The organism is Clostridium ragsdalei P11 (assembly GCF_001675165.1).
GTDB classification, from domain to species: domain Bacteria; phylum Bacillota; class Clostridia; order Clostridiales; family Clostridiaceae; genus Clostridium_B; species Clostridium_B ragsdalei.
On sequence record NZ_LROS01000027.1, the window covers coordinates 1 to 40,755 of the forward strand.

Annotated in this window: 31 protein-coding genes; 27 read left to right on the forward strand and 4 right to left on the reverse strand. The window is 30.3% G+C overall.

Annotated features, from left to right (window positions below; all coding sequences use genetic code 11):
* From CLRAG_RS12440 to CLRAG_RS12475, 8 genes are all read left to right on the forward strand, one after another.
* Positions 1-2,411 (forward strand): efflux RND transporter permease subunit (locus CLRAG_RS12440; RefSeq protein WP_065078729.1); only part of this gene is annotated, 2,411 nt, incomplete at its 5' end.
* A gap of 305 nt (positions 2,412-2,716) precedes the next feature.
* The gene (locus CLRAG_RS12445; protein ID WP_065078730.1) at positions 2,717-3,130 is read left to right on the forward strand and encodes an OsmC family protein; all 414 of its coding nucleotides are present in this window, start codon (positions 2,717-2,719) and stop codon (positions 3,128-3,130) included.
* Between the two features lie 306 nt (positions 3,131-3,436).
* Positions 3,437-4,303, forward strand: a complete 867-nt coding sequence (locus CLRAG_RS12450; RefSeq protein ID WP_065078731.1) for a YitT family protein — start codon at positions 3,437-3,439, stop codon at positions 4,301-4,303.
* Between the two features lie 419 nt (positions 4,304-4,722).
* Positions 4,723-6,432 carry a methyl-accepting chemotaxis protein gene (locus CLRAG_RS12455; RefSeq protein WP_065078732.1) on the forward strand — a complete coding sequence of 570 codons (1,710 nt, stop codon included), beginning with the start codon at positions 4,723-4,725 and terminating at the stop codon, positions 6,430-6,432.
* 264 nt (positions 6,433-6,696) lie between these two features.
* Positions 6,697-7,377: an ABC transporter ATP-binding protein gene (locus tag CLRAG_RS12460; RefSeq protein ID WP_065078733.1), complete on the forward strand. Its 681-nt coding sequence runs from the start codon at positions 6,697-6,699 to the stop codon at positions 7,375-7,377.
* A 19-nt stretch (positions 7,378-7,396) separates the two neighbouring features.
* Complete coding sequence (locus CLRAG_RS12465) at positions 7,397-9,943, forward strand: ABC transporter permease (RefSeq protein WP_065078734.1); 2,547 nt, start codon at positions 7,397-7,399, stop codon at positions 9,941-9,943.
* Positions 9,944-10,329: 386 nt separating this feature from the next.
* Positions 10,330-11,028, forward strand: coding sequence for a response regulator transcription factor (locus CLRAG_RS12470; protein WP_065078735.1), 699 nt, complete (start codon positions 10,330-10,332; stop codon positions 11,026-11,028).
* A gap of 3 nt (positions 11,029-11,031) precedes the next feature.
* Positions 11,032-12,279 (forward strand): sensor histidine kinase, encoded by a 1,248-nt coding sequence (locus tag CLRAG_RS12475; RefSeq protein WP_063601581.1) that lies wholly within the window; start codon positions 11,032-11,034, stop codon positions 12,277-12,279.
* Positions 12,280-12,309: 30 nt separating this feature from the next.
* Here CLRAG_RS12475 and CLRAG_RS12480 read toward each other — a convergent pair whose 3' ends face one another.
* A complete protein-coding gene (locus CLRAG_RS12480) occupies positions 12,310-13,002 on the reverse strand; it encodes a Crp/Fnr family transcriptional regulator (RefSeq protein ID WP_063556602.1) in 693 nt (230 codons plus the stop codon).
* A gap of 107 nt (positions 13,003-13,109) precedes the next feature.
* Here CLRAG_RS12480 and hcp point away from each other — a divergent pair, with 107 nt between their 5' ends.
* Positions 13,110-14,675 (forward strand): hydroxylamine reductase, encoded by a 1,566-nt coding sequence (gene hcp, locus CLRAG_RS12485; RefSeq protein ID WP_063601579.1) that lies wholly within the window; start codon positions 13,110-13,112, stop codon positions 14,673-14,675.
* 446 nt (positions 14,676-15,121) lie between these two features.
* Here the strand turns inward: hcp and CLRAG_RS21415 are convergent, their stop codons facing one another.
* The gene (locus CLRAG_RS21415) at positions 15,122-15,268 is read right to left on the reverse strand and encodes a transposase (RefSeq protein WP_083985706.1); all 147 of its coding nucleotides are present in this window, start codon (positions 15,266-15,268) and stop codon (positions 15,122-15,124) included.
* A 210-nt stretch (positions 15,269-15,478) separates the two neighbouring features.
* On the opposite strand from CLRAG_RS21415, the gene CLRAG_RS12490 reads away from it, so the two are divergent.
* The 6 genes from CLRAG_RS12490 (at position 15,479) to CLRAG_RS12515 (ending at position 21,417) form a co-directional block, all read left to right on the forward strand.
* Positions 15,479-16,186 carry a response regulator transcription factor gene (locus CLRAG_RS12490; RefSeq protein WP_065078736.1) on the forward strand — a complete coding sequence of 236 codons (708 nt, stop codon included), beginning with the start codon at positions 15,479-15,481 and terminating at the stop codon, positions 16,184-16,186.
* Between the two features lie 149 nt (positions 16,187-16,335).
* Positions 16,336-17,373, forward strand: coding sequence for a DUF1835 domain-containing protein (locus CLRAG_RS12495; RefSeq protein ID WP_065078737.1), 1,038 nt, complete (start codon positions 16,336-16,338; stop codon positions 17,371-17,373).
* On the forward strand, positions 17,363-17,662 hold the full coding sequence (locus CLRAG_RS12500; RefSeq protein ID WP_065078738.1) for a ribosomal protein L7/L12: 300 nt from the start codon (positions 17,363-17,365) through the stop codon (positions 17,660-17,662). Before CLRAG_RS12495 ends, CLRAG_RS12500 begins: the two co-directional genes overlap by 11 nt.
* Positions 17,655-18,671: a DUF1835 domain-containing protein gene (locus CLRAG_RS12505; RefSeq protein ID WP_065078739.1), complete on the forward strand. Its 1,017-nt coding sequence runs from the start codon at positions 17,655-17,657 to the stop codon at positions 18,669-18,671. Before CLRAG_RS12500 ends, CLRAG_RS12505 begins: the two co-directional genes overlap by 8 nt.
* 164 nt (positions 18,672-18,835) lie before the next feature.
* The gene (locus CLRAG_RS12510) at positions 18,836-20,284 is read left to right on the forward strand and encodes a HAMP domain-containing sensor histidine kinase (protein ID WP_065078740.1); all 1,449 of its coding nucleotides are present in this window, start codon (positions 18,836-18,838) and stop codon (positions 20,282-20,284) included.
* A gap of 26 nt (positions 20,285-20,310) precedes the next feature.
* Positions 20,311-21,417, forward strand: a complete 1,107-nt coding sequence (locus CLRAG_RS12515) for a LolA family protein (protein ID WP_065078741.1) — start codon at positions 20,311-20,313, stop codon at positions 21,415-21,417.
* A gap of 65 nt (positions 21,418-21,482) precedes the next feature.
* Here CLRAG_RS12515 and CLRAG_RS12520 read toward each other — a convergent pair whose 3' ends face one another.
* Positions 21,483-22,235 carry a sulfite exporter TauE/SafE family protein gene (locus CLRAG_RS12520; protein WP_242872144.1) on the reverse strand — a complete coding sequence of 251 codons (753 nt, stop codon included), beginning with the start codon at positions 22,233-22,235 and terminating at the stop codon, positions 21,483-21,485.
* A 475-nt stretch (positions 22,236-22,710) separates the two neighbouring features.
* On the opposite strand from CLRAG_RS12520, the gene CLRAG_RS12525 reads away from it, so the two are divergent.
* The 3 genes from CLRAG_RS12525 to holA all read left to right on the forward strand — a co-directional run bounded on the left by CLRAG_RS12525 (position 22,711) and on the right by holA (position 28,212).
* Positions 22,711-25,299 carry a cation-translocating P-type ATPase gene (locus CLRAG_RS12525; RefSeq protein ID WP_065078743.1) on the forward strand — a complete coding sequence of 863 codons (2,589 nt, stop codon included), beginning with the start codon at positions 22,711-22,713 and terminating at the stop codon, positions 25,297-25,299.
* A 91-nt stretch (positions 25,300-25,390) separates the two neighbouring features.
* A complete protein-coding gene (locus tag CLRAG_RS12530) occupies positions 25,391-27,169 on the forward strand; it encodes a ComEC/Rec2 family competence protein (RefSeq protein WP_065078744.1) in 1,779 nt (592 codons plus the stop codon).
* A gap of 17 nt (positions 27,170-27,186) precedes the next feature.
* Positions 27,187-28,212, forward strand: a complete 1,026-nt coding sequence (holA, locus tag CLRAG_RS12535; protein WP_065078745.1) for a DNA polymerase III subunit delta — start codon at positions 27,187-27,189, stop codon at positions 28,210-28,212.
* Positions 28,213-28,241: 29 nt separating this feature from the next.
* Here holA and rpsT read toward each other — a convergent pair whose 3' ends face one another.
* On the reverse strand, positions 28,242-28,508 hold the full coding sequence (gene rpsT, locus CLRAG_RS12540) for a 30S ribosomal protein S20 (RefSeq protein WP_013237456.1): 267 nt from the start codon (positions 28,506-28,508) through the stop codon (positions 28,242-28,244).
* Between the two features lie 507 nt (positions 28,509-29,015).
* On the opposite strand from rpsT, the gene gpr reads away from it, so the two are divergent.
* From gpr to dnaJ, 9 genes are all read left to right on the forward strand, one after another.
* A complete protein-coding gene (gene gpr / locus CLRAG_RS12545; RefSeq protein WP_065078746.1) occupies positions 29,016-29,990 on the forward strand; it encodes a GPR endopeptidase in 975 nt (324 codons plus the stop codon).
* A gap of 103 nt (positions 29,991-30,093) precedes the next feature.
* Positions 30,094-31,167 carry a stage II sporulation protein P gene (locus tag CLRAG_RS12550; RefSeq protein ID WP_420808097.1) on the forward strand — a complete coding sequence of 358 codons (1,074 nt, stop codon included), beginning with the start codon at positions 30,094-30,096 and terminating at the stop codon, positions 31,165-31,167.
* A gap of 408 nt (positions 31,168-31,575) precedes the next feature.
* A complete protein-coding gene (locus tag CLRAG_RS12555; RefSeq protein ID WP_207644815.1) occupies positions 31,576-31,899 on the forward strand; it encodes a hypothetical protein in 324 nt (107 codons plus the stop codon).
* Positions 31,900-32,020: 121 nt separating this feature from the next.
* On the forward strand, positions 32,021-33,829 hold the full coding sequence (gene lepA / locus CLRAG_RS12560; RefSeq protein ID WP_063601566.1) for a translation elongation factor 4: 1,809 nt from the start codon (positions 32,021-32,023) through the stop codon (positions 33,827-33,829).
* 48 nt (positions 33,830-33,877) lie between these two features.
* The gene (gene hemW, locus CLRAG_RS12565; RefSeq protein ID WP_065078747.1) at positions 33,878-35,026 is read left to right on the forward strand and encodes a radical SAM family heme chaperone HemW; all 1,149 of its coding nucleotides are present in this window, start codon (positions 33,878-33,880) and stop codon (positions 35,024-35,026) included.
* Between the two features lie 189 nt (positions 35,027-35,215).
* The gene (gene hrcA, locus CLRAG_RS12570; RefSeq protein WP_065078748.1) at positions 35,216-36,256 is read left to right on the forward strand and encodes a heat-inducible transcriptional repressor HrcA; all 1,041 of its coding nucleotides are present in this window, start codon (positions 35,216-35,218) and stop codon (positions 36,254-36,256) included.
* A 50-nt stretch (positions 36,257-36,306) separates the two neighbouring features.
* Positions 36,307-36,939: a nucleotide exchange factor GrpE gene (grpE, locus tag CLRAG_RS12575; RefSeq protein ID WP_065078749.1), complete on the forward strand. Its 633-nt coding sequence runs from the start codon at positions 36,307-36,309 to the stop codon at positions 36,937-36,939.
* Between the two features lie 84 nt (positions 36,940-37,023).
* A complete protein-coding gene (gene dnaK / locus CLRAG_RS12580) occupies positions 37,024-38,907 on the forward strand; it encodes a molecular chaperone DnaK (protein ID WP_065078750.1) in 1,884 nt (627 codons plus the stop codon).
* 281 nt (positions 38,908-39,188) lie between these two features.
* Positions 39,189-40,343, forward strand: coding sequence for a molecular chaperone DnaJ (gene dnaJ, locus CLRAG_RS12585; protein ID WP_065078751.1), 1,155 nt, complete (start codon positions 39,189-39,191; stop codon positions 40,341-40,343).
* The last annotated feature ends 412 nt before the right edge of the window (positions 40,344-40,755 follow it).

The following is a 40,755-nucleotide window of genomic DNA, read 5'->3' on the forward strand; positions in this document are numbered from 1 at the left end:
CTGTATTAAGTGCACAAAATGTAGACATACCGTCGGGATCTTTAAATTTAGCAACAGGTAAAATAAAAGTAAATACAACCGGTATGTTTAGTTCACTGCATGATATAGAAAATACTGTTGTAGGAGTTTCAAGCAGTACTGGTGAAACCGTAAGAATCAAGGATATAGCTAAAGTATATATGGATTATGATGATGATTCAAATTATAAATTTATTGACAATGGCCAAAATGCGGTATTACTTGCAGGGTATTTTCAAAAAAATAAAAATATAGTTCCAATAGGAAAAGATATAACAAAAAAATTAGATACGATAAAAAAGCAGATGCCAAAGGATTTAACTATAGATGAGATTACTTTTCAGCCTAAAGACGTAAGCGATTCTGTTTCTTTCTTTATGAAAAATCTTAGAGATGGAATAATACTTGTAATTGTAACTGTTCTTATAGGTATGGGCTTTAGAAATTCAATGGTAGTATCTGCAGTTATACCTATATCTATCTGCATGACATTTATCATTATGTATGCACTTGGAATTAAAGTTGAGCAGATGTCAACTACAGCACTTATTATAGCCCTTGGAATACTTGTTGATGATGCCATAGTAATAGGAGATGTCATACAGGTTGGAATAGATGAAGGCATGACAAGGGATGAAGCAGCATTTAATGGCATAAAGAAGCTGTTTGTTCCAGTATTTACATCTACTCTAATTATTGTAGGAGCTTTTTTACCTCTATTATCAATATCAGGAGAAGTAGGTGAGTTTTTAAAAAGCCTGCCGCAGGTTGTTATAATATGTGTAATTTGCTCTTATTTATCTGCATTGTTTGTAACTCCAGTTATGTCTGCATTGTTTTTTAGAAAAAGCAAGGAAAGTACCAGAAAAAATCCAATTCGTATGATGTTTGAGAACCTTTTAAAATATGGACTTAAACACAAGAAGAGTATCATTGGGGCAGCACTAGCTGTTTTTGTAGTAGCATTAATTTTAATTAAAACACTCGGAATGCAGCTTTTTCCATATGTAGATAAGAATGAAGTATATATAGATGTTGCAAATGAAAAATTTGACGATATAAAAAGTACTAGTAAGCTTGTAAAAAATATAGAAGGTGTATTAAAAGAGCAAAAAGAAGTTACAACTTATACTTCAGCTATAGGTGGTGGTATGCCTCCATTTTATGTAACATTGCCTACAGTTAATCCTTCTAATGATAAAGCTCAAATTATGGTAAAGGTAGACTTGGATAAGACTAAAAGGTTCAAGACAAGACAGGAATTGGTTGAGCATATTCAAGAACAATTGGATAGCAAAATTTCAGGAGGTACAGCTACAGTAAAACAACTTGAAGAAGCAGTACCTATAGGGGCACCAGTGCGCTTGAGAATTACTGGAGATGATTTAGATCAGATTGAGAATGCTTCTGAAAAAATACAGCAGCAATTGAAAAATATATCTGGAACTATGAATATAAGAGATGATGCAGCTAAAAAAAGTTATCAATATGAAATAAATATAGATGAAGATAGGGCATCACAACTTGGAGTATTGAAATCAGATATTCTGCAGCAGATAAATATTGCACTTAAAGGTTATACAGCTTCTGTTTATAGGAAAAATGGTAGTGAATATGACATCATGGTTAAAACAAATATTTCATCTGTAGGGGACCTTAAAAATTTATATATTGAATCAAGTGTTACTAAGAAGAAAGTGCCTTTATATGAGGTAGCATCTATTAAGCTTAACTCAGAGCTGGATGAGATAAAGCATTATAAAGAGGATAGGACTATAACTGTTTATAGTGATGTTAAAAGTGGATATAATTCAGTTGATATAGAAAATGCATTAAAGCAAAAAATAGATGGAATGAATTTAGAACCAGTAAAAGTTATATATGATGGGGAAAAGGCTCAAATAAGTAAGTACTTTACAAGCCTTGGCATAGCAGGTGTACTTATTTTAGCAATAGTATATATACTTTTATTTGTTCAATTTAAATCATTTGTACAACCTTTTGTAATAATGTGTGCACTGCCGCTGTCCCTTATAGGAGTGTCAATAGGACTTCACGCTTTTGGAATGGATTTGTCACTTACAGCTTTTATGGGTGTAATAAGTTTAATTGGAGTTGTTATAAGAAATGCCATACTTCTTATTGAATATATAAATAATGGTAGAGAAGATGGGCTTTCTGTAGATGACGCTTGTATGTATGCTGTAAGCCAAAGATTCAGGCCTATAATATTGAGTTCTGTAGCAACTATTACAGCACTTATACCACTAGCTTTCTCAGGAAGTGCACTATTTGGTCCTATGTCAGTTGCTATGATGTTTGGTCTTTTAACAGCTACTTTCTTAACATTTATTGTCGTTCCAGTAATTTATTCTTTAGTAAATAATCAATGAATCTTACTTAATGGAAGTTTGTTTCTACCACTAAGTTTAGATGAATTATCTAGGGGCGTAGCTACTGTTAGCTTCCACTTTGATAGAAAAGCAGATATTCCAAATCTTTGATTTGGTATAGTCGCTTTCGCTGTGTGCGTGGGAGTGTTACAGTAGGTAGCCATCAGATAAACTTGAAGGTAGAGTAAAAAAATTATAAAGATTTATTTACATTACAATAGAAAGTTACATATTATATACAAACACATTAAAATGCAAATAAAGATTAACTTAGAATGATAAATTATTGAGGGAGTGAGTTTGTAATGTTAACACTTAAATGTAATGCAAAATTGGATGGAACATTTAAAGTACGTGCTAAAGTAGGAAATCATGAATATATTATGGACCATTCAATTGAAAATGGTGGAAAGGATGAGGGTGCGATACCAGGCCAAATGCTATTAGCGGCTTTGGCTGGATGCAAGCTAATGGTGATAAGTAGTTATGCTCAGAAAAGGAGAATTAATTTAGAAGAATGTGAAGCTCAAATCAGCAGTGATTTTGATGAAGTTGAGAATGGAATAGGCTTAAACATCAAAGTGGATATCTTAGTTAAAACAGATGCAGATGACAAGGAAATTGAAAAGATGAACGATTTCGTTGATAAAAATTGTAGTATTGCAGCCATCTTATCACAACCTAACATTATTAAAGGACAAGTAAAAAGAAAAGAATAATATTTTATTAGAAAATAGAGAGTAAATAATTTTTATGCTAATTTATATATATATCTGTAAAGCCTTATAAACAGAGTCCCTGGCATCAGATGGAGTTTTAACTTCACCTGATGCTTATTAACAGTATTCTTAGTGCTAAATATACTAAGAATACTGTTAATAAGGTTCAGCTGGAGAAAGTCATCCTTATAAGCAAACTTTATCTGAATCTAAAAATCACTTGATTAAATTTCTATAATATTGAACCCATGGAAAAAAACTATTATAATAAATATACTAGTTAGCGAGGGGGGTCATTATAAAGATATGAAATTTATTATGAAATTTATAAAAAAAGATGACATTATAAATGTAGTGCTTATTATTCTGGGAAGTTTTTTGGGATGTATTAGTGTCAACATGTTTTTAACTCATGCTCATTTATTAAGCGGTGGTGTTACTGGAATAGCTTTAATAATACAATATTTATTTAAAATACAAGCAGGATATGTTGTACTTATATTAAATATTCCTCTATTTATATTAAGCATAGTAAAATTAAATAAACGATTTACTATCTATTCATTGATAGGCATGTTAACGTTTTCTATAGGATTAATTCTTACACAACCTATATCAAACATGTTACATATTAATGATAATTTACTTTATTGTATTTATGGGGGAGTCTTAAATGGAATAGGATTTGGTATTGTGTTTTCATATCATGGGTCTACAGGTGGTTTGGACATAATATCTATGCTCATTAGAAAAAAGTATTCTAATTTTGATATAGGAAAAACATCTTTTGGTATAAATCTTATTATAGTTTCCATTAGTGCTTTTATATTTGGAATATCCAATGCTCTTTATACGTTAATAGCCATGTATTTAACATCTGCTGTACTGGATAAAGTAGTACAAGGGTTATATAAATCTAAATCGGTAATCATTATTACTGATAAAGAAAGAGAGGTTACTAAACGTATACTTGAAGACCTTAACCGTGGAGTAACAATGCTCTATGGAGAAGGTGCCTATACGGAAAAACAAAAAAAGATACTCTTTTGTATAATTCCTTTATCTCAATTACCTGAATTAAAAAAGATTGTTACTTCTTGTGATAAAAAAGCTTTTATAAGTATATCTGATGCTTCTGAAATAATGGGAAAAGGATTTAAAAAAGCTATATAAACAGAGTTCTTGGCATCAGATGGAGTTTTGACTCCACCTGATGCTTATTAACAGGCTTCTTAGTGCTTCAGCACTTAGAAGGCGTTATCCTTTAGGGAAAATCGTTATCCAGGGATGTAGCTGCTCTTTACTACCACTTGGAGAAGTGGGAGTATTAGAGCAGGTAGTCATCGGATAAAGATAAAGAAAGGGATTTCTATAATAGTTATGTTATAGAAGTCCTTTTTTAGTATTTGTAAAACTGTAATGGATTTTTTAGGATTAAAAGAGTAAGCGTTGTCAATTACTTTTATTATGTAAAGGAATTAAATTTGGGCACGATATATAACTCAAATGTAATTTAGTTAATGGGAGTTATAACTAAATTGATGTAAATTAATTCAAAATGTGTAAACAGTTTAAATTTAGGGGAGGATAATATGCCAAAAACAATAAAGAGTAAGCTAATACTATTAGTTGCTGCTGTGATTATTTCAATTACATCTTTAGGAATATATTCGCTGATAACTTTAGATTCAGTCAATAAAAAGTCTACTATTATAGATGAAACATGGATGCCGGCAATGCAGCATTCACAAAACATTAGCGATATGACTTCTGATTTTAGAGTTTTAGAGTATGAACATATAATTGCTGTGGATTCTAATACAATGAATGAAAAGGAACGAGAAATGCAAAGCAAAATTACTCAGATAAACAGTGAAATCAAATTATATGAAAAGTCCATCTATAATACTGAAGACAAAAATTTAATTCAGGATGTTAAGAATGAGTGGAATAAGTATATTGATATGCATAAGCAAGTTATACAGTTAAGTAGAGAATTGAAGACTGACGATGCTATGAAAATTATGAATGGTGATTCAAAAAAAGCATTTGATAAGTTTTCTTCATCCTGTTCAAAGCTTGTTGATTTTAATAAAAAGATGGCTGCTTCAGCAAGCACTCAAGGTAATAATATATATGTACAAGCTAGAAATGTATACATAATTATTATTTTAATTTTATCCATATTATTACTTACATTTGGACTAACAGTTACAAAAGGTATAGTAAAATCATTAAGCATTATGAAGAAGGAATTGGACTTATTGTCAGAAAGGGGTGGAGATTTAACACAAAAAATAAAGATTGATTCCAAAGATGAAATTGGTGAATTAGCTGTAAGCCTAAATAAATTTATATTCAATATAAAAGAAATAATGAAGGGAGTTAATGAATCAATTGAAAACGTTATTTCAATAAATGAGGACATAAACAATAATGTTAATGAACTGTCAAATAATATACAAGATGTATCTGCAACAACGGAAGAAATTGCAGCAGGAATGCAGGAGACAGCAGCTTCTTCAGAGGAAATGGCCGCTGCATCAGAAGAAATTGGAAAGGCTATAGAGGACATTGCAAAGAAATCTCAAGATGGTGATATAGAAGCTAATAATATAGATAAAAGAGGACAGGAAACTAAGCAAAATGTAACTAAATCACAGAAAAAAACTGAATCTATTTTTATAAAGACTAAGGAGGAACTTGAAGATGCCATTGAAAATTCTAAGATAGTTCAGCAAATAAATATACTTTCAGAAACCATAATGGAAGTAACGGAACAAACTAATCTACTAGCATTGAATGCAGCTATAGAAGCTGAAAGAGCAGGGGAATCTGGTAAAGGTTTTGCTGTAGTTGCTGATGAAGTAAGAAAGCTTGCAGAAGAATCCAATAGCACAGTTACTGAGATAAAAAATATGACGGAAAAAGTTACTGGGGCAGTTGATACTTTATCCAAAAGTTCAAATAAGTTGTTAAAATTTTTATCTGAGGATATAAGTAATGACTACAAATTTATGATTAAGGCAGCAGAAAGTTATAGTATGGATGCCAGCTTTGTAAACAATCTTGTTGGTAACTTTAGTAATACTTCAAGGCACCTTTCAACATCAGTAAGTGATATGCTAAAAACTATAGATCAGATAGCTGAAGCCTCATCACAGGGAGCTGAAGGTACAACAAATGTTGCCAAAAAGATAGATGATGTTAATTCTAAAACTAACAGTATAGTTGAACAAATAGCAATGTCAAGTGAGAGCATGGGAAAATTGAAAGAAGAAATAGGTAAATTTAAGTTATAGTATTAGTACATTTTTAAAAGCAAAACCTCAACTTAAAATTAAGTTGGGGTTTTGCTTTTAATGTCAAAAATATTTAGACTTTATTATATGAGTTTAAATTGCAAAATTGTATACTTACAGAAATGTAAGATTTCATGTTTTAATTGTAAGAGTCTAGTTATTGTTATAGATTACTTAAAAAAATATAATGAATTAAGAAAACATAATAAAAAGTTTTTTATTTAGTCATTTAAAGTAAATCAGGATATAGAGGGGGATAACAATATGGATGAAATATTAAAAGTTGAAAGCTTATCAAAAACTTATGGCAAGGGACAAAATAAAGTTGAAGCTCTAAAGAATGTATCATTTACTGTTAATAGAGGTGAATTTGTAGCAATAATAGGGGCATCTGGTTCTGGAAAAAGTACACTTCTACATATGTTGGGAGGACTTGACAGGCCAACATCTGGAAAAGTGTATATAGAAAATGAAGATATATATAGGTTAAATGAAGAAAAATTAGCTATATTCAGGAGAAGAAATATTGGGTTTGTATTTCAATTTTTTAATCTCATACCAGTTTTAAATGTAGAAGAAAATATATCTCTTCCATCACTTTTGGATAGGGAGAAAGCAGATAAAGGTTACTTAGATGAAGTAATAAGTATGCTTGGATTAAAAGAAAGGATAACTCACCTTCCATCCGAGTTATCAGGAGGTCAGCAGCAGAGGGTATCAATTGGGAGAGCTCTTATAAATAAACCAGCTCTTATACTTGCAGATGAACCAACTGGAAATTTAGACAGCAAAAATAGTAAAGAAGTAATAGAACTTTTAAAGTTATCATCAAAAAAATATAATCAAACTTTAATTATCATAACCCATGATATAAATGTAGCAGAACAAGCAGATAGGGTTATTACTATATTTGATGGAGAAATAAAAGCAGATAAATCAATTTAAAGTAGGGAGGTGATATAAGATGAATAGTTACAAGGAAATAACAAATAAATATTTAAAACACAACAAAAAGAGAACAATGCTCACTATTTTAGGAGTAATACTTTCTGTAGCATTGATTACGGCAGTAGGATTATTTATTAAAAGTCTCCAAAATTCCTTTGTTGAAAATGCTATAAAACAAAATGGAAGTTACCACGTTAAGATTCAAAAAATGACTGCAGATGATTACCACCAGTTAAAAGCTAATCCTAAAATTGAAAAAGTAGGTATCCAAGAAAAGTGGTTTGAAAGTAATTTAAAAGATGGAAAAAAGATTGAAATTAATAAATACAATAAATCTGCTTTAGGATTTTTACCTAAAAGCTATAATGCAGTAAAGGGAAAACTTCCTGAAAAAGAAGGAGAAATAGCAATTGAAAACTGGGCATTTAGTTATATGAAGGGTGATCTAAAAATAGGAGATACTATAAAATTTGAGACAGATCAAGGAGAAGAAAAAAAATTTAAAATTACAGGAATTATTCAAAATCAGGCTGAAACTCAATACAATGGTACAGCTTTAGGCATGACTTATTCTACTATATTTAATATAGAAAAATCTGCAGTATATGTGAGCATATACAAAAAGGCAGGAATATCAAATACCGTATCAGAATTAAGTAATAAATTTAAAGACAACTGTATTTTAAATAAAGATTTATTGGACTATTCAGGTGAAGGCAGTAGTAATTTAAATAAACAATTATATGGTATAGCAGGTGTAATAATAGGTATAATTGTAATAGCAACGATAGCCGTCATATATAATTCTTTTCAGATAAGTGTAATTGAGAGAATGAAGCAATTTGGACTTTTGAGAGCTGTTGGAGCGACACCAGCACAGATTAGAAAAATAGTTTTGAGAGAAGCATCCATAATAAGTGCAATAGGCATTCCACTTGGGCTTTTGTCTGGAATATTTGCAATGTTTGTAGTGAGCAAGATATTTAGTATAATGTCAGATACAGCGTTTAACAATTTAAAAATAGTAATTCCCTACTATGTGCTTGTTATAAGTGCATTAGTTGGAGTGGTTTCAATATATTTATCTGCATTTATTCCAGCAAGAGCTGCATCAAAGGTATCACCTTTAGTTGCTATAAGCAGCAGGACATCTATATCAAAGGAAAAGATAAGCAAAAAGAGGGGAAATATTTTAAAAAGATTTTTGAACATTGAAAGTTTAATGGCATTTAAAAATATAAAGAGAAATAAGAAAAAATTCCGAGTTACTGTTTTTTCAATGGTAATAAGTATAACACTTTTTATATTCTTTTCATCTTTTATAAATATGATGACAATTTTTACAGGTTCACAGTCTGAAGATGTAAAAATGAATTTTGAATTAATTGGTGTAGTTGATAAAAAGGGAGCAAGCTCTCTTAAAGAAAATATTATAAACAAAGTAAATCAAAGTAAACTTGTAGATAAACAATATGTATCCTATGGAACTTATTCTTCTAGTATGTTGATTCCAAATGAAAAGAGAAATGACTACTTAGTCAAAAATGCACCTAAGACTTATAGTGATGTAACATTTGAAAATAAAAAGATGAGTTCTATAACAACATTGTTTGATATTTATGATGAGGACAAGATTAGAAGCATTAAAAGCTATATTAAATCTGATAAGGTAGATACTTCAAATATGGCTGAGGAAAATGGTGTTGTCATAGTAAAGAATAGTATGTTAACTGTAAATAAAAAATACTATAATGGTTCAATTACTAATTTAAAAGTTGGAGATACTATTTATATTGATAAAAATATGATGTATAGACCAGTACAGGGAGAAGATTATATTGATAAGAACAAAAAGGAAAATGAAGAGTTTAATAAAGACAATATGATAAAGGTAAAAGTAGCAGCAGTAGTAGATGATGCACCATATCAATTTTATTCAGATAATCTCAAACTTTTTCATATTATAATGACAAAAGATGTGATGAAGAATATTACTGGCAGAGATTTAAATAAGATGCCTGTTAAAATATCTGAAATACGTTTAAAGGATAAAAAAGATGAGGATAAGTTTAATAGTTTTATTGAACCAATATGTGATAAAGAAGGAGTAAAGGCTGTTGATATATCCAAACAAGCTGAAGCTGCTAGGGGGAATATACTGCAGCTTATGGTACTTATGTATGGATTTATAGCTGTAATTTCCCTAATAGGTGCAGTTAATATAATAAATACTATAACTACAAACCTGATTTTAAGAAAAAAAGAAATAGCATCTTTAAGTGCTATTGGCATGACTTATAAAAATATAAGACAGATGATATTAAAAGAAGGAGTTTTATATGGATTATATGGTGCATTTTATGGCGGTATTGTAGGCAGTCTGTTATCTTATGCAGTATCATCACCTATGAGAAAAATTATTGATTTTAAGTGGAATATTCCATGGAATTTGATACTTGTGAGCGGATTAGCTGCAATATTTATAGGGTTAATATCTGTAATAAAACCTTTAGCTAGAATTAAAAGAGAAAATATAATAGATGTCATAAGACAAGAAGATTAAGTGTAATATATTATATAGGGTTTCTAGATTAAAAATTGGTTTGATATAGGCCATATGCTGCTAAATTTCACTGAGAATCCCATAAATTAATCTTGTAGAAGGTGGTTATATGAGGTTTGGTTTTATGTTTGTTGCTGGACTTATTTGCGCTGCTATAATTATTATGGTTGTAAAAGATAGAAAGTCAAATAAAAAGTAAAGAAAACAAATTGTTTCTCTAATTAAATATACAGTGCCATTGGCTGCGAATTTACACGGATAACTATTGATAAGCACCAGATAAAAAAATATTTCATCTGGTGCTTATCAATTTGTGTATATAACTAGACAAAAACCTTATTTAGTGTATAGAATATATTTTAAAGATATATTGTGGAGGTGCTAAGTTGAATAAAATATTACTTCTAGAAGATGATGAGGCACTGGCACTTGGAATTGATTTTACTCTTCAAGATGAGGGATATGAAGTGAAAAGGTATTCCTGTGTTAGTGAAGCTAAAAAAATTTTTGACAGTGAAACTTTTGATATTATTATACTGGATGTAATGTTACCAGATGGAAGTGGATATGATGTATGTAAATATATACGTAAAAAAAGCCAGATTCCAGTAATATTTCTAACTGCTTGTGACGAAGAAGTAAACGTTGTTTTAGGACTTGATATAGGTGCGGACGATTATATATCAAAACCATTTAGAGTAAAAGAATTCATTTCTAGAATTAAGGCAATTTTGAGAAGAACGGAAAAAAACAATTCGGATAAGAGTGATATATTAAAATCTGGAAAAATTGTTTTAAATACAACCAAATTAGAAGCCTATAGAAATGGATGTGATATGTCCCTTTCTATGCAAGAGTATAAATTGTTATTGCTTTTTATGACTAATCCAAAAAGGGCTATGAATAGAGAAGAAATACTAGACAAGCTTAGTGATGGAAGTGGAGATTACTTCGATACAAATACGCTTTCCGTGTATATAAAGAGGATAAGAGAAAAAATAGAGGAGGACTCTTCAAATCCTAAGTATATAAAAACAAAAAGAGGATTTGGATATGAGTGGGATTTGGAAGTTGAAAAGGAGTAAAATATGAAGGAGTATTATGAAAATCCGGAAATTAGGAAAAGTTCCTGTATTATATTGATTTTAGCTTTATTGTCAATACTTATAAGTTCTTATACTATTGATAAGAGTTATGAAAGAATAAAGGATAGTTATGTAGATAATAATGCAGCTGTTGTTGGTAAAATAGTAAAGACTCATCCTGAATTGAAAAATGAAGTGGTAGCTATTATAACGAAAAATAGCAGTGGGGAAGATATAAAAAGTGGAAGAGAAATACTAAAATATTATGGATATAGCACAGAATTGAATATAGGCTTGATGCCTCAATTGGAAAATAACTATAGAAATTTAATTAAATTTTTACTTACTTCTATGGTTTGTTTTTTTGCAATAGTGTTTTTAACAAATGCTATTTTATATATAAGAATATATAAAAAACTTGAAAAACTTATACTAGCAGCAAAAAATATGTTAGATTATAATTTTGACATAAGAATTTATGAAAATGCAGAAGGTACTTTTGCAAAGTTCGCCTATGCTTTTGATAACATGAGGGTGATTTTAAAAAATAATTTTTCACAAATACAGCATGAAAAAGATTTTTTAGTTAACACTCTGTCGGATATATCACATCAAATAAAAACTCCAATTTCGTCCCTTATAATATATAACGATATACTTTTGAATAGAAAGATAGATGATAATAAGAAAATTGAATTTTTAGAAAATAGTAAAAACCAATTAAATAGAATTGAATGGCTTGTGAAAAGCTTACTCCAACTTGCAAAATTAGATGCAGGTGCAATAAAGTTTAAAATGATAAGTTTAGATATAAATAAAACTGTAATGGAATCTTTAAAATTCTTAGATATAAAAGCAGAAAGTAAGAATGTTAAACTCAAATTTTATCCTGGCAGAGATAAAATTATGTTAAAGCATGATCATAATTGGATAAGTGAAGCAATTGTAAATGTAATTAAGAATGCAATTGAACACACGAAGTCTGGTGGGGAAGTTAATGTGTTTACTGAAGTAAGTCAGGTTTGTACCAGGATCATAGTTAAAGACAATGGAGAAGGAATACCGAAAGAAGAACTTAAACATGTTTTTGAAAGATTTTATAAGGGAAAGACGAATAAAAGTACTGAATCTATTGGAATTGGTCTTGCCCTTTCAAAATCCATAATCGATGGAAACGGTGGTATGATTGATGTAAAAAGTAAGATAGGTAAGGGAACTGTTTTCACTATTACTTTTTTAAATACAAATTAAATAGAGATTTTTTACTTATAGATTTTATGTTTACTCTGACATATTTTTCAATCCTTCAATATCCTTAATATGAAAAGATGATCTGTTAAAATCAATGAGTCCCTCATCTCTCATATTACACATTTCCCGTGAAAGGGAAGGCCTTGAAACATTTAAAAATTCGGCTAATTCATTTCGTTTTAAGGGAAGTTTGAAAGTACTTTTTCCTGATTTTTTATATTGTTCTATTAAAAAGGTACTTATTTTACCTCTCAAGTTTTTGATATTTAAATACTCTACATGTTTGTTTAGTACTAGTGCCCTATTGGATATAATTTTAAACATATTACGGATAAGTGTACGATGCCATGAGCACATGTTTTTACATTCACCTATAATTTTTTCACCAGGTAAAAATAAAACTGTACACTTATCTTGGGCTTCAACGGTAGCAGGAAGTACAGATTTTCCTGAAAAAACAGCCATTTCACCAAACATGTCTCCTGGATTCAAATTTGTCATAAACATTCTGTTTCCTGCAGCATTTTCCTTTACTACAACAGCTTTCCCAGCTATTACAATTCCAACGCTTTTAAATTCATCTCCACTTATAGCAATCAAATCATTTTTCTTGAATTGACTGATTTTAGGTTTAATGCAATTTAGCATGACAGTAATATCTTCTTTAGTAATATCTTGAAATAAGCTAATTTTTGATAATATATCTACATATTTTTCAAACATTTAATCACCTTTAATTTGGTAACAGAGGATACCGATTTATTACCATTATTATATTATACTCATCTCATAAAAGCAATTAAAAAATAATAAGGTTATGGGGTGTAAATATGGATAATATGTTTTGTTTTCAATGCGAGCAAACTGCTTGTGGAAGTGGGTGTACAAAAGTAGGGGCATGTGGAAAGCAGCCTGATGTTGCAAATAAACAGGATAAGCTTACATGTAAACTCATAGAACTTGCCTATGCTGCTGAAGGAAAAAATAGAGATAAAGCTGCAGATGAAGTTATGATGGAAGGTTTGTTTTCAACTGTTACTAATGTAAATTTTGATGTATCAAGGATTGATGAAATTATAAATGCCGTAGAAGTACAAAGTGAAAAATTTCAAGCTGACAGCAAATTTAATTTTAATGGACTTTGGGATGGAGATACTGATATTGTATCCCTTCGCTCTACACTTCTTTTTGGAATTCGTGGTATGGCAGCATATGCATATCATGCCTATAAGCTTGGTAAAAAAGACGAAGAAGTTATGGATTGGTTCTATAAAGGTATGAGAGCAGTTGGGGGAACGCATTCAGTAGAAGAGTGGCTAAACATTTTAATGGAATTTGGCGGTGTCAACTTAAAGTGTATGGCATTATTAGATGAAGCTAATACATCTGCTTATGGACAACCAGCTCCTGTAAAAGTAACTACAAATGTTGAAAAAGGACCATTTATAGTTATTACAGGCCATGATTTATATGATTTAAAGATGCTCCTTGAACAGACAGAGGGAAAAGGAATAAATATATACACTCATGGAGAAATGCTTCCTGCACATGGATATCCTGAACTTAAAAAATATAAACATTTAAAGGGAAACTTTGGTACTGCATGGCAGAATCAAAAAAAGGAATTTGACAATATTCCTGCACCTATATTATTTACAACTAATTGTCTTGTACCTCCAAATGAAAATTATTCAGATAGGATATTTACTACAGATGTTGTAGGATTCCCTGGACTTAAACATATTACGGCAGATGAAAATGGAAGAAAAGATTTTAGTGAAATTATAAATAAAGCACTTGAACTTGGTGGATATACTGAAGATAAAAATTTTACAGGTATAAATGGTGGAAGTGTTCTCACAACTGGATTTGCCCATGATGCAGTGCTTGGTGTAGCAGATAAAATAGTAGAAACAATTAAAAATGGAGGAATTAAGCACATATTCCTGGTAGGAGGCTGTGACGGAGCAAAACCTGGAAGAAACTATTATACTGAATTTGTGAAAAAAGCACCAAAGGACAGTCTTATATTAACTCTTGCCTGTGGCAAATATCGTTTTAATGATTTAGATTTAGGAGATATTCAAGGTATTCCACGTATTATTGATGTTGGTCAGTGTAATGATGCTTATTCTGCTATACAGATTGCTTTAGCACTTGCAAATGTATTTAAATGTGGAGTAAATGATTTACCTCTTACACTAGTACTGTCATGGTATGAACAAAAAGCTGTATGTATACTGCTTACTTTACTATCCCTTGGAATCAAAAACATTTATGTAGGACCTTCTATTCCAGCATTTTTCTCATCAAATGTGTTGAATGTTTTAGTTGATAAATTTAGCATAAAGCCTACTACAACAGTAGATGATGATTTAAAAGCTATATTGAAATAAGATAGAATATATATAGAGAGTTTCTAAGTAGAAAGTTTACTTATACAAGCCATATACTAATAAAATGCATCACACTAAAAACTTTTTGTAAGTCTAAAGCTCGGTATTTTCAAAATCTAAAGAAGCTTATATAAACTCGTACCTCAGACAAATATAAGCTTCTAAGATTTTCTAAAATACCTCGCTAAGACTTATAAAAAAAGTTTTTAAGTGTGATTTTAATTTTATTAGTATTATTTTATGTATAATTTAAAATTTCAATTAGAATGGCTATATATAGAGTCTGTAGAGGAAAAATCAACTTATGTTTCAAATATCTTTACAATCACAAGTACGGTTAAATATTTTTATAAATTTTCCACTAAGACTTATATACAAAATATTTAAATGTGCTTATTTATTGTAAAAATATTTCTATGTATAAGTTGATTTTTAAGTTAGAAAACTTACACATATAGGGTTTTCAATTTAAAAGTTAACTCTTCAATACAACTTCTAGAAGAAGGTTTAAACAATCTAGCTTTAAGATAATTCCATATATTCTCCTGAGGATTCATATATGGTGAATAACGTGGAAGATAAATAAGCTTCAGTTTTTCCTTAACCTTTTGGTAAAAACTTTAAATTAGGAAACTAGTATGATTCTTAGCATTATCAAGGAATACAACAACCTTTTTGCCATGATTAATTTTCATTAAATATTCCAAATGTGATTTTACTTCTTCGTAAAGAAAATATATATACAATGTAAATATGGAAAATTTATGTTATAATTTTAGAGGTTAGAGATGGAGGTTTGATTAATGGGCGAAAGGCTGCTGATAGTTGAAGATGATGAGGCAATTGCAAACATATTAAAGGAACACCTTGAAAAGGAAGGGTATGAAGTTAATTGGGCATCAAGTGGCAAAGAGGGGCTAGAAGACTTTAAGACATATGAATTTGCACTTGTAATGATAGATATAATGCTTCCCGAAATGGATGGCTTTACTCTTTGCAAGAATATAAGATGGATAAATGAAGATATACCTGTGATGATAGTAAGTGCAAAACAAACAGAAATGGATAAAGTGAAAGGATTAAAGCTTGGAGCAGATGATTATATAACAAAACCTTTTAGTTTGATTGAAGTTTCTGCAAGAATTGAAGCACATTTAAGAAGGTATAAAAAGGTAGATAGAGAGTCTGCCATAAATGGAATATTAAAATTTAAAAATGGACTTATTATAATACCTGAAGAAAAAAAGGTTACTGTGAATGAAAAAGAAATTCAAATGACTATAAAAGAATTTGAACTTTTAAGTCTTATGGCACAAAACCCCAATAAGGTATTTTCAAAAGAAGAATTATATCATCACATATGGGATAGTATGGATGTTGAAGGAAACAATACTGTAACTGTACATATAAAAGAACTTAGAGAAAAAATAGGAGACAGTAGCAAAAATCCTACTTTTATAAAAACCGTATGGGGGGTAGGTTATAAGTTTATAGGAGAAAAGAATGTATAGAGATATAATATGGAACAAAACAAGATAATGCTTAATGCAGTTATTTGAAACATTTTATATTCAAGTAGCTGCAATTTTTTTAAAAGTTTTGAAAGGTATTTTGTATTTAATTACAGATTTAAAAGTAAAAAATCAGTAGGGGGATAACTATGAACAAGATAATTAACATATGTTTTTCAGAAAGTGCAAAAGGAAATTTTGAACATGCTATTAGTACTGAAATACTTCAAGATAATCAAGAGGTAATATTTTTTCTTGATGATCTTTCACAAGGATCTATAAAGGATGGAATAAATATTGAGGAAAGAATCAATTGGTATGATATTTTTAAGAGAGAAAATCAATTAAAGCCAGTTGTTGATTATGATATAGATGATTTAAAAGAAAATTATAGTACATTTCATGGTGAAATTTCTAAAGTAGATGATAGTGATATTTTATATTTATGGTATGGCTCTAGTAGAGAGTTCTGCGGAATGTTATATGCTTTAGAGCTTTTTAAAAATAGAAATTTATATATATATTTAATAAATGTAAAAGATACAGTTATTAAACGTAAAGAAATTGAATTTAAGGCTAGGTCTACTGGAGAAATTATACCGGAGAACATAGAAAAATATGCAGCTGCAAAAAGAAAGCTGGATTCAAATGAATATAGGGAGCTTCTTGACAGATGGGAATTACTAAAAAAAGATAACTCCATATTACGTGTTATTAAAGATGGAAAGTTAGAAAGTGTAGATGAAAATTATTTTGACATAGATATACTAAAATACACACCAAAAGAATTTAGAAATCTCATAAGAACAATAGGAGATGTATTAGGCAAAAGTGAAGAAAAAATTTCAGATGAATACATATTCTGGAGAATAAAAGAATTAATTAAATCAGGAAAAATAGAACACAATGGTAAATTTGGAGTTATAGGAATGGAAATAAAAATAACTGAAGAAGGATTAAAATATTTAAGTAAGGATAAAGATGCCATGAAGATTTGGGAAGAGGATAGAAAAGAATCAGAAGCGGAACAAGAGACAGAAAATAAATACAGAGAACAAGGTAGAATGGAAGAAAGAATAGATATGGCGAAAAAATTGAAAGATGTTTTAGATGGTAAGACTATAGCAGATAAAACAGGATTAAGTATAGAACAAGTTAAAAGTTTGGAGGGAAATTATGGATTATAAAATTGTTCTGATGCTTGCAGCAGCAGGATTTCTAATATGGATAGTGGCTGATATAAGCCAAATACGAAGTGATAATATGAGAATGAATGCAACTTTGAATAGGATTGCTAGAAAAATAGGAGCATTTGATACATTAAAGGATGAATTAAAAAAGCTTATTTTAGAGAATGAAAGAATTAAAGCAATTAAATTATATAGAGAGTCTACAGGGTGTGGGTTAGTTGAAGCTAAGGAATACATCGATAGTTTAAAGCAAGAACTAAATAAGGAGCAGGATAAGTATGAATAATATAATCAATATGTGTTTTTCAGAATGTGCAGGAGCAATATTTAAAATTGCCATTAAGATGGGTGAACTGCCAGAAAATCAAAAAGTTATAGTTTTTTCTGATGATCTTTCACATGGACCTATAAAAGATGAAGTAGACATTGAAGAAAGAATTAATTGGTGGAGTACTGTTGATCAAGATGAGTATTTTGCTAATTGTGGTGTGGAAGATTTAAAGGAAAATTATAATACATTTCATGATGAAATTTCTAAAGTGGAGAATAGTAATATTTTATATTTATGGTATGGTTCTGGTCAAGAAATATGTGGTATGTTATATGCTTTAGAGCTTTTAAAGGATAGAAACTTGAATATATATTTAATAAATGTAACAGATACAATTGTTAAACATAAAGATAATGTGTATTTTGTTAGAAGTGTTGGACAAATTAATCCAGAAGATATAAAGAAATATGCTGTAGCAAAGCAAAAACTGGATTCAAATAAATATGAAGAATTACTAAGTACATGGGAGTTATTAAAAAAAGATAACTCTATGCTGCGTATTTTCAAAAATGAAAAAATAAAAAGTGAAGATGAAAATTATTTTGATATAGATATATTAAAATATATACCAAAGGAATTTAGAAAATCAGCTAGAATTGTAGGATCAGCAATGGGCAATAGTGAGGTAGAAATTTCTGATACCTATATATTTTGGCGAGTGAAAGAATTAGTTAAGTGTGGGAAAATTGATTACAGCGGTAAATTTGGAATCATGAGAGAAATGGAAATAAAGATAACAGAAGAAGGGGTAAAGCGTTTAAGAACTAATGAAAAGGCTATGATTGTTTGGAAAAATAATAAAAAATCTTCAGATGTAAAAGAATATACGATAAATCAATATATAGAAGAAGGTAGATTAGAAGAGAAAGTAAATATAGCAAAGAAATTGAAGGATGTGTTGAATGTGAAAATTATAGCAGATAAAACAGGTTTAACTATAGGACAAGTTAAAAATTTAAAGTAAAATGAATTTACTAACTAGCTTTTAGCAAAATATAAAAAAGTTGTATCAAAATGTGTATTTTTGCAGGTGATATGGCTTTTTTCTTAATTATAAAGAAATTATTAAGTTTTATAAAGAAATGAAAAGTATTTGTATAATGATATTGTACAGGTTAGGAGAAAGATATGAAATTAAAAAAGTGGCTTATATTATCTCATTTAGCAGTTATGCTGACACCTATAATTTTGGCTTTAATTTTGTTTGTAATTATAAATGGTTACAACAGAAATACACAGGTTATGAATTATATATCTACCATGAGCAAATTTAAGGTATACGAGAAAGTACTTGATGATCCTAATATATATGATGGCAGTTCTTTAATGAATAAAAAATTTGTAATGGATGAAGATAAAAGTTCTGTTGCAATAGAAGTATACAATGCAATGGGTCAGCAGATATATTCCTCAGATGATAACATGTTAGGATATATTGACAAAAGTGAGATTTATTCTGATTTATATAAAATACAAACAGGATCTAAAGCCAATACTTTGAAAATGCCTGTATTTAAAGATAGTAAATTAGTTGGTTTTTATAAAATAGTTATGACAAGAGATGACTTTATTCAAGCTGTAAATTATAGAACTGTTTTAGTTATTTTATGTTTTATATTTATGGTTTTAGTTGTATTCGCATTAGTAGTAATTCTTTTAAATAAAAAATTTAATAAGCCTATCAAACTCTTAATAGAAGGCATGAATAAGTTTGCTGTTGGAGATGAGGATAATTTAAATTACAAATGTAGTGATGAAATAGGAGAGCTTATAAACCACTTTAACAATATGAAAAATGATATTGAAGAAAAAAGAAAAACCATAGAACTTCAGCAAAAATCTAAGGAGTACATGATATCCGCAATATCGCATGACTTAAAAACGCCACTTACTGCAATAAGAGCTTATGCGGAGTCAATGGAATGTGAAGAAGACCTAGATATGAAAGATTTAAAAAATAAAGTTTCTATTATACTTCGCAAAAGTGATTATATGAAAAATATGATAGATGATCTAATGATGTACAATCTTCTTACAACAGATTATGAAATGAAATTTGTGGAACTTGAAGGATCAGAGTTATTTGAAATGCTCTTTTCAGGATATGATAAGTCTTGTGAAAAAAAGAAAATAAAACTTACTTCAAATATAGAAGTAAATGGCAAGTACAATGTAGATGTGAGACAAATGACAAGGGTAATAGATAACTTAATGGCAAATGCATTTAGATATACAAAAGAAGGAGGAGCTATATACATGGGAGCATTTTCACCTGATGAGAAACTTCCTAATTGGTTTGGAATTAATTTCCATAAGGAGATAAAAAGCTGGAAAGAAAAAAGGCTCTTGATTTTAATCAAAAATGAAGGAAGTGGAATTAAAGATAAGGAAAAGGAAAAAGTATTTATGCCATTTTATCAAAGTGATGATTCTAGAACTAAAAATATGTGGAAAGGTGTAGGGCTTGGATTAAGTATTGTACGACTTGTAATACAAAAACATGGTGGTGAAGTAAAAGTATTTTCAGAAGAAAACAGTACTGTTTTTATATGTGCTATACCTATGGTTGAAAATTAAATAGATATTGAAGGGAGAAATTTATTATGAAAAAGAAAATTATAGCAATATTGACGATGGGGATATTAACGGCAGGTATATTTAGTGGATGTGATGGACTAAAGAAAGACACTATAATACCTGGAGATGTTATAAGTAAGGCTATGACTGCATATGAAAAGCCTAAATCCTATTACGGAGAGGCAAAGATGGAGAATTATGAAAATGGCAAGGCGGTTATGAATGGTACTATAAAGGAATGGACAGATAATTCAAACAATAAAATAAGAAGGCGTATAGAAGTTGACAACGAATCAGGTAAAGTGATATCTACAAGTGATGGAGGCAAAATGCTCATATACATGGAAAAAGAAAAAAAGGCAATGACTATGAAAGCAGATGGGGATTTGACTGACAACAGTGTTGATTATAAATCTCAACTTATGAAGGAACTTAACGCAATATCAAAAACTCATACTTTGTTTTATAAAGGTGAGGAAACTATAAATGGATTTAAAACTTACCACATATTTGCTAAACCAAAACAGGAAAAGAGTTTAATAGGAGAAGTGAATTTTTGGATAGATAAGGACAATTGGTTCTTAGTAAAAAATACGTCGGAAAATGCTAATACCAAATCAAGTATGGAGTATACAAAGCTTGATTTTTCACCTAAGTTTGATAATAGCTTATTTACTCAAAAGCTCCCTTCTGATGTTAAGATAGAACAGATTGATGAAAAACTTAATGAAAATAAAATTGATATGAAGCAAGCAGAAAAGATAGCAGGAAAACCTATATTAACTTTAAATGAAAAATCTGGATACAAGTTGAAAAGTATTACCTACTTGGATGCAAAGGCAGTTAAGCATAAAGAGATAAATCAGACCTATGAAAAAAATGGGGCAGAAGCTTTAATTCTTACAACTATAATTTTTAATGATAACAAAATACCTTCTAATAAAGATGATTTAAAACTTGACGGAGAAAAAGATATTACTATAAGAGGTAAAAATGGAACTTCTATGGAGGATACTATAAAAAGTATATCATGGAGTGAAGATGGATTTAATTATGATATGCTTATACAAGATCCTTCCATGAATATGGAACAGGGTAAGAAAATAGTAGAGAGCTTGGAGCATTTCAAGTAAAAAATAAACAGAGACAAGGGATGAATTGTATCCCTTGTCTCTATTTTGATGACTTGTAAAAAAGTTTAAATTATGAGCAAGGTGGCGGCTGTAATAGGAACTAAAAGCATTGCAACCTTTAATATTGGTATAGGTACTCTTTTTGTAAATTTAGCACCTATATAAGAACCTGTTATTGTACCTACAACTACTTCAATGAGAAGGTGTATGTCTAAATATCCTAAGTGATAATATCCTGCTCCTCCAGCTAAAGCAATTGGTATAATTACCATCATAGTAGTCCCTACAGATTGACGTACTGACATACCTAGAATAAACATCAATCCGATTTGAATAAAACAAGCAGAGCCTATGCCAAATAAACCTGAAATGGCCCCTGTAACAAGTCCTATTCCGCAGGCACGTATCCAGAAACTAGCGCCATTAGGTAAAGAATTTTTATCCTGAGAAGAATGTCTTTTTTCTATAATAAACATACGAATCCATAAAATTAAGGCTGACAAATATAACATCCCTGAAGTCATCCATTTTAATTCACTGGCAGGTATAATTGCAGAGAAATTAGAGCTAGTCCAAGAGCCAATAGCTCCGAAAATTCCTACGGCAAGTCCCACTTTTAGTACAGCATCGCCTTCTCTATAGTGGCTAAAAGCTCCAGATATGGATGAAAAAATCATTGCAGCTAAAGCAGTTCCAAGGGATACATGAATGGTAAAACCAAAAATTACAGTCAAAATGGATATTATAAATCCAGAACCACCTGCCCCTACAAATCCAAGTGCAATTCCAACTATGAACATTACAAGTATTATCTGCACTGCCAACGTCATTCCTTCTTTCAAAGTAAATATGAAAAAAACTTAACATAATGTTTGCATTATACCATATTTTAGACGTAATATTAAAGTATGTAATGGAACTAAACGATTATTAAAAAGATGATAATTATATTAGGCATTTGAAAGAAAATAACAAGTCAAAGATGCGACAAATATTTTTTATCCGATGACTACTCACTCTAATACTTACACTTTTCCAAGTGTAAGCAAAGAGTGGCTACGTCCATGGATAACAATTTCTAAGTATCAGATGAAGTTAAAAACTTAATCTGATGTCAAGAACTTTGTTTATCAGACAAGGAGGCAGGTTCTGCAGATAGTGAATCCTATCTAAGGGCTCTACCGATGCAGTATGATAAAAAATAGGCTAGCATACTGACTAGTTATTTCTTTGAAAATGCCTTAAGTATAAATTGCTAATAGCTTTAGACCTGGAAACGGAAGGTGTTAATATATGATTGAGTGGTACAAACGCTCCTGGAGTGAAATAGTAAAGGAATTAAATAGTAACACATACTATGGACTTGATGAAGATCAAATTAGCCCTCTTAGGGAAAAGTATGGGAAAAATCACATTGTTATGCCGGATAGTAAAAGTTTGTTTTATCTTACTATGGTGCAGTTTAAGGAGATATGGGTTATATCTTTAATTTTATGTGCTGCCATATTTTCCTATTTAGGTATGTTTATACAGACATCTTTGTCTCTGCTTATAATATTTTTAAATATTTTTGCTGTAGCACTAGAACAATATAAGGAAGAGAGAAATTTTAAAGAGTTGAGGAAATTAAATTTCGGAACAGCTAGGGTAATAAGAGAAGGAAGAACTATGAGGATACCTTTTGAAGAATTGGTAGTAGGAGATATAGTTATAGTTGAACAGGGTCAATTAGTGCCAGCTGATATGAGAATTATAGAAAGCAATGATCTAAAAATAGATGAATGCTCCGTTACAGGAGAAAGCTTTATATCGGAAAAATATGAATCCAAAATAGATGATAATGAACTGACACTTTCAGATATGAAAAATGTACTATTTAAATCATCTTCTGTTGTTTCAGGAGATGGTACAGGGATAGTTGTAGCTGTGGGAATGGATACTCAAGTAGCTAACATGGTAAAACTTTTACTGAAAGAAGAGGCGGACAGAAAATCTTTAGGCTTTAGGCTCAATAAGATTTTTAATACATTTAGTGAAATTTTAATTTTTGGCCTTTTAATTGCTGGAGGAGTATCCAATTACATATTTCATCATGAAATCTATTATAGCTTAAAGAGAGTGGCAAATGTATATTTACTTTCCTTGCCTCAGACATTGTCAGTAATAATTTTACTTATGGGAATTATTTTATTTAAAAATCTAGAAAAAAGGAATATAAATTTTAAAGATTTATCTAGTGTAGAAAAACTTTCAGAGATATCCACTGTCTGTACAGATAAAGTTGGGGCTTTTTCTAAAAATAAAATGGATATTGTAAAAGCTTATGGAAGTACTGGATTTATTGATATTAGTGAGGAATCTTTAGAGGACGGCATACATGAAAGCTTGTATAGAATGATGCATATAGGGCTTCTATGCAATGATGTTAAATCTATAAATGGTAATATAGAAAACTCTAGAGAACATTTAGTAGAACAGGCTCTTATAAAATTTTGCCAACAAAATGGAATGGATAAAAAAGATTTAGATAGAAGGCATAAGAGAATATTTCAAATTTTATTCGATAGTGAACGACGTATAATGACAACTGTAAATAGAATGGATGGCAAATATAGAGCTCATGTAAAGGGAGCATCGGATTCCATTATAGATAGATGTACTCATATGATGAAAAATGGGGTAGAAGTTGAGATAACAGAAGAAGATATAAAGGCTATAAAAGATGCGGATATTAGTATGGCTAATGATTGCCTTTATGTGGTAGCATTTGCCTATAGAAATTTCAACTATGAACCGAGTCTTAAAGAAAACATTGAGAGTAACTTAGTTTTTGTAGGGTTAATTGGTTTTGATAATATGCTCAAAGAAAATGCAGTAAATTCTATAAAGAAGGCTCTTTCACTTTCAATTAAACCTATTATAATTACAGAAGATAATAAACTTACAGCTTTATCTGTAGGAAAAAAGCTAAATTTTGTATCTAGGCTTTCACAAATAATTTCTGGTGTGGAGATAGATAATATGACAGATGAAGAATTTGAACGTATTGGAGGAAAAGTTAGTATTTTTTCTATGATAAATTCTAAGCATAAAGTAAAGATAGTTAAGGCTTTAAAAAGTTATGGATATATAACTGCTATAACTGGGTGGAAGTTAACGGATTTGCCTGCACTTAAAATGTCTAATGTTGGAATAACTAATACTAAAAGCAACATAGTAAAAAAATTATGTGATATATTTACAGAAAATATGGATTTCATGAGTATTATAGATACAATAGAAGATTCAAGAAAAATTATGCATATGATAAAAAAAATGATTGTGTATATTATAAGTTGTAGTACCGGTTTTTTTGCGTTTTTAATGATAAGTTTGTTGTTTGATCTTAATATTTCCAATAGTATGATTGTGGAGTCACTCTGGTTCAACAGCGCACTTGTATTTTTATCATCCCTAGCTCTTATGTGTCAGTACAAGGAAGAAGAAGGAGACTATGATACGTATACTATTGATAAAGATATAATTAGAGAAAACATGAGTTTTATTGTTTTTGGAGGATTTTTAATGGGGGTTTTAGCGTTTGGAGTTTTTTACTTTGCTAGTATACAAAAAAATAGATTTCCGTTATTTACTTCTATTTCGTTACTAAATACCTGTGCTGTGTTATTTATATACAGTTTTTCAAATGAAAAATTTTTTAATAACATATATTCAAATGCAATTGTAATCACAAATGTTATTGTTCAGTTGATTGGTATATTAGTTTTAGGAAATTTTCAGATTTTATTTGACATAAATTACTGGAAGATTTTTTTAATTGGCACTGTCATTTGGTTTATATTTTGTATGGTCTATAAATTTAGTAAAAATGAGTATGTTTAACCTGTTATTTTTTGGATAATATAAAGTAACAGGAGGTGGATTTTTTGACTTTACTATATTATGATTATTACTACAATAGGTTAAGGAAGATATGAAAAGACCATTGGTGTTTTACTCTATCTCCTTGGCATTAGGGTCTTTGTCTGCTTTGGTATTTTTAGATAATGTTTTTATAGCTGCAGCAATAGCAGCTTCTTTTTTTATAATAATGTTTTATACCTTGAAAATTAAATTTTGTATTTTAAATGCTATTTTTTTTATTTTTGGAGTGGTAAGTTTCAATGTGTATTTTAATATACGGCCTCAAAATACTTCTCAAATTAGGGTAGTGGAAAAGAAAAACTACTATTTTATAGGAGATTATAGAGGAAGAAAAATCATGCTAAAAAATAAATTAGATAAGTTAAAGGAAGGAGAGAATATAAAGGTATATGGCAATTTTAAAAGAGAATTAAATGCACAAAAAGGTATAATAGGTACTTACTATATAAAAAAATATGAGACTGGAAAAAAAGATTTTATATACTCCATATATGAATTTAAAAGAAATATATATGAAAAGTTTAAAGAAGTCATAGGCGAAGAAAGATCAGCTCTTGTTATGGCATTATGCTATGGTGAAACTTCATATATTAGTCAAGATGAAATGCAGAAGTTTCAAAAACTTGGAGTAATTCACGCAGTAAGTGTGTCAGGTTTTCATATGGCTATAATATATCAGGTATTGGAGAGTATAGCAGGACTTAAAATAGCTGTGATTGTATCAGCACTTTATGTATTTTTTACAGGTATGGCAGCTGCAACTATGAGATCATTTATAATGATATTTTTATTTAAATTATCAAAAATATTTTTTAAAGAATATGACAGCATATCCTCTCTTAGCTTGTCAGCTCTGATTTTAATGGCTGTAAAACCATATTATGTAATGGATTTAGGATTTGACCTTTCTTTTTTAGCAACTCTTGGAATACTTCTGTACAATGGAAAAATTTATAAAAAACTTTTTATGCTTCCACAAAAAGTGGCATCTAGTATAAGTTTAACTTGTAGTTCTCAAATATTTACACTACCTTATATTGCTTTTACAATTCAAAATTTCAGTTGGGGATTTATGCTTGGCAATTTATTTTTGCTTCCCCTTTTTTCAATTATAGTTGTTTTAGGAAATGCTGCACTTTGTGTATGCTTTGTAGAACCTTTATTTAAATTATTGTGTAAAGCCATGGACATTATTTTTACAGCTATAGATGGTGCCAATATGGCTGTTTTGAAACTATGTCCTGAAATTATATATTTAAAGTATATAGACGGACTTGCTTTTATTGCAGTATTTGTAAGTTTCCTAATGTATAAAAAAGGACATAGAAAATTAAAATATGTCCCAATAGTATGTCTTATTTTAATGTTTTTGGGAGTTTATGCACCATTTATGAATATAACTTTCATAAATAATGATAATGGAAAGGCTGCAATTATAAAACAGGGAATAAGCAAAGTTATGATATGCAGCTATGATGACTTTCATTCCAGTTGGATAACAAATATAAAAGATGATCAGTATATAGGAAAAGTAATAACCAATCCCATAAAAAATTTTACATATATAATAAATAGTAATTCCTATTTAAAGACAGATAATGATATGAATCCCAAACTTCATGTAAGAAATAAGGAATTCCAAATTCTATTTGATGATGGAAATAAAAATGATACTGAAGTCTTTAATAGAAACAATTGCATATTTATTCCTAGAATTAAATCTAAAAATAAAAATTCAACTAAAAAGTATGAGAATCCACTAGAAGGCAGTACTTCTTATGTTATAATATTTAATATGATTTTTAAAATACCTACAATATGCGATTAAAATGGAAGTGAGTAAAATTGATAGACATATTTACCTTTGAAAAAAATTTAGAAAAGGGAGATTTGGGGAATTGTTACTTGTTTTGTGGTATAGATGAACTACTTATAAAAGAAAATATAAGAGCTTTAATTAAAAAAGTTATAAATCCTAATTTTATGGATTTAAATTATATGAAATTTGATGGAAGTTCCCTTGAAAGTTTTGATCCTGTAATAAATGCCTGTGAGACACTGCCCTTTATGAGTGAAAAAAAAGTTGTACTTGTATATAGAGCTTCTTTTTTTGGCGAAGATAAAAATAAATTGTCCACTGAATTTAAGACCATACACAGTTACTTGAAAAACCTACCTAAGCACTGTATTTTAATATTTTACTATGTATTTAAAAGTAAAAGGGATAAACCAGGAAGAAAAATATATAGCGTTGACAAGGACATTTGTGTTGTAAAAGCTGATAAAGTAAAGGGAAAACAGCTGGAAAATAAAGTTCAAGAATTTTTCTATGAGCGTGGAAAAGATATAAAAAAATTAGATTTAAGGATATTCTGCAGCCTTATGAACGAAAATAATTTGAGCATAATAGAAAATGAAGTAGAAAAATTATGCTGTTACACTTATGGAAAAAATATAGAGAGAGAAGACATGAAAAAGATGTTTTTAAGAAGCGGTGATGAGGATATATTTGATTTGGTAAATGCAATATCTGATAAAAAGATAAAAGATGCACTTTACATGTTAAATGAACTTATGTATAAAGGGTATAAAATAAGCTATATTTTATCTATGGTAGAGAGACAGTTCAACCTTCTTTTTAAAATAAAAATATGCCTGGAAGAGAGAATAACCAAAGAAGAAATTATGAAAGAATTAAGCATAAAATCAGAATATGGTTACAGCATTATGGTAAAGCAGAGTAAAAAGTTTACAATAAGTCAACTAAAAAGAGCAGTGGTATTGTGTTTGAATACAGAAAAGAGAATAAAGAGTTTATCTATAGATGAGAAAACTGAAATGGAACTTTTGATAATAAATACAACTGCATAATAAATAACCGGTTAAAACCGGTTTATTTATTATGCAGTTAATTTATTTAACTTAAAAGCTAATTTAGATTTATTTCTTGATGCTTTATTTTTGTGGATTATACCTTTTGATTCAGCCATATCTAAAGCTTTTACAGCTGCTGTAAAATTAACTTTAGCTTCTTCTACATTTTTAGTTTCAACAGAAGCTAAGAATTTTTTTATAGTAGTCTTTAATGAAGATTTTATAATTTTATTTCTAAGTGTTTTAGTTTCAATAACTTTTATTCTTTTTTTTGCTGATTTTATATTTGCCATGCTTTCACCCCCTTATTAGTTTTATAGACCTCAACAGCGTTGGGGAAACTTGCTAATGGGTCATTCTATTTAACAAATGATATTATAGCATTAAATTTCAACTACTTCAAGTAGAAAATCTTCATTAATTGTGCATTGTGAACTGTCAATTGTTAATTGTTAATTGAATTATGTGTTGGTATATTGAGTATGAAAACAGCTAATAATAAATTTATTAATTATTTTAAAGTCCTATCAAGTGATTCTTAGACTTAGGTGGAGCTTGCTTAAGAGGAATACATCTCTCCATCTAAGTTTTATTAACAGTATTCTTAGTGCCTTTAGCACTTAGAATACGTTATCCTTTAGGGGAAGAACTTATCCAGGGGCGTACTAGCCGTTATACACAGCATAAGAACTCTAAATTGCTGAAATTCAAGAGTTCTAATATCTCCCATCTGAAGTGGATGGAGTGTTACGGATAGTAGCCATCGGATAAAAATAAAAGTTGAATTAGGAGCGGATAATATGTTTAGTGTGAGAACTGATCTAGCAGTAGAGGCAAGAGAAGTATGTAGAAAAGAAAGAGGAGAAGAAGTTCCAGGTGTAGAGACAGAGGAAAAAATTGAAGATGACATAAAAATAACATATGTGAACATAGTAGATGACATAGGAGAAAAGGTTATGGGAAAGCCAAAGGGATCTTATATAACTATAGATATGCCTAAGTTTACCCACTACGATGGTGAAATCAGAGATAAGGTAAGTAAAGTGGTTGGAAAAGTGTTATCAGGAGTAATAAAAATAGAAGATAGTGCCACGGTATTAGTTGTAGGATTGGGAAATTGGAATATAACTCCGGATTCACTGGGACCTAAAGTTGTTTCTAAATTAATGGTAACAAGGCATTTAAAGCAGCTTGTGCCTGACAAAATAGATGAAGGTATAAGGCCAGTATGTGTCATATCTCCTGGAGTACTAGGAATTACGGGAATTGAGACAGGAGAAATTATAAGGGGAGTTTGTGAAAAGGTAAAGCCAGATTTAATAGTATGTATAGATGCATTGGCATCCAGAAAGATGGATAGAGTAAATTCAACAATACAAATAGGTAACACAGGAATATCTCCAGGTTCGGGTATAGGAAACAGGAGAATGGAATTGAGCCAGAAGACTTTAGGAGTGCCTGTAATAGCTCTAGGAGTTCCTACGGTGGTAGATGCGGCTACTATGGCCAATGATACCATTGACTTACTTTTAGATGATCTTATAAATAAAAGTAAAGGTGGAAGTGAATTTTACAAAATGCTAAAATCTGTGGATAAAGATGAAAAACAAGGGGTTATACAAGAGATAATGGAACCTTACGGGGAAAATATTATAGTGACTCCTAAAGACGTGGATTTAGTAATGGATTCAATTTCAAAAATAATTGCTGGTGGTATAAACATAGCACTTCAACCTGCTCTTGATTTGGAGGACATAAATACTTATTTAAATTAATTTACACTTGTGATAATTTTAATTTTCTTCTCATATAAATTAACAGTATTAAGTTTACATGAGAGGGGGGAATTGCTTTAAGAAATTTTAAAGCAGTCAAATATTGAATTACAGAAGATTTAATTTTAAAGGTGATTCTAAATTAGAAATGTGTATTTTAATGTTAACGGTAATACTAGTTATCATTTTGCCATGCATAGCAAAGGCCAATTCGTACAGCAGCAATGTAAAGAGAAATATGTTCTATGTTGAAGTCTTAAACTATGCCATGCCAACAGTAAAGACTACTTCCTTTTCTGAAGATGATATGGCAGAAAATTGTTTTTCTATAGGAAATACTATTTTGAAGACTGTAGGATTAGATATAAATAATCCAAAATCTCTTTTAGGAAGAGAGGTGGCTTTTTTAGGATTAAGCTATTCAAAAAATGAAGATGTAAGTTTTAATGAGTTTAAGTTAGATGACAAACAGGTTAAAAAAAATGGAAGTATGTCTAAATCAAATACTCAAAATGATTTGAATCTAGAAAATAAGGACGTAACTGTGTATAACCCAAAACTTAAAAAAACTTTAGATGTGAGTAAACCTGAAGTGTTAATATATCATACACATACTACGGAAAGCTATAAACCAGGTGATGCAAATAGTTTTGATACTACCCAAAATGTATGTGCAGTAGGAGATGTAATAGTAAATGAACTTCAAAATAACTATGGTATATCTGCAATAAATGATAAGACAGTGCATGATGCAGAAGCTTATACCCAAAGTTATTCCAGATCTGCTGTAACACTTGACAAGTATTTAAAAAAGTATGGTGATTTTAAGCTTATAATAGATTTACACAGAGATTCTGTAGATGATAAAAAATCAGTTACAGCTAGGATGAATGGAGAAAATATATCTAAATTTATGTTGGTTATGGCTAGAAAAAATCCTCATTTTGATAAAAACATGGCTATGGCAAATTCTGTGATAAATACTTCAAATAAGCTATTTCCAGGACTTTGCAAGGGAGTTTGTTACTATAATTATGGAACAAGGTACTTTAATCAGGATAAGAGTAACAATGCAATACTGATGGAGATTGGAGCAGATATAAACACTTCGGATGAATCCAAAGCCACAGGTAAATATGTTGCTAGAATAATAGCAGAGGTACTTAATAATAAATAATAATGCAACTTTCACACGTATGGGATCTTGACTTAATATAAAAACTTTGGAAAGCAATATTTTTAATTAATAGTTAAGAATGAAGAATTAATAGTTAATGTGGATTTTTTTTCGTTATACTACAAAAAATCTTTGATTAAGATTTTCACCACTCGTTTTGCTAAAGCAAAACATTACTAAGAGCTTACTTATATAAATTTAAAGATTTTTTGCGACAGCTAAAAATCATCCTTCACTATTAATTTTTCATTATTAATTCTTAACTTGCGAAGCTTTACTTCGCAAAGTTTTTAAACTGCGAAAGTTGTGATAAATTTAAAAACTTTTGTATAAAATTAGTAGAAGTGTTCATCCTTATAATAGAAACTTTATGGTTTTAAATCTAGTTTCTATGTGGGGTGATTTTTTTTGAGTAAAAAAGGTATTAGAGTTGTGATAATATTTTGCATTATAATAGTACTTTTGGGATTTGTAACTATAACAGCAGGACTACCTAAATATATAAAAGATAAATCTAATTTTAAAATAAATTATACTGTTTCTCCCTTTGATTTTACAGTTGATGTAGGGGAGTATTCATTATGTTTAAATAATAAAATAGTTTATAATTTTGAAAACGGATCTAAACAAGTTATAAATATAGTGGGAGAAAAAGTACATTCAGGTACTTCTTATATTATAAATAAAACTTCAGAGACATTTAAAAATCTAGAAAGTAAGCTCCCTAAATAATGTACTTTTCACTGCATATTTGTTATGATATAATTTACTGTAGTTATTCGTACAGGAAAGCTAGAGATTGATCAAGTAATGAAAATCTTTTAACTTTTCATAGGTATTGGAGGAAAATAGTATGCAGAGCGAAAGACAAAAACATATAAGAAATTTTTCTATAGTTGCTCATATAGACCATGGTAAATCTACACTTGCAGATAGATTAATTGAAAAGACAGGAACTCTTACTGAGAGGGAGATGGACTCCCAGGTACTTGATAATATGGAGTTGGAAAAAGAAAGAGGAATAACTATAAAGTCTCAGGCTGTTAGACTTATATATAAAAGGCCTTCAGGAGAAGAGTATATACTAAATCTTATAGATACACCGGGACATGTAGATTTTAACTATGAGGTTTCAAGAAGCTTGGCAGCTTGTGAAGGTGCTATTTTGGTTGTGGATGCAACCCAGGGCATACAAGCACAAACCCTTGCAAATTGTTATTTGGCACTGGATCATGATTTGGAGATTGTTCCTGTAATAAATAAAATAGATTTGCCAAGTGCAAGGCCTGAAGAGGTAAAAAATGAGATAGAAGATGTTATAGGAATAGAAGCATCTGATGCACCAACAGTTTCTGCAAAAACTGGACTAAATATAGAACAGGTTTTAGAGGCAATAGTAAGCAAAGTGCCAGCTCCTGAGGGAGATGAAAATGCACCTTTAAAAGCTCTTATATTTGATTCAAATTATGATAGCTATAGAGGAGTAGTTTGTCATATAAGAGTAATGGAAGGTGTAATAAAACCTGGAATGAAGATAAAACTTATGGTTACAGGAAAAGTGTATGAGGTTACGGAAACAGGAATTTTTGTTCCTAATTTTATGCCAAGAGACGAACTTAAAGCAGGAGATGTAGGATACTTTACTGCGTCCATTAAAAATGTAAGAGATGCACGTGTAGGAGATACCGTAACCGAAGCTTCTAGAGAAGCCAAAGAACCCTTAAAGGGATACAGACCTGTTGTTTCAATGGTATATAGTGGTATATATCCCGTAGATGGAGCAAAGTATGGTGAGCTTAAAGATGCACTGGAAAAGCTTCAGGTAAATGATGCAGCTTTGTGCTTTGAGCCAGAAACTTCTATAGCATTGGGGTTTGGATTTAGATGTGGATTTTTAGGACTTTTGCATATGGATGTTATACAGGAGAGGGTAGAAAGAGAATTTAACCTTGATATAATAACTACAGCTCCTTCTGTTATATATAAGATTGGAAAAACAGATGGTACTGTAATAGAACTTACAAATCCAACAAATATGCCCGAAGTTTCAGAAATAAAGTACATGGAGGAACCTATAGTAAAGGCATCAATAATAACACCTTCTGAATATGTGGGAGCAGTTATGGAACTTTCTCAAAATCGAAGGGGAACTTTTAAGGATATGCAGTATATAGAAACTACCAGAGTTTCTTTAAATTATGAAATTCCACTAAATGAAATAATATATGACTTTTTTGATGTATTAAAATCTAGAACAAGGGGCTATGCTTCACTTGATTATGAGTTAAAAGGATATAAAGCTGCTGAATTAGTAAAGCTTGACATACTTTTAAATGGAGAAGTGGTAGATGCATTGTCCATGATAGTTCCAGAAGAGAGAGCTTATGAAAGGGGTAGAGGTATAGCAGAAAGATTAAAGGAAATAATCCCAAGGCAACTTTTTGAAATACCAATACAGGCAGCGATAGGTGGAAAAATTATAGCAAGGGAAACAGTTAAGGCTATGAGAAAAGATGTACTTGCAAAATGTTATGGAGGAGATATATCAAGAAAGAAAAAACTCCTTGAAAAACAAAAAGAAGGAAAGAAGAGAATGAGGCAGGTTGGCTCCGTAGAAATCCCTCAGGAAGCATTCATGGCCATACTTAAAACTGAGGATTAGTAGCTAATAGCAAATTTGTTAGGAAAATAGGAGTTTGGAAGTGGTTTTATGCAAGATAAAAATATAGATGTTAAAAAGGCTGTGGCTCTATATATACACATACCCTTCTGTAAAAAAAAGTGCCTCTATTGTGATTTCCCATCTTATAGTGGAAAAGAAAAACTTATGGTAAATTATACAAAAGCACTGGCTAAAGATATAGAATCTATAGGAGATAGAAAAATAAAAACTATATTTATAGGTGGGGGAACTCCCACCTATTTATCATTAGAATCCTGGAATAACATATATGAAGTATTAAAGAAAATAAATGTAGAAGATGACTTAGAATTTACAGTAGAAGGTAATCCGGGTACATTTACAGAAGAGAAAATTAAAGCTTTAAAGAAGATGGGAGTAAATAGACTCAGTATAGGTCTTCAGGCTTGGCAGAATTCTATACTTAAATGTATAGGTAGAATTCATACTTTAGAAGATTTTTTAAAGACATATGACATGGCAAGAAAATTTGGTTTTTCAAATATAAACATAGATCTTATGTTTGGACTTCCAGGTCAGACAATAAAAGATTGGAAAGAATCTCTGCAAAATGTAGTTAAGTTGAATCCGGAACATATATCTTGTTATAGCCTTATAGTGGAAAAAGGTACTCCTTTTTACAAAGCACATGAGTCAAAAAGTTTGAATTTGCCTGGAGAAGAAGAAGAAAGACAGATGTATTATTTTACACTAGATTTTTTGTCTAAAATGGGATATGAACAATATGAAATATCCAATTTTTCGAAAAAATATAGAAAATGCAAGCATAATTTAATTTACTGGAACTTAGAGGAATATATAGGTTGTGGGGCAGGTGCTCATTCCTATGTAGATGGGTACAGGTATAGAAATACAAAAAATATAGAAGAATATATTTTACAGGGAAATTTAAACCAGTTTTTAAGATTAGATAAACATAAAAATTCTATCTGTGACAGTATGGAGGAATTTGTATTTATGGGTCTCAGAAAAATAGATGGAATTTCTACAGAAGATTTTTACAAGAGATTTAACAAGAATATTTATTCTGTATATGGTAATGTAATTGAAAAGTACATAAACATGGGTATTTTAATAAAAGAGGGACATATGTTGTACTTAAGTAAAAGAGGAATAGAAGTATCTAATAGTGTAATGTGTGACTTTATATTGACATAATTTCAAGTGAGTTAGATATTTTAAGTAAATGTGAGAAACCTCAATGAATTTCATTTTAAATTATAAAAAACATATTATTTAACTTCATAATATAGTTATATAGTATTGACAAAAAAAATTATGAGTGATATTTTTTAATCATAGCAATTAGCACTCAACAACAATGAGTGCTAATAAAGAGGTGATATTATGGAAATGGATGAAAGAAAAATAAAAATACTTCAGGCAATAGTAAATGATTATATAAACACTGCAGAGCCTGTTGGATCCAGAACCATAGCTAAAAAATACAACTTAGGTGTAAGTTCAGCTACTATAAGAAATGAAATGGCGGATCTGGAGGAAATGGGTTATTTAGAACAACTTCACAGTTCTTCAGGAAGGATACCTTCTAATAATGGATACAGGTTGTATGTTGACAAATTGATGCAGATACCAAATTTGAGCGAAGAAGAAATGTATATAATAAAATCACAGATTATAGATGCAGCTTTATTTGAGGTTGATAAAATATTAAAGCAGGCTGTTTGTCTTTTATCGGAGCTTACTAAACTTACTTCTATAGTTAGAGCACCTTCAGTTAAAAGGGGCTATATAAAGCATGTACAGTTAATAAACATTGAATCAAGCACCAATATATTATTGGTACTTATAATTGATAGCGGTATTATAAAGAACAATTTGATAAAGGTAGGAAAAACTATTTCAGATGATACTCTTGTTAAATTAAGTAATATGCTAAACGTCAGATTAAAGAATTTAAGTGCTGAACAGATAAATTTGGAAGTTATAAATAATTTAAAAAATGATTTCCAAGGATATGAAGATATATTCAATAATATAATTTCTGCATTGTATGATAGTTTAAATAGTGTAGATAATTCAAATATATATACCCAGGGGGCTACAAATATTTTTAATTATCCGGAATATAAGGATATAGAAAAGGCAAGAGAATTTTTATCTATGATGGATAATAAAGATAAAGTTAGCAGCTTACTGAACAGTAATTCAAATATTTCAGTAAAAATAGGTAAGGAAAATTATACAGAAGGTGCAGAAGATTGTAGCGTTGTGTCTGCTGTTTACAGTTTGAATGAAAGACCTATAGGTGAAATTGGAGTCATAGGACCTACAAGGATACCTTATTCTAAAGTCATATCAATACTTGCAAATGTAGTAAAGGAAATGAATTATATTTTAAGTAATGCTTATTCTGATGAAAAATAGAATAAATTTTGTAAAATATGTATAAATGTTAGATTGGAGGAAATATCTAAATGTTAAAGGATAAAGGTGATAATGTAAAAGACCTTAATGAAGAATGTGAAAATGATTCAGAAAATGAAAAAAAAGATAAAGATAATGAAAGTGTAGATGAAAGCACAGAGGATAATTCAGAAGAGGAAGTAGAAGAAACAGAAGATAAAGAGATAAGTTTGCTAGGAGAATTAAAAAAAGAAAATTTGAAATTAAAAGATGAAAATAAGAAGGCCATAAATGAATTGGATTCTACTAAAGATAGACTTGCAAGAGTTATGGCAGAGTATGACAACTTTAGAAAAAGAACTATTAAAGAGAAGGATAATATTTATTCCGATGCTTGTAAGGATATATTAAAAGAAGTTTTACCAGTGTTAGATAACCTGGAAAGGGCAGTAAATGTAGAAGGAAATGCAGAAGATTTGAAAAAAGGTATAGAGATGACAATGAAGCAATTTAATAATGCCCTTTCAAAATTAAATGTAGAGGAAATACCTTGCGAAGGAGAATTTGATCCCAATCTACATAATGCAGTTATGCATATAGAAGATGATAAATATGATAAAAATTCTATAGTAGAAGTATTGCAAAAAGGATACAAGAGAGAAGACAAAATAATTAGATACAGTATGGTTAAAGTAGCAAATTAAGTTTAAAACATACAAATTAAATTTGTTTGAATTAAATATATGCAAGATAATTTTAACGCAGTTAAATTTAGGAGGTAAGTTAATATGTCAAAAATAATAGGTATTGATTTAGGAACAACTAATTCATGTGTTGCAGTTATGGAAGGTGGAGATCCTGCAGTTATAGCAAATTCAGAAGGAGCAAGAACAACTCCATCAGTGGTATCATTCCAGGCAAATGGAGAAAGATTGGTAGGTCAAGTTGCTAAAAGACAGGCAATAACAAACCCTGATAAGACAATAATGTCAATAAAAAGACAAATGGGAACAGACCATAAAGTAAATATAGATGGAAAAGATTATACACCACAGGAGATATCTGCAATGATACTCCAAAAAATAAAGGCAGATGCTGAAGCTTATTTAGGAGAAACTGTAACTGAAGCAGTTATAACAGTACCAGCATATTTTAATGATAGTCAGAGACAGGCAACTAAAGACGCAGGTAAAATTGCAGGATTAAATGTACGTAGAATAATAAATGAACCAACAGCTGCATCACTTGCTTATGGACTTGATAAAACTGATACAAGTCAAAAGATATTTGTATATGATTTAGGTGGAGGTACTTTTGATGTATCCATACTAGAGCTTGGAGATGGAGTATTTGAAGTTAAAGCTACAAATGGTGATACTCGTCTAGGTGGAGATGACTTTGACCAGAAAGTTATGGACTATATAGCAGAAGATTTTAAAGCTAAGAATGGTATAGATTTAAGAAATGACAAAATGGCACTTCAAAGATTAAAGGAAGCGGCTGAAAAAGCAAAAATTGAACTTTCAGCATCTACTCAAACAAATATAAACTTACCATTTATTACAGCAGATGCAACTGGTCCAAAACATATAGACATGAACTTGACAAGAGCAAAATTTAATGAGTTGACTCAAGATTTAGTTGAAAGGACAATTGAACCTATGAGAAAAGCATTAAATGATGCAGGACTTACAATAAATGATATAAATAAAATCATATTAGTTGGTGGTTCTACAAGAATACCAGCTGTTCAAGAAGCAGTTAAGAATTTTACTGGTAAGGATCCATCAAAGGGAGTTAACCCTGATGAATGTGTAGCTGTAGGAGCTGCAATTCAGGCCGGAGTTTTAACTGGAGATGTAAAAGACGTATTACTCCTTGATGTTACACCACTTACCCTTGGAATTGAAACTTTAGGAGGAGTTGCTACTCCACTTATTGACAGAAACACTACAGTACCAACTAAGAAGAGTCAGGTATTTTCAACTGCAGCAGATGGCCAGACTTCAGTTGAAATTCACGTAGTTCAAGGTGAAAGAAAGATGGCTGCTGATGATAAAACTCTTGGAAGATTTACACTTTCAGGAATAGCTCCAGCTCCAAGGGGAATTCCTCAAATTGAAGTTACATTTGATATAGATGCCAACGGCATAGTAAATGTATCTGCTAAAGATAAAGGAACAGGAAAAGAAGCTAATATAACAATTACAGCTTCAACTAATTTAAGTGATGATGAAATAAACAAGGCAGTAGATGAAGCCAAAAAGTTTGAAGAACAGGATAAAAAGAGAAAAGAATCCATAGATATAAAGAATAATGCCGATCAATCTGTATATCAGACAGAAAAGACATTAAAGGACTTGGGAGATAAAGTATCAGCTGAAGATAAGAAAACTGTAGAGGAAAAAGTTGAAGCTTTAAAGAAAATAAAAGATGGAGAAGATTTAGAGGCAATAAAGAAAGCTACTGAAGATTTAACTCAAACTTTCTATGGAATTACATCTAAAATATATAGTCAGAATGCTCAAGCTGGTCAAAATCCAGGAGCAGATCCAAACATGGGAGCAGGACAGAATCCAGGAGCAGGAGCAGGAGCAGGTTCTCAAGGTGCATCAGAAAAAAAAGATGACAATGTAGTTGATGCAGATTATAAAGTAGATGATGATAAATAATATTTCCTCTTCACGATTATATGATAAGTGTGTATAATGGTAATAGTTAAGGGATGAGTTTTTATACTCTTCCCTTAATTTAAGTAGAGAACCCAAATCTTCGATTTGGTGTGAATCACTTACTCATTCGACCAAAGGGAGAAGGAGTTACAGAAATTAGAACCCAAATCTTCGATTTGGTGTGAATCACTTACTCATTTGACCGAAGGGAAAAGGAGTTACACAAATTAGAACTCAAATTTTAGTTCAATGAAAATATTTTAGGTGGTGAAAAGTAAAAAATGGCACAGAAGGACTATTATGAAGTACTTGGACTTGAAAAAGGTGCAAGTGATGAAGATATAAAAAAAGCATTTAGAAAATTAGCATTGAAATACCACCCAGATAGGAACCCCAACGATAAAAAAGCTGAAGAAAAATTTAAGGAAATAAATGAAGCCTATCAAGTACTCTCAGACCCTCAGAAAAAGGCGCAATATGATCAGTTTGGAACAACTGACTTCAATGGCGGCGGTGATGCAGGCTTTGGAGGTTTTGGAGGTTTTGATTTTTCAGACATGGGAGGCTTTGGAGATATATTTGATTCTTTCTTTGGAGGCGGCGGTGGCGGATTTGGATCTAGCAGCAGAAGAAGAAGAAATGCACCACAAAAAGGATCAGATCTTGAATATACTCTAAATTTGACTTTTGAAGAAGCTGTCTTTGGAGTGGAAAAGGAAATAAATATAGCTAGAAATGAAAAATGTGAGGCTTGTGGTGGAACAGGAGCTAAAAAAGGAACACAGCCCCATACTTGTGATAAATGCGGTGGAACAGGACAGATGAGAACTCAGAGAAATACACCTCTTGGAAGCTTTGTAAGTATGAGCACTTGTGATAAATGTGGTGGAAGAGGAACTATAATAAAAGATCCTTGTCCAGAATGCAGAGGAAAAGGTGCAGTAAGAAAACATAGAAAGATAAAAGTGAAGGTTCCGGCAGGAGTAGATAATGGAAATATAATTCCATTAAGGGGACAAGGAGAAAGTGGCAAGAATGGAGGACAGTCAGGAGATCTTTATGTAAATATAAGGGTTTCACCTCATTCTAAGTTTAAGAGAAATGGATTTGATATATATACAGATACACATATAAGTTTTGGTAAAGCTTCCCTTGGAACTAGTTTAAAAGTTGCAACTATAGATGGGGATGTAAAGTATGATGTACCATCAGGAACTCAATCAGGAACTGTGTTTAGGCTTAAAGGCAAGGGTGTCCCTAGGGTTAATGGTCATGGTAGAGGTGACCAATACGTAAATGTAATTGTTGATGTACCTAAGGATTTAAATGAAAAGCAGAGAGAAGCCATTGTAATGCTTATGGAGGCAAGTGGAGAAATACCTGCAGGAGAAAGTGGAAAAAAGTCTATCTTTGATAAACTTAAACATCATCACTAATATAATTAGTAATTAAGCACATGGAATTATAGAGTTTCTAAGCAAAAAATAAACTTATACTCCGGATATTTTTTACAACCTTCAGCTCGTTAAATATTTTGATAAGGCTAAGAAAAAAATTTTGAAAAATACTGAGAAATTTTCAAAACTCGTGCCTCAAACAATTGAAAAGTTCTAGATTTTTCAAAAATTTTTCACTAAGCCTTATATACAAAATATTTAAAAAAACTTCATTATTGTAAAAATATGCCTGCGTATAAGTTGATTTTTAAGTTAGAAAACCTATATAGGGTTTCTAAGTGATAATTTAACTTATACTAGGAAACTTCTAGCATAAGCTAATGAATGAATCTTAGCAAAATTAGAATTAAGTTCGTCAAAAAGAATTTTAATATCTGATACTAATTCCCAT

What these genes read in the sequence shown, in the direction of transcription:
- CLRAG_RS12445 (WP_065078730.1), top strand. Translation starts at nt 2,717, where the DNA reads ATGTTAACACTTAAATGTAATGCAAAATTGGATGGAACATTTAAAGTA.
- CLRAG_RS12450 (WP_065078731.1), top strand. Translation starts at nt 3,437, where the DNA reads ATGAAATTTATTATGAAATTTATAAAAAAAGATGACATTATAAATGTA.
- CLRAG_RS12455 (WP_065078732.1), top strand. Translation starts at nt 4,723, where the DNA reads ATGCCAAAAACAATAAAGAGTAAGCTAATACTATTAGTTGCTGCTGTG.
- CLRAG_RS12460 (WP_065078733.1), top strand. Translation starts at nt 6,697, where the DNA reads ATGGATGAAATATTAAAAGTTGAAAGCTTATCAAAAACTTATGGCAAG.
- CLRAG_RS12465 (WP_065078734.1), top strand. Translation starts at nt 7,397, where the DNA reads ATGAATAGTTACAAGGAAATAACAAATAAATATTTAAAACACAACAAA.
- CLRAG_RS12475 (WP_063601581.1), top strand. Translation starts at nt 11,032, where the DNA reads ATGAAGGAGTATTATGAAAATCCGGAAATTAGGAAAAGTTCCTGTATT.
- CLRAG_RS12480 (WP_063556602.1), bottom strand. Translation starts at nt 13,002, where the DNA reads ATGTTTGAAAAATATGTAGATATATTATCAAAAATTAGCTTATTTCAA.
- hcp (WP_063601579.1), top strand. Translation starts at nt 13,110, where the DNA reads ATGGATAATATGTTTTGTTTTCAATGCGAGCAAACTGCTTGTGGAAGT.
- CLRAG_RS12490 (WP_065078736.1), top strand. Translation starts at nt 15,479, where the DNA reads ATGGGCGAAAGGCTGCTGATAGTTGAAGATGATGAGGCAATTGCAAAC.
- CLRAG_RS12495 (WP_065078737.1), top strand. Translation starts at nt 16,336, where the DNA reads ATGAACAAGATAATTAACATATGTTTTTCAGAAAGTGCAAAAGGAAAT.
- CLRAG_RS12500 (WP_065078738.1), top strand. Translation starts at nt 17,363, where the DNA reads ATGGATTATAAAATTGTTCTGATGCTTGCAGCAGCAGGATTTCTAATA.
- CLRAG_RS12505 (WP_065078739.1), top strand. Translation starts at nt 17,655, where the DNA reads ATGAATAATATAATCAATATGTGTTTTTCAGAATGTGCAGGAGCAATA.
- CLRAG_RS12510 (WP_065078740.1), top strand. Translation starts at nt 18,836, where the DNA reads ATGAAATTAAAAAAGTGGCTTATATTATCTCATTTAGCAGTTATGCTG.
- CLRAG_RS12515 (WP_065078741.1), top strand. Translation starts at nt 20,311, where the DNA reads ATGAAAAAGAAAATTATAGCAATATTGACGATGGGGATATTAACGGCA.
- CLRAG_RS12525 (WP_065078743.1), top strand. Translation starts at nt 22,711, where the DNA reads ATGATTGAGTGGTACAAACGCTCCTGGAGTGAAATAGTAAAGGAATTA.
- CLRAG_RS12530 (WP_065078744.1), top strand. Translation starts at nt 25,391, where the DNA reads ATGAAAAGACCATTGGTGTTTTACTCTATCTCCTTGGCATTAGGGTCT.
- rpsT (WP_013237456.1), bottom strand. Translation starts at nt 28,508, where the DNA reads ATGGCAAATATAAAATCAGCAAAAAAAAGAATAAAAGTTATTGAAACT.
- gpr (WP_065078746.1), top strand. Translation starts at nt 29,016, where the DNA reads ATGTTTAGTGTGAGAACTGATCTAGCAGTAGAGGCAAGAGAAGTATGT.
- lepA (WP_063601566.1), top strand. Translation starts at nt 32,021, where the DNA reads ATGCAGAGCGAAAGACAAAAACATATAAGAAATTTTTCTATAGTTGCT.
- hemW (WP_065078747.1), top strand. Translation starts at nt 33,878, where the DNA reads ATGCAAGATAAAAATATAGATGTTAAAAAGGCTGTGGCTCTATATATA.
- hrcA (WP_065078748.1), top strand. Translation starts at nt 35,216, where the DNA reads ATGGAAATGGATGAAAGAAAAATAAAAATACTTCAGGCAATAGTAAAT.
- grpE (WP_065078749.1), top strand. Translation starts at nt 36,307, where the DNA reads ATGTTAAAGGATAAAGGTGATAATGTAAAAGACCTTAATGAAGAATGT.
- dnaK (WP_065078750.1), top strand. Translation starts at nt 37,024, where the DNA reads ATGTCAAAAATAATAGGTATTGATTTAGGAACAACTAATTCATGTGTT.
- dnaJ (WP_065078751.1), top strand. Translation starts at nt 39,189, where the DNA reads ATGGCACAGAAGGACTATTATGAAGTACTTGGACTTGAAAAAGGTGCA.